The following is a 57,671-nucleotide window of genomic DNA, read 5'->3' on the forward strand; positions in this document are numbered from 1 at the left end:
TTTTGCTCCTTCCCCTTTCAGGAGGGGAAGGCTGGGATGGGGTGTGGGGTTGGCTGCATTGAGCGCTGATTAAACCACTCCTCATCCCAGCCTTCTCCTCTGAGAGGAGAAGGAGTAACCGCAATTCAAAAGCGCTCCAACATCAGCCCCGCTCTTAACCCCATCGCTACTGACGGATTCGGAAACAACACGAACTCCTCATTCTTTTCGACTTGATAAACCTTCCCACTCTCCTCCGCTATCAAAAATCCCTTCGGGTACGGGGTGAAGTTTAGGGCTGCGGCGGGGACGTGGAGCTGGAAATCCTCTTTCGAGCGGATGATATCCTGCGTGACGCGGTAGCTCTCCAGCGGTTGGTCGGCGTGCCTTGAGGGCAGCTGGGTTGCGCTAACCAAAGACTGCAACGCCAGACGAATTCCGGTGAACTGCTGGTGATCGTTGCTGCCAAACGGCAACGCCTTACCTAGCTCTAGCGTGCAGCTATCCGCACCAAAAACTTCGCTGCTGAAATGGGTAAAGGTGCCGCCGGGGGAACGGTGGTAAACCAGTGCGTCGAGGCCCGCGGCGTCGAGCCATTTCAGCATGTCGGGGCTGTAGGGCCGGTCCTGCAATGGCAACATGCCGAAGCGCACGTGCAGTGAGCCGCGAATGGCGGTGTGCAGATCATAGTGATAACGATAAGTGGCTCCCGCCGCCGTCGAGGTGCGATAGAACAGCGCCATCGCCTGCTCTAACTCGTGGGCGCGGCGGGTTTCTCCGGTGGGGCAATAGCGGGTGTGCCTGCCGCCGAACATCCGGTTCATATCAGCATCGACAAAACGCTTATTGATGCGCATTGAGGCCGGGTTGCCGAGCAGCACCAGCAGCCTAACGTGCAGCGGCCGGTGGCCACTCAACAGCTCGCTCACCAGTTGATTGAGCAGCTCGATGGGCGCGGTTTCATTGCCGTGAATGCCCGCCGAAATCACCACCGCGCTGTGGCAGGTCTGGTGCGGCGACAGCTCTAGAATCCCCTCCTCGCGCCAGATCCAGTCGAGATTGGGTGTCTGCCCGGTGATGGCTGCCGGGGCTTCGGCGCTGAGGGTCTGCGCCAGAAAATCAAACATATTTCGCTCCTTGATGGCGGCAATTTAGCGCTGGAAGGGGTAAATCACTCCAAGGCCCAAAATTTGCGTCAGTTCATCTAAAGCATAGCGAACTTCGGTCAGCAGCTGTGGGTCAGCGAGATCTTCAGCGTGCATTCGGTCGCGATAATGGCTGTCGACCCACTGGTTGAGACGGGCAAAAAGCGCGTCATTCATCAGCGAACCATCATTGACCGCCGCCAGCTCGGCGCGGTTAAGCGCCACGCGCAGGCGCAGGCAGGCCGGGCCACCGCCGTTACGCATACTTTCGCGCAGGTCGAACACTTCCACCTGATTAATCGGCCCGCCGCTGTCTTGCAGCTCGCACAAGTAGTCCCACACGCCGCTGTGCTGGCGCGACTCCTCGGGCACCACAATCATCATCTTGCCGTCGTTCTTACTCAGCAACTGGCTGTTGAACAGGTAAGTCGCTACCGCATCGTCAATGGAGACCTTGGCCTGCGGCACTTCAATGGGATGGAAATCCAGCTCTAGCGCGGCCATTTTGCGGCGGATTTCATCGAGCGCGGCGTCGCTATTGGCAAAGGCCTGCTGATGGTGGAACAGCACGTTGCGGTTGCTGACCGAGATCACGTCATTGTGAAACACGCCGCGATCGATAGCTTCTGGGTTCTGCTGCACAAACACCGTTCTGTCAGCGGAAAGCTGGTGCAGACGGGCCACCGCGTCGCTGGCCAGACGGGTTTGCCGCGCCGGGTAGCGCACTGGCTCATTTTCCCCGGTGACTAACCCGTCGCGGCCATAGACAAAGACCTGCACGCCCGGCTTGTCGTAATCGCCGCACAGTCGGTTATGGTTGGCCGCCCCTTCGTCTCCCAGTGCCGCCACCTGTGGCAGCGCGTCGTGGTGGGCGAAATGGCCGTCATGCTTGAAAGTCGCGCGCAAAATCGCCGAGGTGGTGTCCGCCTCAATAGCACGGTGAAACTTATTATTAAGGTTAGCCACGGTGAAATGGGTGCGGCAGTCGGCGCTGTCGGCCGATGGCGACACCGTCGCGGCGTTGGCGACCCACATAGAAGAGGCCGAACTTAGAGAAGACAGCAGGCGCGGCGAGTAAGCCTGCGCCTGTGCCAGCACCTCGCGGTCACTGCCGCCAAAGCCCATCTGGCGCAGCGTGGCAAGGTGCGGACGCTCGTGCGGCGGCAGCACGCCCTGCGCGAAACCTAAATCCGCCAGCGCCTTCATCTTGAGCAATCCCTGCTTGGCGGCCAGCTTCGGGTTGGCCGCCGCGTTCTGATTGCGGGTGGACGCTTCATTACCAAAAGAGAGCCCGGCGTAGTGGTGGGTCGGCCCAACCAAACCATCAAAATTCGCTTCACTTCCCGACATAAACCTCTCCTCTCGCCGTCTGCAATGCGGCTTAAGCGCCGCTAAAATCAATTCCCGGTGACAACGTCACAGGCAGTTCAAGTTTGTCTGTTTCCAGCGAGGCCATCGGCCATGCGCAGTAATCCGCCGCGTAATAGGCGCTTGGGCGGTGGTTACCCGAGGCACCAATGCCACCGAAAGGTGCGTTACTGGATGCGCCGGTTAACGGCTTATTCCAATTCACAATCCCGGCGCGGGCTTCGGTTAACAGCTGGTCGAACTGGGCGCGGTCGGTGGAAATCAGCCCGGCGGCCAAGCCGTAGCGCGTCTGGTTAGCAATCTCGATAGCCTGATTGAAATCGTCATAGCGCAGCACGCTGAGCAGCGGGCCAAAGATCTCTTCGTCCGGCACGCCTGCGATGCCTGTCAGGTCAATGATGCCCGGCAGTAGCAGCGAGCTGTGCGGGTCGGGGCGAGTCATGGTCAGCAATGGCTTGCCGCCGAGGGCAATCAGCTCATCCTGCGCCGCCAAAATGTGTTTGGCCGCGACATCGGAAATCACGCCGCCCATAAATGGCTGCGGCTGGTCGTCCCAGTGCCCCACCACCAGTGCTGAAGTCACTTCCACCAGACGTTTGAGGAATCTATCCCCCGCTTCGCCCTTTTTGACCAACAGGCGGCGCGCACAGGTGCAGCGCTGCCCGGCGGAGATAAAGGCCGACTGGATAGTCAGGTTAACCGCCGCGTCGATGTCTTGGACCGGCTCGACGATCAGCGCGTTATTGCCGCCCATCTCCAGCGCCAAAATTTTCTCAGGCTGGCCCGCCAGTTGGCGATGCAGCTGGTAGCCGGTTCCGGCGCTGCCGGTGAACAGCAACCCGTCGATTTGTGCCGACGCCGCCAAGGCTTCGCCCGTGGCGCGCCCGCCCTGCACCAGATTGATCACGCCATCCGGCAAACCGGCCTGCTGCCACAGCTTAATGGTCTCTTCGGCAGTTTTCGGCGTCAGCTCGCTCGGCTTAAAGACAATGGTATTTCCCGCCAGCAGCGACGGTACGATGTGGCCGTTTGGCAAGTGGCCGGGGAAGTTATAGGGGCCGAATACCGCCAGCACGCCGTGTGGACGGTGGCGCAGCACCGCCTCGCCGTCGGGCATTGGGGTGTGTTTCTCGCCGGTGCGCACCTGATTGGCTTCAAGGGAAATCGCCACTTTGCCAATCATCGCCTGCACTTCGGTCAGGGTTTCCCAGTGTGGTTTACTGGTTTCCAAACTGATAACTTCGGCCAGACGGCTTTTATGCTCGGTCAGCAGCTCGGCAAAACGTGCAATCACCGCCGCGCGGTCTGCCAAAGATTGACGCGCCCATGCGGGGAAAGCCGTGCGCGCCGCAGTACAGGCTGCTTCGACATCTTCCGGGCTGGCGCACAGCGCCGACCACAGCCCCACATTGTTGGCCGGGTTAGTTTTCTCCAGCAGCGCGCCCTGTCCGCTACGCCACTGTCCTTGAATAAAGAGTGCTGGATGCATCATGCGAGACTTTCCTCTGGGTTTGAGTCGGTTACTTGATTTGGCGTGACGCGGTTCTCCCGAAAGGGATAAAGCGCCACGGCGCGCACGCGGTCGCCCTCTTTCACGCCCAGCTGCTCGGCGGTTGCGGGGTCAAGGGTCAGCCGGTTCATTACCGGATCGCCCGCCACCAGCGTGGCGCAGAAGCCCTGATAATCTTCACGAGCCACCACATACAGCGGCGCGTCCTGCTCCTGACTTGGCTGGCCGATATGCACCGGCAGCAGGCGGCTCTCTCTCACCGCGCGCAATTGGTCGATTTCCCCTTCCAGCGTCGGACCGCCGTCGAAAATATCCACGTAGCCGGTGTAACGCAGCCCTTCACTTTCCAGCACGGCTCGCGCCGGGGCGGTGTGCGGATGCACTTGGCCGATGACCGAGCGCGCCTCGGGGCTAAGTAGTTCGGTGTAAAGCGGGTGTTTTGGCATCAGCTCGGCAATAAAGGATTTCTGCCCCATGCCGGTCAGGCGGTCGGCTTCGACAAATTCCATGCCGAAGAAGTGACGCCCCACGCTGTCCCAAAACGGCGAATGGCCGTGGTCGTCTGACACGCCGCGCATCTCGGCGATCACCTTCGGCGAGAAGTGCTGGCGGAAGGCGGCCAAGAACAGGAAACGCACCTTGGATAACAGGTGGCCGTTTTTACCATTGCGGTGGTCGGGGTCGAGGAACAGCGTGCAGAGTTCGGTAAAGCCGGTGTGGTCGTTGCTGAGAAACAGCGTCGGCACCGGCTTATAAATGTTCAGGCTTTTCGAGGCGTGAACCAAGGTACCAAGACGGAAGTTGTACCAAGGCTCGCTCAGCCCAACCGCCACCTCAATGGCGCTCACGCCAACCACTTGCCCGAGTTGGGTATCTTCCAGCACGAATAGGAAACCCTGCTCGGCCTTGTCCAGCTTCCCCGCCCAAGTGGCGAGCGAACGTTCAATTCGCGCGCGCAGCTGGGCTTCATCTTTGGGTAATGAGGTCAAACCGATGCCGGTTTTACCGGATAACTTCAAAATATCGGCGAGGTCGCCAAGCCGCACGGGTCTAATTAACATCATATTGTCTACCTCGCTAATAGGGGGAGCTTAACTTAGGCGCAAAGGCGTTTTACGGCACGCTCAAGTCGGTTCAAGCCTTCTTCAATATCCGCCCCGGAAATAATCAGGGATGGCGCAAAACGCAGCACGTTTGGTCCGGCAATCAGCGCGATCAGCCCCTCTTCCGCCGCCAAGGTGTTGAGCTGCTTGGCCTGACCGTTGAAGCGTTCGCTCATCACCGCGCCGAGCAGCAGGCCCGCGCCGCGCACTTCGGAGAACACCTGATACTGCTCGTTGATGCGTTTCAGGCCATCGATAAACCACTGGTGGCGCTTCTGCACGCCGTTGAGCACCTCTGGCGTGTTAATCATCGACAGCACGGTGCCCGCCACCGCCGTTGCCAGCGGGTTACCGCCGTAAGTGGTGCCGTGAGTGCCCGGCTGGAACAGCACGCCGTACTTGTCGAGCGTCAGCATCGCGCCAATCGGGAAGCCGCCGCCCAGCGCCTTGGCGGTGGTCAAAATGTCTGGCACCACGCCGTAACCCTGATAGGCGTACAGCTCGCCGGTACGGCCAACGCCGGTTTGTACTTCGTCGAAAATCAGCAGCGCGCCGTGCTTGTCGCACAGTTCACGCAGCCCTTGCAGGAAGCTGGCGTCGGCAGGCACCACGCCGCCCTCGCCCTGAATTGGCTCGACGATCACCGCGCAGGTGCGGTCAGAAATATGGTCAGCCACTGCGGCTAAATCGTTAAACGGCAGATGGGTGATGTCTTGCGGCAGCGGCGCGAAATCTTCTGAATATTTCGGCTGACCGCCCGCGGTCACGGTAAACAGCGTGCGGCCGTGGAACGCGTTTTTGAAGGCGATGATTTCGCTCTTGTTGCCGCCCTGCTTGTGGCCATAAAGGCGAGCCAGTTTCAGCGCGGCTTCGTTGGCTTCAGCCCCTGAGTTACAGAAGAAGACTTTTTCGGCGAAGGTGGCGTCAATCAGCTGTTTCGCCAAGCGCAGCACGGGTTCGTTGGTGTAGCCGTTGCCCAGATGCCAGACTTTATCGGCCTGCTCCACCAGCGTTTTTTTCACTTGTGGATGCGCGTGGCCCAGTGCGTTAACCGCGATACCTCCGGCGAAATCGACATAGTCTTTGCCCTCTTGATCCCACAGCCATGAGCCCTCTCCGCGTACCAACACGAAGGAGGCTGGCGCGTAGGTCGGTACCAGCCAGTCATCAAAGTTTTCACGGCTAACGTTGAGTTGTTGTTGCATATCTACCTCAGAGTCAAAGGGGACCAAACTGCTGTGAAGTTGTTACATTTAAGTTAAAAATTTTACTCTCTTTGGTTGATGATAGATTGCAGTCTTCGTGCCAGCAAAGGTAATAAATGCATAAAATCGGCTGCGTCACGAAAAAACAACCACTTAATAACTGCACTTATTCACTTTAAATGAATAAAAAGTGAATAATAGAAAATCAAACCCTTTTGCGCCTTGAAGGTGTTCCGACTGAATATGCAGCAAGATTTGGAGGAATATTTCGCTCAGGATTGTGATCGAAGGCATGTTGACGGTGTGGGCAACAGAGGGGGTTGCTCAATATTGGTGAAAATGGCGCACCCTTTTGGGGAGACTGCGCCTTGCTGGGTCAAGGGCAATTCGTGATAGCTCTCACAATCTGTGCATTATGTTGCCAGTGCCGACTCTGTAGGCGCGATTTAAGCCAATTCCTCAATTTTTGATGTTATTTTTATGTTAATTAAATGATGCCAATTTGATCCAAAAACGCACTTATTCATCTTTCAAACTTCTCAATTCTTCCACCTTCGAACTTTATTTAACCTAAAATTAACAAATAAATTCATATAAATTAACACCACTGGGCTTTGATCACATTTTGTTTACTTTGTGGCGAGAAGCGCATGGCGGCTTGTTAATCTCAATCCGTGGAAAAAATAACCACTACCCCACGCCCTACACATAAGATCATAAGAAGGTACCAGCCATGAAATTTAACCTCGCATTAGTCAGTGCATGTGTGGTTTCTGCATGCATGTTGATCTCAACACCAAGCTTTGCTGCCGATAAACCCTACGACATCGCTCTGGTGGCCAAAGTCACCGGTATTCCTTGGTTCACTCGCATGGAAGTGGGGGTGAAAGACGCCGCCGAGAAGTTGCACGTCAATGCCTACCAAGTGGGTGCTTCTACTCCAGACCCGGCGGCACAGGTTAAAGTCATCGAAGATTTAATCGCCAAGAAAGTTGACGCCATCATTGTGGTCCCTAATGACGCCAAAGTATTAGAGCCGGTGCTTAAAAAAGCCCGCGACGCCGGTATCGTGGTATTAACCCACGAATCTCCAGACCAGCAAATTGGTCAATGGGATATTGAAACCATCGACAGCCAGAAATATGCCGAAGCGAACATGGATGAATTAGCCAAAGATATGGGCGGCAAAGGCGGTTACGCTATTTATGTCGGCTCATTAACGGTGCCATTACATAATGCCTGGGCCGACGCGGCCATTAAGTATCAAAAACAAAAATACCCGGATATGCATGAAGTCACTTCTCGCCTGCCAGTTGCCGAAAATATTGATAAGTCATATTCCACCACGCTGGATTTAATGAAAACCTACCCTGAAATGAAAGGGATTATCGGTTTCGGTTCATTAGGCCCAATTGGTGCAGGCCAAGCCGTTCAGCAAAAACGCGCCAAGAATAAAATCGCAGTAGTAGGTATCGCGATGCCGGGTCAGGCCGCACCTTACCTGATGCGCGGTGATATCAAGAAAGTCCTGCTGTGGGATCCTAAAGATGCCGGTTACGCCTTGGTCTCCGTGGCTGACCAGATGCTGCAAGGCAAGCCTGTCACCAAAGATTTAACCATCGATGGTCTGGGAAAAGCCGACGTAGATATGGATAAACACGTGATTCGCTTTAATAAGATTCTGGAAGTTACACCAGACAACGCGAAATCGCTGGGCTTCTAATAGATCAGTATTTACTCATTTTTTAAACCCTGAATTATTTAAGTTGCATCAAGGCGGCAACGGAATGAATCCCAGGAGCTTACTCAAGTAAGTGACTGGGATGAATGAAGACAGCCAACGCAGAGGCACCTTAAAGAATGACGGGTTATTAGCCACACCAGAGAAATAGGAAGGGATACGGCGTAGTTTGTTGTGCCGTATCTGCTTTCTTAACTGACCAGTTTGAACGCAGTAAGGATTCAGTCGATGACGATTAATTCCAGTTCACCTACCTCCCCTCATTCCGCCGAGGCATTTATTAGCCTTGAGGGAATAAGCAAAAAATTCCCCGGTGTACTTGCACTGGATAATGTCACGCTGACATTAAATAAAGGTGAAGTGCATTGTCTTGCCGGCCAAAACGGCTGCGGCAAAAGTACCATTATTAAAGTGATTTCCGGCGTCTATCAGCCTGAAAAAGGCGCGGCTATCACCATTGATGGCAAATTGTTCCACTCTTTAACGCCACAACTCTCTTCTTATTACGGCATTCAGGTTATTTATCAGGACTTGTCGTTATTCCCCAATTTATCCGTGGCCGAGAATATTGCCATTCACCGCTATTTGCCGGGCGGCGATTTCTGGGTACATCGCGAGGCAATGCGCAAAAAAGCCGTCGCTGCAATGCAACGCGTAGGGGTTTCTCTCGATCCGGATCGTAAGGTAGAAAAGTTGTCGATCGCCGACCGCCAATTGGTGGCAATATGCCGGGCAATCGCTGCTGACGCGAGTCTGGTCATCATGGACGAACCCACCGCCTCCCTGACCCGCACCGAGGTTAATGGCCTGCTGCGGGTGGTCAATGAGCTGAAAGCCGCCGGGATTTGCGTGGTGTTCGTTAGCCACCGTCTGGACGAAGTGATGGAAGTGGCCGACCGCATCAGCGTGATGCGCGACGGCAAACTGGTGGGCACATACCCTGCCAGCCAACTCGACAGCAATGAGCTGGCCTTCCTGATGACCGGCCAGCGTTTTAGCTACAGCCACCTGCCGCACCGCGCACCGGCTGACGTCACGCCGTTGCTGGAAGTGAGCCATCTCAGCCGCGCCGGGCAGTATCAGGATATCTCCCTGTCTCTGCGCCAAGGGGAGATCACCTCGATTATTGGCCTGTTAGGCTCCGGGCGCACCGAGCTGTGCATGAGCCTGTTTGGTATGAGCCAGCCGGACAGCGGCGACATCAAAGTGAACGGCAAGAAGGTCACTTTGCGCAGCAACCGCGACGCCATTCGCCACGGCATTGCCTATGTGTCGGAAGACCGCCTGACGCAGGGCTTAATCATGGAACAGTCGATTTACGACAACACGCTGGTGTCGATTTTCAACAAGCTGCACACCCGCACGGGCTTGATGGATCACCGCAAAGCTGCGTCAGTGGTTAAAGACCTGATCCGTGATTTGAACATTAAAGTCTCGGACAGCGGCCTGCCGGTGAAGACCCTCTCGGGCGGTAATGCGCAGCGTATTGCCATTGCCAAGTGGGTGGCGACGCATCCGCACATCCTGATTTTGGATTCGCCAACCGTGGGCGTTGATATCGCCAACAAAGAGGGGATCTACCGAATTGCCCGCGATCTTGCTGAGTCCGGCATGGCGGTTTTGATGATTTGTGACGAGATCCCCGAAGCCTATTACAACAGTCACCGCGTGCTGGTGATGCGTAAAGGCGAACTGATTGCTGAATTCGCCCCGCACCAGTGCAGCGAAGCGCAGATTGCGGAGGCGATTAATGGGTAGTTCAAAAATGGAAAAAAGTTGGCTGAGTAAAGCCATCGGCCAGCATGAGTTTTGGCTGGGTTTACTGGTGTTGGTTCTGGCAGTTGGCCTGAGCATTAGTACCAAAGAGTTCTTAACCCTCGGCAACCTGACTGACGTCGCCACCAGCTACGCCATCCTCGGCATTCTGGCCTGTGGCCTGTTTGTGGTGCTGATTGCGGGCGGTATCGACATCTCTTTCCCGGCCATGACCTCAATTGGTCAATACGTGATGGCGAGTTACATCATCCACCACGGCGGCAGCTTCCCGCTGGCCTTTGGCATGGCAATGGGCGTCGGCCTGCTGCTCGGACTGGTTAACGGCTTCTTGGTTTACTGGCTGCGCGTTCCGGCAATTATCATCACTATCGCCACCCTGAACCTGTTCTACGGCCTGCTGGTGTATCTGACTAACGGCACTTGGCTGTATGGCTTCCCGGACTGGTTTATGACCGGCATCAACTGGTTCTCCTTTACCGCCGCCGACGGCTACGACTATGGCCTGACGCTGCCGCTGCTCAGCCTGCTGGGAGTGATTATCGCCACCGGCGTGCTAATGAATCGTACCCGCGTCGGGCGTCAAATCTACGCCATGGGCAGCAACCGCGACGCGGCCTCGCGCCTTGGGCTGAACATCCTGCGCCTGCACTTCTATGTTTATGGCTTTATGGGGCTGTTGGCGGGCATCGCCGCAGTGGTACAAGCACAGATAACCCAGTCGGTGGCCCCTAACTCGCTGCTGGGCTATGAGCTGACGGTGCTGGCGGCGGTGGTCTTGGGCGGCACCAGTATGACCGGCGGGCGCGGTTCACTCACCGGCACCGTGCTGGGCGTGATGCTGCTGGCCTTCCTGCAAAACGGCCTGACTCTGCTGAGTATCTCCTCATATTGGCACCAAGTTTTCAGCGGCGTGATCATTCTGGTCAGCATCAGTAGCACCGCATGGAACGAAAAACGCAAACTGGCGAAGGGAATGTAACATGACAACCTTAACCCGATTTTTCCCCGGTGACCGCATCATCCGTTTGCAGTTGCTGATCATTCTGGCCGTCGCCGTGCTGTTCTCTTTCACGCTCGGTGGACGCTTCTTTAGTCTGGGTAACTTCCAGTCAATCTCCTCCCAGTTGCCTATCTTGGGCATGCTTGCGCTGGGAATGGGTATCACCATGCTGACTGGCGGGATCAACCTGTCGGTGATCGCCGGAGCCAACGCCTGTTCGCTGGTGATGGCGGCGATTCTGGTCGCTCATCCCGACCAGCCAGCCTTCTTCCTGCTGGCAATGCTGGCCGGTTTGGCGGTGGCGCTGGTGATTGGCTCACTGAACGGCGTGCTGATTGCTTATATCGGCGTGTCGCCAATCCTTGCCACCCTCGGCACCATGACGCTGATTTCCGGGCTGAACATTCTGCTGACCAACGGCACGGTTATCTCCGGTTTCCCGAAAGCCATTCAGTATTTAAGCAACGGCAGCCTGCTGGGCATTCCTGTCGCCCTGCTGCTGTTCCTGCTGGTCGCGCTACTGCTGTGGGTGCTGCTGGAGCACACCACGCTTGGCCGCAGCCTGTATCTGATGGGATCTAACGAACAGGCCACGCGCTTTAGCGGCGTGAACACCCATAAAGTCACTATCGCGGTTTATGTGCTCTCCGCCCTGCTGGGCTGGGGCGCCGCGCTGCTGATGATGTCGAAATTCAACTCGGCCAAGGCCGGTTATGGCGACTCCTATTTACTGGTGACGATTTTGGCTTCGGTCCTCGGCGGTATTAACCCGGATGGCGGCTTTGGTCGCGTGTTGGGGCTGGTTCTGGCATTGGTGGTACTGCAAATGCTGGAAAGTGGTCTGAACCTAATGGGCGTGAGCAGCTACTTAACTATGGCGTTATGGGGCGGAGTATTGATCCTGTTTATCGCTTTACAGAATCGTAAGTCCTGACAGACTTTTAGAACATTAAGGGAAAGAAACATGGCGAGTTATTTTATTGGCGTTGACGTCGGGACAGGCAGTGCTCGCGCAGGCGTGTTTGATATGACAGGACGCCGGGTGGGTCAGGCCAGCCGCGATATTACCTTATTCCGCCCTAAAGCTGATTTTGTCGAGCAATCTTCCGACGAGATCTGGCAAGCAGTGTGTAACGCGGTAAAAGACGCGATGAGTCAGGCCGATATCAACCCAATTCAGGTGAAAGGCTTGGGCTTCGACGCCACCTGCTCACTGGTGGTGCTGGATAAAGAAGGCAAACCGCTGACCGTCAGCCCTTCCGGGCGCAACGAGCAGAACATTATTGTATGGATGGACCACCGCGCCATCACGCAGGCCGAGCGCATCAACGCCACCGGCCACCGCGTGCTGGAGTTCGTCGGCGGCATCATCTCCCCTGAGATGCAAACCCCAAAACTGCTGTGGCTGAAGCAGCACATGCCGAGCACTTGGAACAACGTCGGTCATCTGTTTGACCTGCCGGACTTCCTGACTTGGCGCGCCACGCAGGACCCGACCCGCTCTCTCTGCTCCACCGTCTGTAAGTGGACCTATATCGGCCACGAAGACCGCTGGGATCCGAGCTACTTCAAGCAGATTGGGCTGGAAGATTTGCTGGAAAACAACGCGGCGAAAATCGGCAGCGAAGTGAAAACCATGGGCCAGCCGCTGGGCCACGGGCTGACTCAACGCGCCGCCAGCGAAATGGGCCTGATGCCCGGCACGGCGGTGAGCGTGTCAATCATTGACGCCCACGCGGGCAGCTTGGGGATTTTAGGGGCCAGCGGCGCGTCTGGCGAAACGGCCGACTTCGACCATCGCATTGCGCTGATTGGCGGCACCTCGACAGCACATATGGCGATGTCACGCAGCGCGCGCTATATCAGCGGCATCTGGGGGCCATACTACTCGGCGATCTTGCCGGATTACTGGCTGAACGAGGGTGGGCAGTCCACCACCGGCGCGCTTATTGATCACGTGATCCAGTCGCACCCTTGCTATCAGGATCTGCTGAAACAGGGCAAAGACAGCGGCAAAACCATTTATGAAGTGCTGAACGCCATTCTGCGCAAAATGGCGGGCGAGCCAGAAAATATCGCCTTCCTGACCAAAGACATTCATATGCTGCCCTACTTCCACGGCAACCGTTCGCCGCGCGCCAACCCAACGCTGACCGGCACTCTGACCGGCCTCAAGCTGTCGCGTACTCCAGAAGATATGGCGCTGCACTATTTGGCGACCATTCAGGCGCTGGCGTTAGGCACTCGCCATATCATTGAAACCATGAATCAGAGCGGCTACTCCATCGACACTATGATGGCCAGCGGCGGCGGCACCAAGAACCCGGTGTTTGTGCAAGAACACTCCAACGCCACGGGTTGCGCGATGTTACTGCCGGAAGAGAGCGAAGCCATGCTGTTGGGCAGCGCCATGATGGGCACGGTGGCCGCAGGAGCCTATGACTCCCTGCCGGAAGCGATGGCGGCGATGAGCCGCATTGGTAAAACCGTGACGCCGCAAACCAACAAAATCAAAGAGTATTACGACCGCAAATATAAGGTGTTCCATGAGATGTACCACGACCACATGAAATACCGCCGCCTAATGCAGGAGGATGTTTGATATGTCGCCAGCCCTTGATGTCAATGAGTGGCAGCTAGCCTGTGCGGGCTGGCAGACCTACAGCCAAGAGATTCTGGCCTTGCAGCAGAATATCGACCAGCAGGTCTGGCAGCGGGTGCTCAATACCCTTGCCGAGTGCAAAGGCAAGATAGCCGTGACCGGCGTCGGCACCTCGGGCATCGCGGCGCGCAAGGTGGCGCACATGCTGGCCTGTGTCGAACAACCGGCGATTTACCTCAACCCGACTGATGCCGCCCACGGCGACCTCGGTTTCCTGCGCAGCGACGACGTGGTTATCATGATTTCGCGCGGCGGGAATTCGGACGAGCTGACTCGCCTGCTGCCGACGCTTGCCAGCAAAGGCGTGACGCTGATTAGCGTGACGGAGAATTTGGACTCGGCCATTGCGCTGGCCTCCAAGCTGGTGTTGAAGACCCATATCCAGCGGGAGATCGATCCGCTGGACATGCTCGCCACCACCTCGATTATGCTGGTGCTGGCTATCTTCGACGCTATCTGTGGCTGCATCATGCTGCGCAACGGTTTTGACAAACAGACGCTGCTGGCGGTTCACCCCGGCGGCAACGTTGGTAAAACTCTGCGCGAGAATGAAGCCTAGACGTCAGTCAGATCAGTGTTTCAGCTCGTCAGCCACAATATTGGCAATAATCTGGATGGCCCGCGCGGTGTGCGGGCCCCATTCAAACGACGTATTGATACGAATGCAGTGCCGATAGCGGTCATCCACCGCGAACATAGTGCCGGGCGCAATGCTCACCCCCTGCGCCAGCGCGCGCTGATAGACCTTCGCCGCATCCACCTTCTCGCCTAAATCCAACCACAGGAAATATCCGCCCTGCGGCTGATTCACCGACACGCTCGGCGGGAATGTCTCGGTGATGGCATTGAACATCGCCATCTGCCGCTGCTCTAGCTGGCGGCGCAATCGGCGCAGATGGGTGTCGTAACCGCCCTGCTGCATATAGTCGGCCAACGCCAGTTGAACCGGCACGCTGGCTGACAAGGTGCTCATCAGCTGTAGACGCTGAATTCGCGCGGCGTAGGCCCCCGCCGCCACCCAGCCAACGCGGAAACCGGGCGCCAGACATTTAGAGAACGAGGAGCAGTGCAGAATTTCACTGCGATTTTCCGACGCCTTCAGCGGCATAGGTCGCTCACCGCCGAAGTACAGCTCGCCATAAACATCATCTTCAATCAGCGCCACGCCGTGGGCCTGCAAAATCGCCACCAGCCGGGCTTTCTTCTCTACCGACAACGTGCAGCCGAGCGGGTTCTGGAAGTTGGACATCAGCCAGCAGGCTTTGATCGGATAGGTCTCCAACGCCTGCTCTAGCGCGTCGAGATCCATCCCGGTGCGCACGTCGGTGGGGATCGCCACGGCTTTTAGCTTGCGGCGCTCGATGGCCTGCAGCACGCCGTAAAACGCCGGGGATTCAATCGCCACCCAGTCTCCCGGCTCGGTGACGGCTTGCAGGCTGAGGCCCAGAGACTCCATCGCCCCCGAGGTAATGACGATTTCGTCCGGCGGCACTTCCATGCCGTTCTGCGCATAGCGCTGGGCAATGTTGCGGCGCAGCTCTTCGTTGCCCGGCGGCAGGTTCGCCATGGCGCTGTGTGGCGACATGCGGCGCACCGCGCTGGCAAGGGAGCGGGCAAGGCGCGGCTGCGGGAACAGCGTGGGGTCTGGGAATGCCGAGCCTAGAGGCACGACCGACGGGTCTTGGCCGCCTTTGAGAATGTCGAAGATGGCGTCATTAACATCCACCTGCTCGGCGGCGTGCAGGGTTTGATTGGCGCGGCGGTTTAGCTCACGCACCTTGCGCGGCGCAACGTAATAGCCCGACTGCGGGCGAGCGACAATCACCCCCTGACTCTCCAGCAGCTGGTATGCCTGCAAGACGGTCATCAAGCTCAGGCCGGACTGCTTACAGCTATCTCGCAGCGACGGCAGCTTGTCGCCGGGGAGCCACACCTGTGAATCAATCTGCCGACGCAGGGTCTGCGCCAGATTTTCATAACGAGAAAGTGCCATAGAGTCATTCACTGTTATAGATAATGTTAATGAAATGCCAACTATTATAGGCAGATTGGTTAATTCAAGGCGAACGAAACCGCTGTTAAACGGCGAATGATTAGTTTGAGTGTCGTCTAGCGACCAAACATTAACCGTGATAATGTTTTTGCAACCCGCTTTGCGGTCGGATAATTCCGAGCTAGTGCTAAGGGATCGTTTGCAACCTTACGCTTTCTAAACGTTTTCTCCACTTTCGGCGGAAAAACGTTAGCGCGCCTTTCACTCTTTTACATCTTCCTCGTATTACTATTCATTCATAGGTTTAGACTTTCCTTCGTCAACACAAAACGGGCAACGTGCCTGAAACCCTATGAGGAATCTAATAATGCGTAAACTTACCGCAATGATTGTGGCTTCAACTCTGGCTCTTAGCTCGGCTTCTTTCGCTTTCGCCGCTGACACTACGCCAGCACCTGATGCACCTGCCACCCAAGGCAAAATGATGCACCATAAAGGCCCGCATCATATGAATCCGTTCGCCGGTTTGAACCTGACTGAGCAGCAAAAAACTCAGATGAAAGAGATCATGAAAGACAGCGGCGCGCGCCCTGACCGCGCAGCAATGAAAGCGCAGATGGACACCATGCACGGTCTGGTTGCCTCTGACAGCTTCGACGAAGCCAAAGTGAAGTCGCAGATTGACACTATCACGCAGGCACAGTCCCAGCGTATGCTGGACCGCGCTCGCGCTGAGAACAAAATGTACAACCTGCTGACGCCAGAGCAGAAGAAACAGTTCAACGAGAACTACCAGAAACGCGCTGAGAAAATGGAAAAAATGCGCGACCACAAACCAGGCCAGCCAAAACCGGCTGCTGCTGAATAATCGCTTAAACGCCAACATCAACGCTCAACCGGTCAGCCCTGCTGGCCGGTTTTTTTATGTCTGCTTTTATATGTTTGTAATAGCCCAAACCGCGCTTTTCACCGCTTTTTGCTGTTCTTCCGCCCGGCTTCTTAAGTTAAATCCCAAGCCATATCACAATTCTGTTGTTCTCATTTCACCTGTCGCCGCCAAGCCACTACCTTAAAACTGGGATTTAAGCTGATCGTTCAGGAATTTCTGCGCTGCGGTTGAGCATGTTCCATTCATACCTCACCCAAACTCTGCACCTATAAAACATAAAACGGGCCTACAGGACCCGTGACACAAGGAGTAGTACACATGAAAAGCGTCAAGTCCGGGATAACCTGGCTGGTGGTGGCGTTAATCGGCGCCTTTGCCTTTGGCATGTTGGCCCTCAGCCGCGGAGAGCACGTCAACGCGGTGTGGCTGGTGATCGCAGCCATCGCCTGTTACAGCATCGCCTACCGTTTCTACAGTCTGTTTATCGCCAAGAAAGTGTTTGAGCTGGATGACCGTCGCATGACACCCGCCGAGCGCCACAATGACGGTCTGGACTATGTTCCGACCAATAAATGGGTGCTGTTCGGCCACCACTTTGCAGCGATTGCCGGTGCAGGCCCGCTGGTCGGCCCGATCCTTGCCGCGCAGATGGGCTTCTTGCCGGGCACTATCTGGATTCTGGTCGGAGTGATGCTGGCGGGCGCGGTGCAAGACTTCCTTATTCTGTTTATCTCAACCCGCCGCGATGGTCGCTCGCTGGGTGAAATGGCCAAGCAGGAGCTGGGGCAATTCGCCGGAGTGATCACCATGCTCGGCGCGCTGGGCGTGATGATTATTATCCTGTCCGCGCTGGCTCTGGTGGTGGTTAAAGCACTGGCAGACAGCCCGTGGGGGCTGTTCACCATCGCCGCAACCATTCCTATCGCGCTGTTTATGGGCGTTTATATGCGCTTCCTGCGTCCGGGTAAAATCGCCGAAGTGTCGATTATTGGCTTTGTGCTGATGATGCTGGCGATTGTTTATGGCGGCAACGTGGCGGCGGATCCTTACTGGGGGCCGTTCTTCACGCTGCACGGCACTACGCTGACGTGGGTACTGGTGATTTACGGCTTTATCGCCTCGGTACTGCCAGTTTGGCTGCTGCTGGCTCCGCGTGATTACCTCTCCACCTTCCTGAAAATCGGCGTCATTGCCGGGCTGGCGGTGGGTATCGTGTTCGCTATGCCAGAAATGAAAATGCCTGCGGTGACGAAGTTTATCGACGGCAGCGGCCCGGTATTCTCCGGCGGCCTGTTCCCGTTCCTGTTTATCACCATCGCCTGCGGCTCAATTTCGGGCTTCCACGCGCTGGTTTCCAGCGGCACCACGCCTAAGCTGGTCGAGCGTGAAAGCCACATCCGCTTTATCGGCTACGGCGCGATGCTGATGGAGTCCTTCGTGGCGATTATGGCGATGATTTGCGCCTCGGTTATCGATCCGGGCGTCTATTTCGCCATGAACTCCCCGGCGGCGCTGATTGGCACCACGGTAGAGAGTGCTTCGCAGGTGATTAACAGCTGGGGCTTTGTGGTGACACCGGACACGCTGGCGCTGATTGCCAAAGACGTGGGTGAGAACTCGATTCTTTCCCGTGCCGGTGGCGCACCGACCTTCGCCGTGGGCATGGCGCACATTATCACCGAAGTGTTTAACAGCCGCGCCATGATGGCGTTCTGGTATCACTTCGCGATTCTGTTCGAAGCCCTGTTTATTTTAACTGCGGTAGATGCCGGTACCCGTGCCTGCCGTTTTATGGTGCAGGATTTGGTCGGCGTCGCCGTGCCTTCGCTGGCCAATAACCGCTCTTGGGTAGGCACTATTGCCGGGACCACCGTGGCGGTCGCTGGCTGGGGCTTCTTCGTCTATCAAGGCGTGGTCGACCCACTGGGCGGCATCAACACGCTGTGGCCGCTGTTCGGTATCGGTAACCAGATGCTGGCGTCAATGGCGCTGATCCTCGGCACCGTGGTGCTGTTCAAAATGAAGAAGCAGCGCTATGCGTGGGTGACCATTCTGCCGACCGTGTGGCTGTTTGTGACCTCCATGACCGCGGGCTGGCAGAAGATTTTCCACGAGAAGCCGTCGATTGGTTTCCTCGCTCAGGCGAAGAAATTCTCGGCGGGCATCGACAGTGGTGAAATCATTAAACCGGCCAAAACGATTGCCGATATGCACACCATCGTGATTAACAATCAGATCAACGCCGCGCTGTGCGCCTTCTTCATGCTGGTCGCCGTCACCATGCTGGTGTCGTCATTCTTCGTGATCCGCCGCGCGCTGAACTCCTCCACCCCGACCGTGCATGAAACCGCCGTGGTACAACGCCGGGAGGCCCGCAATGTCTGAAAACGCTCTACTGTTTAAAGCGCCGCGGCCCGCGGCGTTCGTCATCCACCGCTGCCAGCCGCTGTTCGTGGTCGAGCCTCGCCCCAAGAACGCTTTGCAGTGGCTAAGACTCGCCGGACGCCGCGTCGCCCAAAGCTTCCGGCTGATGGTTGGCGTGCAGGATTACGGCAATTACGTGGCGCATTTTCGGGTGCGGCACCCAAGAGGCACCCCGCTGTCAGAACGTGAGTTTCATCGCAGATGTCTGGAGGCGAGATTCCCGAGCGAAGGTGGGAAGATGGGGAAATGCCCATGTTAGGGGCAGGTGGGTGAACTGCTGTTCACCTTTTATAGGTCACGGTTGTGGGCTGCCGCCACACCGGCCTTAAGGTCAAAACCGTGGGCTCGCCGCCCACACTGGCCCAAAGGGTTTTAAACGAAACCCTTTGGAATCCTGCGTTTTTTTGCTGCTGAAAGATCGAGGCTGCGCAGGGTTGGAATGGACATGTTCCAGCGGCCATTGTGTTCGTCGCGAAGTGCCGCCGCTTAGGCGGTTCCCTCGCGGCGGGATTACAACCCGCGCAAACTAACGCGCGGTTTTCCACCTCTTGCTCGGCGTCACTTCTGAACGCGACTTACTGGCATCTATACCGTGCCGTTTCAGTGGATTTTTTTTCTGCTCCTCTCCTGAATAGCAGAGAAGCAAAGCAAAATCACTGAAACGGCACGGCTGAGATGCCTCAAAACCGCAGTCAAAAATGGCGCTGAGCGAACGGTTCGAGACCTATGGCTCGAAGCCTGAAGCGAAGGCACCGCCTAAGCGGCGACATTTTGCGGTGAATAACGGAAGCCCCTGAAACACGTCCATCCAGCGAGCGGAGCGCGCAGTAAAGAGCCGGGGATTCTTAAGGGGCGCGGCGATAGGCGCCCCTTAAGGCCGGTGTGGCGGCAGCGCACGACCTTGACCTTTGGGTCAGTGTGGGCGGCGAGCCCACGGTTTTGAATTTGAATTTGAATTTAAAAAGCGCCCCCGGGCAGCAGCCCCTACTTACTTAATTCTCGCCATTTGGTCATCCAAATTCACTTTCCCCTTGATGGCTTTGTTCTTCACTCTGCGCGACCACATCGCGGTAATAATCGGTACCAGAATCGAGGTCACGATGACTGAGGTGGCGACCAGCGCGGTGGCTGCTGGGGCGGCGGCTTTGAACTGGGGGACCATCTCGGCGATTAACACGGGGGTGGCGACTGCGGCACCAGCGGAGCTGGATGCAGCGATGCCTGCGGTGCCGTCACCGCCGCCGATAAACTTGTCGGCCAGAATCAGTGGGATGCCGGTGACGATAATGACCGCGATACCCAGCGCAATACCCAACAGGCCGGTTTGAGCAATCACCGCCAGATTGATGGTATTACCCAAGGCGAAGGCGAAGAATGGGATCAGCGTCTGCACGGCTTTGCCGAAGAACTCGCGCAGTTCAGGGTCGAGGTTACCCAGCGCGAAGCCAATCAGGAAAGGGAGTACCGCGCCGACGAACACATGAGGCTCGAAAGAGGCGATACCGGCGGTGCCGAGGATGATCATGGTCATCAACGGGCCGGATTCCAGAGACATCAGCACGAACGCGCCCGCCTCTTCTTTGGTGCCGTATTGCTGCATCACCGAGGCGTACAGGCCGCCATTGGTCATATCCATCGACGCCACTAAGGCCAGTGTCGAAAGCCCGGCGAAGAAGCCGAACTCGACGCCGTTCTCCGGAATGAAGTGCGACGCCAGCGCAGCGACCACCCATGCCACGGCGATTTTAGTGACCACCAGCGTGCCGGATTTACGCAGCACGGTGCCGGTGGCGCTCAGCTTGATTGACGCGCCCATACAGAAGAACCATACCGCCAGAATCGGCACGGTGCCGGAAATCAATCCGTTGGTGAATGACCCGAAATATTTACCTGCATCCGGCGCAAAGGTGTGACAAAGCGCACCGAGAAACAGCGGCACCAGCATCATTCCACCGGGAATTTTTTCAATAGCACGTTTGATTTGCATGTTGTTTCCACCTGATCGTTTTGTTCGCTCACGGTGCGGGTTAGCCAGCGCCGGGCGGTGTTGTAGTGAAAGCTGTTGTTATGGTTGTGACGTGCCATTCCGGTTGGCCTGACTGCGCGGTTCTCTCATATGCCCTTTCAATGATCGCTAAGGTATCTATTTCTCGGTTCTATAAAAGTGATCAAACACATATTTTTGAAACGACGTTTCTTTTTTATAGATCAATGGTTTCATTTAAATGTCATGCGGATTTTCAGGCATAAAAAAACCCGCGTCGGGGATGCCGAGGCGGGTTGAAGAGGTCGGTGGGAAGAGTGCGGGGTTAGTCCAGCGTGCTGCGTCCGAAAGCTTGTTGCCAGTCATTGTCGAACTGCATCACGGCGGCAGTCACGGCAGGTGCGGTCAGCAATTGCTCGGCGACGTCGACCGGCAAGGTGATTGACTGGCAGCCCGCCAGCAGGCAGTCCATCGCCTGACGCGGCGTGCGGAAACTGGCGGCCAGCACTTTAGCGCCCGGCGCGTGCAGGCTAAGCAGCTGTTGCAGCTCGGTCACCATCGCGATGCCATCACCGCCCTGCGCATCCAAACGATTAACGTAAGGCGCGACATATTCTGCCCCGGCCAGTGCGGAAAGCAGCCCCTGACCTGCGCCATAGACCGCCGTTCCCAGCGTCGGGATATTCATCAGCTTGAGCTTTTTAATTGCCGCCAAGCCCTCGGCCGTCACCGGGACTTTGACCACCAGGCCAGGCACGCGTTGGGTCATGCTCACGGCTTCGGCGACCATCTGCTCGGCGTCGGAGGCCAGCACCTGCGCAAAGAGTTTGCCGGTTCCGCCCAGCGCGTCACGCAGCGCGGGCAGCACTTCCCACAGCGATTTACGCTCTTTCGCCACAATGCTCGGGTTGGTCGTGACACCCTGCAACGGCAGGATGCGTGAAAGTCGTTTTACCGCGCCAACGTCGGCGGTATCCAGATAAAGCTCCATCACTCTCTCCTTAAACTTGTGAACCAAAACAAAGTATCGATGAGTCTACTCTTTCAAACGCCTATTTTGTTGATCGCAGTCAAAATCACTTTCGAATGAAAGTAGCTTAATTGCGAAAGAAAATAAATAGGCCGTTTTAAGTGGAGTGCCCCGATGATTTTTAACCTTCAACGCTATTCAACCCACGACGGGCCGGGAGTGCGTACCGTGGTGTTCCTGAAAGGCTGCTCGCTGGGCTGCACGTGGTGCCAAAACCCGGAGAGCCGCTCGGCCGAGCCGGACGTTTTGTTTGACCCGCGTTTATGCAGTGAAGGCTGCACCTACTGCGCCAGCGCCTTTCCTCACGCCATAAAGGTTGAAGACGGAAAGTTGGTTATCCGCCGCGAAAATTTCAGCGCCGCCGACCGAGCCGCCATTGAGCACACCTGCCCCGCCGGAGCCTTGAGCCTGTGCGGCGAATCAGTGAGTTTTGACCATTTGATGCAGCAGATCCTACGCGACAAGCCGTTTTACCAGCGCACCGGCGGCGGAGTGACTCTTTCCGGCGGCGAGCCGTTTATGCAGCCGCAGGTGACTCATCGGCTGCTGCAACGCTGCCGCCAAGAGGGGCTGCACACGGCGATTGAAAGCTGCCTGCACGTGCCGTGGAAATACATCGAACCCTCGCTGGACGTGCTGGTTCTGCTGCTGGCCGACTTAAAACACGTGGATGAAACCGCGTTTAAACGCCTGACCGGCGGCTCGGCCAAGCGGGTGCTGGATAATTTCCGCCGACTAGCACATGCCGGGCAATCACTGATTGTTCGCGTGCCGCTGATCCCCGAATTCAACGCCGACCGCGCCTCGGTACGGGCGATTGTCGACTTCGCTGCCGGAGAAACCGGCAGCCGGGAGATCCATTTTCTGCCTTACCACACGCTGGGCATCAATAAATACGCCCTGCTCGACCAACCCTATCTGGCCCCGCGCCAACCGCTGAATGACCCCGATCTGCTGACGTTTGCCCAAGATTACGCCGCCGAAAAGGGGCTGACTGCCCTACTAAGAGGATAATAATAATGACTCAACTGAAGCTGGAACAGCTGTCTGACCGCATCAAAGCACACAAAGAGGCGCTGATTCATATCGTCAAACCGCCGATTTGTACCGAACGCGCACAGCACTATACTCAGGTTTATCAGCAACATGCCGACAAGCCGCTGGCCGTGCGTCGCGCACTGGCGCTGGCCGAGCATCTGCAAAAGCGCACTATCTGGATTAAGCACGACGAGCTGATTGTCGGCAACCAAGCCAGCGAAGTCCGCGCCGCGCCGATTTTCCCCGAGTACACCGTCGGCTGGATTGAAAGTGAAATCGACGCGCTAGGCGACAGGCCGGGAGCCGGTTTCTCGGTCAGCGAAGCCAATAAAGCCATCCTGCACGAACTTTGCCCGTGGTGGCGCGGCCAGACGGTGCAGGACCGCTGCTACGGCATGTTTACCGATGAGCAGAAAGCCCTGCTCGACAGCGGTATCGTCAAAGCTGAAGGCAACATGACCTCCGGCGACGCGCACTTGGCGGTCAATTTCCCCCTGCTGCTCGATCTAGGTCTGGACGGGTTGCGCAATAAAGTGGCGGAGCGCCGCGAGCGTCTGCAACTTACCGACTGGGAAGATCTGCATAAAGAGCAGTTGCTGAAAGCGATTGATATCACGCTGGCGGCGGTGAGCGAGCACATCCTGCGTTTTGCTGTTCTGGCACGGGAAATGGCGGCAACTGAAAGCCGCGAAGCGCGCCGCAGCGAGCTGCTGAGCATGGCTGAAAACTGCGAGCTTATTGCCCACCAGCCGCCGCAGACCTTCTGGCAGGCGTTGCAGTTGTGCTACTTCATCCAGCTGACTCTGCAAATCGAGTCCAACGGCCACTCCGTCTCCTTCGGCCGCCTCGACCAATATCTCTATCCTTATTTTCGCCGCGATGTGGAAGTGGCTGAGTCCCTGAGCCGCGACGCCGCCATCGAGCTGCTGCAAAGCTGCTGGTTGAAGCTGCTGGAGGTCAATAAAATCCGCTCAGGCACTCACTCCAAAGCCTCGGCGGGCAGCCCGCTGTACCAAAATGTCACCATTGGCGGCCAGCAGTGGCGCGACGGCCAGGTCAGTGACGCCGTCAACCCGCTCTCTTACGCCATTTTGGAATCTTGCGGCCAATTGCGCTCCACCCAGCCCAATCTCAGCGTGCGCTATCACGCCGGGATCAGCGATGACTTCCTTGACGCCTGCGTGCAGGTGATCCGCTGCGGCTTCGGCATGCCGGCCTTCAATAATGATGAAATCGTTATTCCTGAGTTCATTAAGCTCGGCGTTGAACCACAGGACGCCTATGACTACGCGGCGATTGGTTGTATCGAAACCGCCGTCGGCGGCAAGTGGGGCTATCGCTGTACCGGCATGAGCTTCATCAACTTCGCCCGCGTGATGCTGGCAGCGCTGGAGCAAGGCAAAGACGCCAAAAGCGGCCGCTGCTTCCTGCCCCAGCAGCGCGGGCTGTCGCTGGGTAACTTCGACAATTTCGAGCAGGCATTCGCCCAGTGGGATGAGCAGATCCGCTACTACACCCGCAAATCGATTGAAGTCGAGTGCGTGGTAGACACGGTGCTGGAAGAAAATGCTCACGACATCTTATGCTCGGCGCTGGTTGATGACTGCATCGAGCGCGGCAAAACCATCAAACAGGGTGGCGCGAAATATGACTGGGTGTCGGGCTTACAGGTGGGGATCGCCAATCTGGGCAACAGTTTGGCGGCAGTGAAAAAGCTGGTGTTCGAACAAGGCCAGATTGGGCAGCAAGAGCTGGCGGCGGCGCTGGCCTCCGACTATGACGGGCTGGACGGCGAACGCCTGCGCCAGCGGCTCATCAACGGCGCGGACAAATACGGCAATGACAGCGACGAGGTGGACGACCTGCTGGTGCGCGCCTATCAGTGCTATATCGACGAGCTGTCGAATTATCACAATACCCGTTTTGGCCGCGGCCCGATTGGCGGCACCTATTATGCGGGCACCTCTTCGATTTCCGCCAACGTGCCTTTTGGCGCCGCCACCACCGCCACGCCGGACGGCCGCAAAGCCTTTACCCCGCTGGCCGAGGGTGCCAGCCCCTCTTCCGGTACTGACCACCTTGGGCCTACAGCGGTGTTCAACTCCCTTGGCAAGCTGCCGACCGAGGCGATCCTCGGCGGCGTGTTGCTCAATCAGAAGTTGAACCCGGCTTCGCTGGAAAACCCTCATGACCGGCAAACCTTAATGCTCATGCTGCGCACTTTCTTTGAAGAGCATCGCGGCTGGCACGTGCAGTACAACATCGTGTCGCGCGAAACCTTGCTGAAAGCCAAAGAGACGCCGCAGAATTACCGGGATTTAGTGGTGCGCGTCGCGGGATATTCGGCATTTTTCACAGCCTTATCACCTGAAGCGCAGGATGATATCATCGCCCGTACCGAGCACTCGCTCTAACCCTTCCCTTACCACAGTGCGGGCAATCAACACCTTGCCCGCCGTTTCGGAATCGCATGAACGACAGACAGCAAATTATTTTGCAATGGGTGAATGATAAACAGCGGGTCAGCGTCAATACGCTGGCGCAGGTGTGTCAGGTGTCGGAAGTGACCATTCGCCATGATCTGACTTTGCTCGAAAGACGCAACTATCTGCGTCGCGAGCACGGGTTTGCCGTGGCGGTGCAGACCGACGATGTCGACCAGCGCATGATGTCCAACTTTGGCCGCAAGCAGAAGCTGGCGCAGTACGCGGCGTCACTGATCCACGAAGGCGAAACGGTGTTTTTCGAAAGTGGCAGCAGCGTCGCGCTGTTGGCGCAATACCTGAGTGATAAGCGCAGCCTGACGGTGGTCACGGTCAGCAGCTATATCGCCACTCTCCTGAAGAGCATGCCGTGCGAAGTGATCCTGCTCGGCGGCATGTATCAAAAAGCCAGCCAGACGCTGGTCGGCCCCTTGACCAAGCTCTGCTTGCAGCAAGTCAACTTCAGCAAAGCCTTTATTGGTATCGACGGCTATACCCCTGAAACCGGCTTCACTGGCCGCGATATGCTGCGCGCCGATATCGTCAACGCCGTGCTGGCGAAAGGCGTCGAAAATATCGTGCTAACCGACTCCAGCAAGTTCGGCCAGATAACCGGCCACTCCCTCGGCCCTATGGGCCTCGTCAGCCGGGTAATCACTGACGATCAGCTGGCCGAGCCTATCAAAGCGCACCTGAGCAGTTCCGGCATCGTGGTGGATTGCATCAGCCAGTGATGAGGTTTTTGTGCTTTGAGCAAAAGACTTTGTAGTGAATTAGGACTATTCACCTAGTGCAAAAATGCCAATTTCATTAGTTTTATTCCACTGGGTCGCTATTGCGCCCGGTGAAACCAGAAATTGAGCAAGTTGAGATAACTGTTCGACCCACTCTCATTATTTTACGTTTTTCGCGGAGGTTTCGCGTTAAACACCCAGGTGATAGCGGCAATATTGCGCTGGTTAATTTTTCAGCGAAATACTGGTTATTACCTATACTTATGAGTGTGTCTGAGAGTTAATCCTTTTAAGGAGAGTTACCATGATGCAATTATCAAGTCTTACCTCTAAACGTATTGCCAGCATTGCTTTAGTGATGACATTGGCAATGTCGGTCACTGCTTGTGGCAACTGGTCTAAACGCGACCGTAACACCGCCATTGGTGCGGGTGCCGGTGCATTGGGTGGTGCAGTTCTGACTGATGGCAGTACCTTAGGGACATTAGGTGGTGCGGCAGTCGGCGGGATCGTAGGTCATCAGGTGAGCAAATAGCAGTTGAGAATGGTTAAAGCAGAATAAAGGATTAAAACAAAAATAGGTTGTTTGCTTTTTTCAGGTCTTTTTCATTGGTCTTCTGGTTAGAAGGCAATCCGGTATTTTCAAGATGCTGCTTTGATGAGAGAGCAGCATCTTGGCAATAACTCTTTTTTATTTTCACTCGGGATAACCATCGGCAAAAAAATTAATTTTTGCCGATTTAAAGCCACGCCTTAAATGCAGCCAATATCAGCCACCGGCTAATTTCACCTTCATGCCTTTGGCTTCCAGCAGTTGTTTGAGTAAATCCCGCTTGTCCCCTTGGATCTCAATCACGCCCTCTTTGACCGAACCGCCGCAGCCACACTTCTTCTTAAGCTCGGCAGCCAGTTTCTCCAGTGTTGCATCGTCAGCATCTACGCCAGTGATCAAACAGACGCCCTTGCCCTTGCGCCCGCTGGTCTGGCGCTGAATGCGCACCACGCCGTCACCTTTCGGGCGTTCGACTTTGGCTTTTGGCTCATCAATGCGGCCTGTCTCGGTGGAGTAAACCAGACGGCTGTTGTCATCATTTTTCATCGGCTGGCCTTATCGCAGTGAAGCGCGGATATCACGCAGGGTCTGAGCAGGATCGGCGGATTGGGTGATCGGACGCCCAATCACCATATAGTCGACGCCCGCCGCCAGTGCTTCGACCGGCGTCATGACGCGGCGTTGGTCATCGGCCTTGCTGCCCGCAGGGCGGATACCCGGCGTCACCAGCTTGAACTCTTGGCCCAGCGCGGCTTTGAAGCGGCTGGCTTCCTGCGCCGAGCACACCACGCCGTCTAAGCCGCAGTCGCGAGTCAGGCGCGCCAGACGCTCGGCGTAGTCCGCCGGAGAGAGTTGAATGCCTAAATCGGCCAAGTCGCTGCCTTCCATGCTGGTCAGCACGGTGACGGCAATCAGCAGCGGCGCGTCGGCACCGAATGAGCTTAACGCCTCTTTGGCGGCGGTCATCATGCGCGTACCGCCACTGGCGTGAACGTTGACCATCCATACGCCGAGGTCGGCCGCAGCGGCCACCGCGTGGGCCGTGGTGTTAGGAATGTCGTGGAATTTCAAATCAAGAAACACGTCAAAGCCGCGAGACTGCAGGTCTTTAACGATTTGCGGGCCGAAGTGAGTAAACATCTCTTTACCCACTTTTAGACGGCAATCGCGCGGGTCGATGCGGTCGGCAAAGGCCAGCGCCGCTGATTTATCAGCGTAGTCGAGAGCAACGACAATGGGAGAGGAGTTTAAGTCATTGTTATGGATATTATTTTCAGACTTCATGTCGTCAACCTCTTGTCAGTTTTTAAGGATATCGGGCTTGGGCAAATTCTTCAGTGGAAAAAGCCGCCCGCATTTTACCTGTCATCTCCCCTAAATCCCAGTCGCGCGTTGTGTTACATTTTTATGAATTATTTGTTACACACTAGACAGCTTAATCTAGCTGACATAGCGTAAAGCTTTAGGCTGAAGGAAATAGAATAAAATGAGCGAGATATCGACCCTGACCATCAAGATACCTGTGGAATTAAAAGAGTTAATTCGTGCCGCAGCGGCTGAATCAGAGCGTTCATTAAGTGCCGAAGTGTGCGAGCGCCTTGAGGAAAGCTTTGCACCGAAGGGGAAAAAGGCCGCCAAAAACCCAGAACATGAAATCGACAGCCAGCACACCAGCGAAAACACCGAACCAGCCCTGACCCAAAAAGAGATCAAAAAACTCCGCACCCTGCTGGTCTCCGTCCGCAAGACCATCAGTAAGAAGAAGTAAGCGAAGTTTTTCTCGCCCCGATCACCGGAAATCCTCTAAGTCATTCGTGTTGGGTCAAGGCGGCAACGATGTGAATCCCCAGGAGCTGACAAAAGTCAGTGACTGGGGTGAGCAGAGGAAGCCAACGCAGAAGCAGCGCGAAGGACGACGAGGATTTTTATTGGCCGTCGAGGCCGCGGATCGGCTTGATGGTCGACCACGCCCGGCAAGACGGACAATGCCAATACAACGAATGCGCAGTAAACCCACACTTATGGCAGCGATAGCGCGGTTTGGTGCGGATCTGCTCGCCGACCATGTCACGCAGTAAGACCAGACTCTCCTTGGCACGCCCCTCTTCTGCATCCGCCAGATGGTAATCCATCAGGTGATGGAACACGCGCATAGTCGGATGGCGCTGAAGCTGGCGGTTGATGTACAACTGCGCCACTTCACGGCCTTCAGCTTGCTGGATGATCTCGGCCAGAATCAGCTCGGCGCTGGCTCCGGTATTTTCATCCACGCAGCGTTTGAGGAATTCGGCCCACGCCTGCTGCTGACCTAGGTGCTGATAGCACTCTTGCAGCATCGGCAAGGTTTCGCTCACCAGCTCTTTATCCTGCTCCAGCACGCGTTTTAAGGCGTCGGCGGCTTTGGCGTACTCGCCCTGAGCCATCAGGATACGGCCCTGCATGATAGAGACGCGGGCGCAGAGTTTGTCAGCCGAGGCGGCTTTCTTCAGCAGGCCAGTGGCTTTATCTAGGTCATCGCTGGACATGGCTTGCAGCGCCAGCTCACACCAGAAATGGGCAATCTCTTTGCGACGATTGTCTTTACCCAGCTTAACCAGACGCTCGGCCACCTCGATGGCGCTTTGCCAGTCGCTGGTCGCCTGATGAATGACCAACAGCTGCTCGAGAGCAAAGAGTTGGTAATCCTGCTCTTTCACCAGCTGGTTGAACATGTCTTCGGCGCGGTCATACAGCCCGGCAGCCATATAGTCACGGCCCAGTTGCTGCACGGCAAGCAGACGTTGTTCGAAGGTCAGCGAGGCGCTCTCCATCAATGACTGATGGATGCGGATGGCGCGGTCAACTTCACCACGCGAACGGAACAGGTTGCCCAACGTTAAGTGAGCCTCGACGGTACTGCTGTCCTCTTTAAGCATTTCGAGGAACAGGTCGACGGCTTTATCTTGTTGGTTGGACAGCAAAAAGTTAACGCCCGCCACGTACTCACGCGACAGGCGGTTAGCATTTTCCTGTTTATCCTGCTGAGAACTTCTGCGCCCCATGTACCAGCCATAGGCGGCCGCAACGGGCAACAACAGAAACAGCAGCTCTAACATAAAGGATTATTCCTTACTGATAGCAGTAGGCGTGACAGTGGGAACAACCACTGGCTCAGGCTCGATCTGCTGTTCCAGGCGCTTGATTTTGCGCTGAGCGCGGCCCAGTGACAGGCGAACGCGCAGATAGAACAGACCACAGATCACCCAACCCAGCACGAAGCCAGTCGCAAATAGTACAGCCAGCAGCGTGGAGACACGGTAGTCGCCCTGCGCCAGCAGATAATTGAAGGTTACAACCTGATCGTTGTGCGCGCCGAGGGTGATGGAAATCACCAACACGACCAGCACAACTAAAAATATCAGCAAATATTTCACATTCAGTCCTGTAATGCCGGATGTACCGGATGAATTATGCCAAAAATACGCGTCCTAACCTAATAAGTTAGCATTTCCAAACAAAGCAGGGAAATGCTCAGAAGGGATAAACCCTACTTAGGATAAACTTCAGACAAAAGCGTGGCATAACTCCCTATTTAGCTTATCGCCCACGCAGTTTCGCGGGCGTGATAGATAATATATGGGGACGCCAATCCCCGGTTAAAAGGGTAAACGGCGAGTTGATGCTCCGCGCCGCCTACCCTGACGGGCTATTTTGCCTCGTCGGCCTCGCGCTCGGCTATCTCGCGCTGCTCTGCCGGAGGCGGCTTGAGTGGCCCGATAAACCTTTCGGTCAGCCAACAGGCGATGATCACCAGCACCGCGCTGATGGCGGTAGACGCCATCAGGTCACGCGGCCAGTGCATGCCGAGCACCAGACGGCTGCCCATAACAATCACCGCCCACGCCATCATAAAGGTCACGGTTTTGAAGTGACGACGCGGCCAGAGAATGCCCAGCGCCAAGAGTGCCCAAGTCGCGGCGAACATGGTGTGGCCAGACGGGAAGGCGTAGCCGGTGTCACTCTGCCAGCTCTTTTTCAGCCATTTTGGCAGGTCGCTGTCATCACCCAGCAAGGCTTTCACCTCTTTTCCCCGCTCCTTGCCTTTCATGGCGTAGAACTCCAGCACGTCCATCTCATGAGAAGTGCCCAGCCATGCCACATAAGGGCGCGGCTCCTTGACCTCTGCCTTGATGAAATCCTTCACATATTGGCCGATAACAATAGAAGCGCAGAGGATGACCACCAGCACCACCGCCGCCTTGAGCCGAAAACGCAGGCACCAGAGGAACCAAGCGCAGAGCACGATAGTGGTGAGAATGCCCCAAGGCTCACTCACGGTTTCAGTTACCCAGAACAGCGGGCGCAAAATGTCCGGGTTCATGCCCGGCGTCCATAACCATCCCGAAGCCCACACGACGGCGGGCATGGCTAATAGAATCACTGTGCCTAGCAAGACACGTCTGACGATGTGATACATAAGCATCCTTAAACAGCCAAAGAATCGCAGTGTAACAATCTTGTTACTGCTTAACATCTAATTAGAAATTCTGCTTTTGCTGCGACCGTTAATTCATATCTTATGACGTAATCATTCAAATATTCGCGCTAAGCGCCGCTGCGATTTGTGGCAGAATATTCATAGGATTGTTGCAATCTCTGCTGTCGCCGAGATTTTTTCTGGTCAATCCGCGCATTGGAACGTAGCATGCGCAACAATAAATAAAATACTGAACGTTAATAAACACTCTATCACCCTCACCTGCGACCCCGCGCTAAGATTGCGATGAAATGACGCAACCGAAAGGCAGCTAACGCAGCCCCAGCGTGAAGGATGAAGAGTATTGGAGTATAAAATGCAGCTGAAACGTGTGGCAGAAGCCAAATTACCTACCCCATGGGGTGATTTCCTGATGGTGGGTTTCGAAGAACTGGCGACCGGTCACGACCATCTGGCACTGGTTTTTGGTGATATTACTGGCGACGCGCCGGTACTGGCTCGCGTTCATTCCGAATGCCTGACGGGAGACGCGCTGTTCAGCCTGCGCTGTGATTGTGGTTTCCAACTCGAAGCCGCGCTAAATCATATCGCCGAAGAGGGGCGTGGCATTCTGATGTATCACCGTCAGGAAGGCCGTAACATCGGTTTGCTGAATAAAATCCGCGCCTACGCCTTGCAAGATAAAGGCTACGACACCGTAGAAGCCAACCACCAGCTCGGCTTTGCCGCCGACGAGCGTGACTTCACCCTGTGTGCCGATATGTTCAAGCTGCTGGGCGTCCCTGCCGTTCGCCTGTTGACCAACAACCCGAAAAAGGTCGAAATCCTGACCGAAGCCGGGATCAACATCGTCGAGCGCGTGCCGCTGATCGTCGGCAAGAACCCGAAAAATGAACACTATCTGGCAACCAAAGCCGCCAAGATGGGCCATCTGTTAGAGAAGTAATCTTGGTTTAGGTTGAATGCAAAAAAAGCCCCTCGCGGGGCTTTTTTCATTTCATCACCAAACACACCACTTAGAGCATTTTGCGGATCACATAGTGCAAGATGCCGCCGTTCTCGAAGTAGGTCAGCTCATTGCCGGTGTCGATGCGGCAACGGGCGTCGACGGTTTCGACGTGGCCGTCGGCGAAGGTGATTTTTACTGGCACCGTCTGGCCCGGTTTGAGGGACTGCATGCCGCTGACGCTGATGGTTTCGTCACCGGTCAGTTTCAGCGTTTTGCGCGTCACGCCCTGTGGGAATTCCAGTGGCAGGATGCCCATGCCGATCAGATTCGAACGGTGGATACGCTCGAAGGATTCGGCAATCACCACGCGAACGCCCAGCAGGCGCGGGCCTTTGGCTGCCCAGTCGCGACTGGAGCCGGAGCCGTACTCTTTACCGGCGATAACCGCCGTCGGCACGCTTTCATGCTGGTAGCGCATGGCGGCGTCGTAAATCGCTAACTGGTCCTGCGACGGAATGTGGCGAGTGAAGCCCCCTTCCACGCCCGGTACCATTTCGTTGCGAATACGAATGTTGGCGAAGGTCCCGCGCATCATCACTTCATGGTTACCACGGCGAGAGCCGTAGGAGTTGAAGGATTTTGGCGGCACGCCGTGCTGCTCTAAGTAGCGTCCTGCCGGGCTTTCAGCCTTGATATTCCCCGCCGGTGAAATGTGGTCAGTGGTCACCGAGTCGGCCAGTATCGCCAGGATCCGTGCGTCTTTGATGTCCTCTACCGGGTCCGGCTGGGCTTTCATGTCGCTGAAGAACGGCGGATGGCGGATGTAGGTGGAGTCTTCCTGCCACGCGTAGGTTGGCGTGCCTTCGACCTTAATTGCCTGCCAGTTGGCGTCGCCGTTGAACACTTCGGCGTACTCTTTGTGGAACATGTCGGTTTTCACCTGCTCCACGGCTTTGGCAATCTCGTTGGCTGACGGCCAGATGTCTTTCAGGTAGACCGGCTTGCCGTTTTGGTCTTCGCCGAGAGGATCATGGGTCAAATCGACCTTCATGTTACCCGCCAGCGCGTAGGCCACCACCAGCGGCGGCGAGGCCAACCAGTTAGTTTTAATCAGCGGATGGATACGCCCTTCGAAGTTACGGTTACCGGAAAGCACTGCGCCCACGGTCAGGTCGCCCTCTTTGATCGCCGCCTCAATCGGGTCAGGCAGAGGCCCTGAGTTACCGATACAGGTGGTACAGCCGTAGCCGACGAGGTTAAAACCGAGCTTTTCCAGATGCGGCATCAGGCCAGCGGCGTTGAGGTAGTCGGTCACCACTTTCGAGCCGGGCGCAAGCGAGGTTTTCACCCAAGGCTTACTGGTTAAGCCGCGATCCGCCGCGTTCTTCGCCAACAGGCCCGCCGCCATCAGCACGCTCGGGTTGGAGGTGTTAGTACAGGAAGTGATCGCCGCAATCACGACTGCGCCGGTGGCGAGTTGGTGATGCTGGCCGTCGAGGGTGAAGCTTTCGGACTGGCTCTGTTTGCCTTTGGCATTGCCGATTTCCAGCTCTGTCGCGGCATTGAAGGCTTTTGGCACGTTCGGCAAGGCGACGCGGTCCTGCGGGCGTTTCGGGCCAGCGAGGCTCGATTCCACCAGTGACATGTCCAGTTCTAAGGAGCTGGTGAAGATTGGCTCGTCGCCTTCGTGACGCCACAGGCCCTGCGCTCGGCTGTAGGACTCGACCAGTGCGATCTGTTCGTCACTGCGCCCGCTGAGTTTCATGTAGCTGAGAGTGACTTCGTCCACAGGGAAGAAGCCGCAGGTCGCGCCGAACTCAGGGGACATGTTGGCGATGGTCGCGCGGTCGGCCAGAGGCAGGTCCGCCAAGCCGTCGCCGTAGAACTCGACGAATTTGCCCACCACGCCGTGTTTACGCAGCATCTGGGTGACGGTCAGCACTAAGTCGGTAGCGGTGATGCCTTCGCTCAGTTTGCCGGTGAGTTTGAAGCCCACCACGTCGGGGATCAGCATGGAAACCGGCTGGCCAAGCATCGCGGCTTCCGCCTCGATACCGCCCACGCCCCAGCCAAGAATGCCGAGGCCGTTAATCATGGTGGTGTGGGAGTCGGTGCCGACTAAGGTGTCGGGATAGGCGACGGTGCGGCCGTCAATCTCTTCGTGCCAGACGGTTTGGCCGAGATACTCAAGGTTAACCTGATGGCAAATCCCGGTGCCCGGCGGCACAACGCGGAAACGGTTGAAGGCCTTTTGCCCCCAGCGCAGGAAGATATAACGCTCGTGGTTACGTTCCATTTCGAGACGCACGTTTTCATCAAACGCCTCGTCGTCGCCGAACTCATCCACGGTGACCGAGTGGTCAATAACTAAATCCACCGGGGAGAGTGGATTGACTTGGTCGACATTCCCCCCCAGTCGCTTGACCGCCTGGCGCATGGCCGCGAGGTCAACCACGGCGGGAACGCCGGTGAAATCTTGCATCAGTACGCGAGCCGGTCGGTAGGCAATTTCGCGGTCGGCGTGGCCGGTTTTCTGCCAATCCACCAGCGCTTGTAAATCTTCTTCGGTGACAGTGTCACCATCGACATTACGCAGTAAATTTTCCAGCAGAACTTTTAGAGATTTTGGCAGGCGTTGAATGTCACCCAGCTTTTGTGCCGCTTTCGGCAGGCTGTAATAGTGATATTCCTTATCGAGGGCTGCCAGCTTATCCTGACTATTCTTGCGAAGATCGGACGACATAGCTTCTCCTTTTTATAACGCTTATCTTTCAGACTTCTGTTCTTTCTCAATGCTTTTCAAGGGCTTTTTGCCTCAAAAAGTGCAAAGCGGGTGAAAGACCAATAACCGGACGGTCAATAAGTCCACTTATAAAGATAACACAAATTCTGGTTAACATTTTGATAACAACACGAAGTGTTCATCACTCTGGCCTTTTATTCATAGAGGCAAAACCGGTGAGCCTTGGGTTATCTACCGCCAGAACGGCAAAAAATTGGCAGTTAATCGACACTTTTTGGCGAAAAGCATAAATTAAAGGCGCAGGCGGACGGGCAAAATACCCCTCATTCACTTTGCGAGGCGTCTATGTTGTCGAAATCTTTTGTGATGTGGCTGATGTTATTTATGGGCGGGATCTGCCTGCGAACCGGCATCTCCTCTGTCGCGCCTGTGTTAGAGGCAATTCAGTCCAGCTTACAGGTCAGCACCACATGGCTGGGGATGCTCACCGCAATCCCGGTTATCTGCATGGGGGTACTGTCGCCTCTCGGCCATCGGCTGGAGCAGCGCTTCGGCATGAAAAAAAGCATGTTGATGGCTTTTGTTATCCTGATTATTGGACTTTTGCTGCGTCTGTACAGCCGCAGTTTTGGCCTGCTGATGCTGACCGCAGGCTGCGTCGGGGTAGCTGACGCCATCATTCGCCCGCTGCTGTCAGGCTTTATCAAGGATAAATTCCCCGAGCGAGTGGCGCTGGCGATGAGCGTCTATTCCGCCAGCATGGGCACAGGGTCGGCGCTGGCCGCCTATGGCACGCCGCTGCTAAGTCAGTTGACAACGGGCAGCTGGCGCGCGGGTTTAGCTTTTTGGGCACTGCCCGCGCTGATTGCCCTGCTGGTCTGGTGGTTCGGCCCGAGCGAGCAGCCGCACGCGGCGCAGCAGGCACAAAATTCCATTAAGAATCCCGTCAGTCGCGGCATCACGCTGACCTTCACCCTGTTCTTTGGGCTACAGGCGGGGATTAATTACGCGCTGCTGGCGTGGATGCCAAGCTTCTACATTCAGCAAGGTTTTGCTGAGCACGCGGCGGGCACGCTGGTTGCGATGCTGATTGTCAGCCAAACCCTCACCGGTCTGTTGTTTAGCCTGATCACCCGGCAACTGAGGATAAGCCACCGCGCGGCGGCGGGTGTGTTTTCCCTCATCACCCTGCTGGGCATTATTGCGCTCTTCAGCCTGCAAAATCTGCCGTGGGTCGCTCCGCTCATTCTTGGCGTTGGTACCGGCGGGCTGTTCCCGATGGCACTGATCCTGCCGTTGGATTTCACCGAAAACCGCGTTCAGGCCACCCGACTGTCGGGCATTACTCAATCCGGCGGCTACCTGCTGGGCGGGGCGATCCCTTGGCTGACCGGCCTTGCCGCCAGCACCTTCGGCATGACCCACGGGCTGAAGATTTTTATGGGCCTTTGCGTGCTGCTGATACTGCTGATGTCTTTGCTGATCGCCCGCGCCTATCGCAGCCAGCAGGTTGCAAATTCTGCTCGCTAAGATAAAAGATAGAAATAAAGATAAAGTATCGATTTGATTTTGCCGTCAGTCTGGGAGGTGCCGTGAAGAACAAAAAGGCGCAGTTAGTGGAACCTGAATCCGTGTTGGGCATTCCCCTCTCCAGCGGCGAGTATTGGATGTCGGAGCTGGAGCACGGCGGCGGCACCAACATTGCGCGCCACAGCCACGCCGACTTCGTGCAGCTAATTTTCATCACCGAGGGCTGTGCCAGCTTCTGCTTTGAAGACCGGATCATCATTGGCGCTAAGGGCAGCGCGGTGTTTATTCCAAAGCGCGCCGAGCACTGGATCCAGATGTCGCGCAAGACCGTGCTGCGCACCCTGAGCCTATTCTCTTATGACAAGTATCTGGCTCGCAGCGACACGCCTTATCAGTTCAGCATCAGCCCGCTGCTCAAGGCGCTGAGTGATGAAATCGTCAAAATGGAGAACCGAACCCCGGTCAGCGAGGAGCAGAAAAGGCTGTATCAGGTGTTTATCGACCAGCTCAACGGCGCGGTGCATCAGGAGAAGGCCGTGATGCTGCCGCAGGATCCGCGAGTGAAAAAGGCGCTGTATATCTTGTCGGATCACGACAATTTGTCGGTCACGCTGGCTCAGATTTGCCAGAAGATTGGCGTCGGCGAGCGCACCCTGACGCGCCTATTTATTGAAACTACCGGCATGACCTTTTCGGAAAACAAGCGCCGCCTGCAAATGGAGTATGCCACCCTGCTGATTAAGGATGGCATGCCCATTGTTCATGTCGCGCTGCAAACCGGGTATGACACCCAGTCAGGCTTTATCCACGCCTTTAAAAATCACGTCGGCATGTCGCCGCTGCAATATAAAAAGCAGGTGTTGGCCTGAGTTTAGGCTTCCAGCAGCTTACGCAGTACTTCGTCCAGCTCAGTTTCGCCAATCACGCGCTCTGATTTTGGCCCTTCGAAGCAGATCCACTCTTGGTTAAAACCGTCGATCATCTGCATGCGCGGTGACGGGTGCTGATGCCCCTGCGCGCGGAAAACGGCTTCCCATGTGTGGCGCTCAACCACCTCAGCCACCACCGGACGGCCTAGAATCTGCGCGAAGGTGTTCGCGATGTCGTTTGGCGAAACGCGGTGCGGGCCTTCCAGCTCAACCACGCGCTGACCCTGCCAGCGCTGCTGGAGCAAGCTCGCCGCCAGCTTGCCGACGTCAGCGGTGGCAATCATCGGCACGGCTTTATCCAGCGGCTGCAAGTAGCTGTGAATAACCCCCGTGTCGCGCGCGGAAGCCACGTCCAGCGCACAGTTCTCCATAAACCAGCCGGGGCGCAGGAAAGTCACGGGCAGGGTCAATGCGTTGAGTGCCTGTTCCAGCAAGGTGCGCTGAGTCAGCAGGTTAGTTTGCGCCGCCTGAGCACCAATGGTGGAGAGGCAAACCACTTTTTCCGGCGAGGCCGCGCTGATGGCCGTGACGATAGCTTCTATGAAAATACGCGCCGCCGGGAATCCCGGAGCTGGGTCAAAATCGGAAGGCGGCAGGATGAAGACGCCAGCCGCGCCTTTGAAAGCTTCAGTCAGTGCCTCGGCGTCATCCATCTCGGCAATCGCCACGTCACAACCCAGAGCGCGCCATTTGTCGGCTTTGCTGGCATCACGCATCACGCCGCGAACAGGAAGATTGTTGCTCAATAACGTGCGGGCAACTGCGCCGCCGACTTTTCCGGTAATACCTGTGATCACATACATTTGATAGCTCCTGTTTGCTGAGAAATAGCCTGATGCTAAATCAGTGAACGGGAGTATAGAGAAGTGGACTGCTTGACAGAATGCACGAATACTCACTACTTTGATGACTTAAAATCACCATTCAGTCACCAAGAGAATTTACCATGAGCTTTGATGGACGCCTGCTGTCGAATATCAGCGTGTTAGCCGCGATTGTCCACAGTGGCAGTTTTGCGCGTGCTGCAGAAGCCCTGAACTTGTCCCCTTCGGGCGTCAGCCGGGCAGTGACGCGGCTCGAGGGCAGCATTGGCGTGCGGCTGTTTGACCGCACTACCCGCGCCGTCACCCTGACGGATGAAGGCCGCCGACTTTATGAGGAGATCAGCCCGCTGCTGGCGGGCATTGGCGACGCGGTGAGTCTGGCCTCGGGTGCCTCCACTGCGGTCAACGGGCGGCTGCGGGTCAATGTCGACACCTTCTTCTCGCGGCGCATTCTCGCTCCGCACATTAATGACTTTTTGCAGCGCTATCCGGATATCTCGCTAGAGCTGGTCGTGCGGGATCAACTGGGCGATATGGTGTCGGAAGGCTTCGACATCGCGGTGCGTTTCGGCCATCCGCCCTCCTCTTCGCTGGTCGCGCGCAAGCTGCTGGAGACGCGCACCGCCACCGTCGCCTCGCCGGAGTATCTGCGCCTGCGCGGGGTTCCGCAAAGCCCGGATGAACTGATTCACCACGCTTGTATTCAGGTGAGAAGCTCGATGACCGGACAGCCGCTGGAGTGGGAGTATTCACGAAACGGCGAAATTGTTCCGGCCAAGATCGCCAGCCGACTAATGGTGAATGAGTCCGGCACCCTGCTCGGCGCATGCCTTGCCGGTGCTGGAATTGCGCGGCTTAAAACCAGCGGCATACAGGACTTGCTGGCCGATGGCCGTTTAGTCGAACTGCTGACCGACTGGAAAGGCGAAAGCTTCCCGCTGTACGCTCTCTACCCTTCGCGCCACCTCCCCGCCGCCAAAGTCCGCGCCTTTATCGACTTCGTAATGCACATTCTAAAAATCGACGAGGTGCTGGCTACGTAAAGTCAGGTCCACCCACCTTTCTGGCGGGCGGTTTATCTACCGGCGCAAGCCGCTGGCCATCATGGCGAAAGCCTCTTGGGCTTTTGGCAGATTTTCCTGCGGATTGTCGCTGGCGGCGACCCACAGCGCCGCGTTAAGCGCCGTGCCGCTGAGCAACCGCGCGGCGGCTTCTACATCCACCGGCTTGAGCGTGCCATTCTTCACCATCCTCGCCACCGCCGATCGCGTGCCCTCAAGGCAAGTATTCTGGCTAGGCCAAAGGGAAGGATCGCCGAGGAAAGCCGGACCGTCGAGCAGCACGATACGCTGAACCTCTGGATCGAGGGCCATTTTTATATAAGCCTCGCCTTCGGCCACCAACTGGCTCCAATCGTCTGGCGCAACACTGGCAATCTGCTTCGCCCGCTGGGCTATTTCCCCGTCCACCTGCGCCACCACCGCGGCCAACAGCCCCTTTTTATCGCCGAAGTTGTGATACAGCGCGCCACGGGTCAAACCGACGCTGGCGGTCAGTTCATCCATCGAGGCGGCGGCAAAGCCCTTTTCAGCAAAAGCCTTGCGCGCGGCTGCGATCAGCTTCTCACGGTTCTCTTCCATTGTTTCTGCACGACGTTTCGCAGCCATCATTCCTCAACTTAACATACGGAGCGCACATGAATTGACATACGCTCCGTATGTGATTACATTCGTATACGAAGTGTATATTAAATCAAGGTTGTATTTTTCGCATCCCAACATTCCCTCTAAAGAAGGTAAAACCATGATGAACAATCAAGCAATCTTCCCCGCCGATCGCCACGCTCTTTATGAACAACACGGTTACTCCGCTGCCATTCGTTCCGGCGATTTGCTGTTTGTCTCTGGGCAAGTGGGCAGCCGCGCCGATGGCTCGGCGGAGCCTGACTTTACGGCTCAGGTCAGACTGGCGTTCGACAATCTAAAAGCCACGCTGAGTGCAGCAGGCTGCGGGTTGGAGGATCTGGTGGACGTCACCACTTTCCACACGGATCCGGAAAAGCAGTTTGCCAGCGTGATGGAAGTGAAGAGTGAAGTGTTTCCAAGCGCGCCCTACCCAAACTGGACCGCAGTGGGCGTGAATTGGCTGGCTGGCTTCGATTTTGAAATCAAAGTTATTGCCCGTGTGCCGAGCAAAGTGCAATAAAGCAAAAAATTCAGCCCCGCATAAGCAGGGCTGAATCATAAGATGAATTGCCGAAGCTGAGCTTATTTCACCGGCAGCTTGATGTCTTTGAACATGGCTTCAATGTCTTCATTGGAGCGCAGGGCGATGGCGGTATCCACCACGTCGCGCGTCAGGTGCGGGGCAAAACGCTGGATGAAGTCATACATGTAGCTGCGCAGGAAGGTGCTGCGGCGGAAGCCGATTTTGGTGGTGCTGTAGGTGAAAATGTCGCGAGCATCGACAGTGACCAAGTCCGGGTCTTGGATAGGGTCAACCGCCATGCTGGCAATCACCCCGACGCCCAAGCCAAGGCGCACGTAGGTTTTAATTACGTCGGCGTCGGTGGCGGTGAACACGATGCGTGGCGTCAGCCCGGCGCGGTTAAAGGCGGTGTCCAGCTCTGAACGGCCGGTGAAGCCGAAGGTGTAAGTCACAATCGGGTACTCGGCCAGCTCCTCAATCGTCACTTTCTCCTTGCCTGCCAGAGGATGGTCCGGCTGAACCACCACCGCGCGGTTCCAGTGGTAGCAAGGCAGCATGATCAGGTCGTCATACAGGTGCAGCGCTTCGGTGGCGATAGCAAAGTCGGCATTGCCCTTAGAAACCGCCTCAGCGATTTGGGTTGGCGAGCCTTGGTGCATATGCAGGGAAACGCGCGGGTAGCGCTCGATAAAGCCTTTGATGACGTTTGGCAGCGCGTAACGGGCCTGAGTGTGGGTGGTAGCGACATACAGCGAACCCTTGTCCGGGTAAGTATGTTCACCAGCAACCGCTTTGATGGCGTCGACTTTTGACAGCACTTCGCGAGCAATACGGATAATTTCCTGCCCCGCTGGCGTGACCTGCGTCAGATGCTTGCCGCTACGGGCAAAAATCTGGATACCCAGTTCGTCTTCTAACATACGAACTTGCTTACTGATGCCGGGTTGCGAGGTGTAGAGACCTTCCGCCGTCGAAGAAACGTTAAGATTGTGATTAACAACCTCGACGATATAGCGCAGTTGCTGCAATTTCATAACTTATACCATCCTAGTTTTCAAACCCTGTCAGCCATTCCTGTTCGCCCTGCGGCTGAGAGGTCTGGAAACATACTGTTATCTACTTGTTGATACCCAAAATTCACTCCGTACCGACAGCCGTGGTCGGCGGATATCTATAATTTTTAAGTATAAGAAGAGATTTTATATAACAATTATATCAATTATTTGCACGTTGTATAGTCGGATGCGAATGACTTCAGCACGTGAATAACCTGCCCAAAAGGCCTTGGCATGAAAAGGCGTAAAGCTTTGCGATGATAGATCTTAACCTCATAAAAAAACCAGCCCGAAAGGCTGGTTTTTTGCACGTTTGCTAGCGGGTTAAAACACTTTGCTTACTTTTTGCCTTCAACCCACTTGCCGTCAACGTAAAACGCTGACCAGCCGGTGGCTTTGCCGTCTTTCTCGGAAGAGACGTATTGCTGCTTGGTTTTGCGGCTGAAGCGAACCATGGACTTATTGCCCTCTGGGTCAGCAACCGGCGCATCAGCCAAGTAGCTCAGTTTCTCCGGCAGGCGGTCCTTGAAGCGAGCTAACTCTTCCACCAGCGGCGCACGGGTTTCGCGCGATTTAGGGAAGGTATTGGCCGCTAAGAAGACACCTGCTGCGCCATCGCGCAGAACAAAGTAGGCATCCGATTTTTCGCAAGGCAGTTCTGGCAGCGGCACCGGATCTTCTTTCGGTGGCGCGACGTCGCCGTTACGCAAAATCTTACGGGTGTTTTTACAGTCGTCGTTGGTACAGCCCATGTACTTGCCGAAACGCCCCATTTTCAGGTGCATTTCAGAACCACACTTCTCACACTCAACGATCGGGCCGTCATAGCCTTTGATGCGGAATTCGCCCTGCTCGATTTCATAGCCATCACACTCTGGGTTGTTACCGCAGACGTGCAATTTACGCTGGTTGTCGATCAGGTAGCTGTCCATCGCCGTGCCGCACTTGCCGCAACGGCGCTTGGCGCGCAGTGCGTTAGTTTCAGCTTCGTCGCCTTCCAGCACATTCAGGATCTCAGCATCAGCAATTAGATTGATGGTGGTTTTGCAGCGCTCTTTCGGCGGCAAGGCATAACCTGAACAGCCAAGGAACACGCCGGTGCTGGCGGTGCGGATACCCATTGGGCGGCCACAGGTTGGGCACTCGATGCTGGTCAGTACCATCTGATTCGGGCGCATACCGCCCTCTTCTGGCTCTTTCTCAGCGGTTTCCAACTGCTTGCTGAATTCGGTGAAGAACTCATCCAGCACGGCTTTCCACTCGGCCTGATTGTTAGCAACCTGGTCAAGGCCATCTTCCATACGCGCGGTGAAGTCGTAGTTCATCAGTTCGCGGAAGTTATCTTCCAGACGATCGGTGACGATCTCGCCCATTTTTTCGGCGTAGAAGCGACGGTTTTCAACGTGAACATAGCCGCGATCCTGAATGGTCGAAATGATCGACGCATAGGTAGACGGACGCCCAATGCCGCGCTTTTCCAACTCTTTAACCAATGACGCTTCGCTGAAACGTGCTGGCGGCTTGGTGAAGTGCTGGGTTGGCAACAGCTGCTGCAGGTTAAGCTCGGTGCCCACTTCCATCACTGGCAGCACGCGGTCTTCATCGCCTTTGCGCAGCGCTGGCATGACTTTGGTCCAACCGTCAAAACGCAGAGTACGGCCTTTGGCGCGCAGCGAGTAGTCGCCCGCTTTCACCGTCAGGGTGGTGGAGTCGTACTGCGCTGGCATCATCTGGCAGGCAACGAACTGGCGCCAAATCAGCTGATACAGCTTCTGCGCGTCGTTTTCCATATCCTTCAACTGCTCGGATACGACATTGACGTCGGAAGGACGAATCGCTTCGTGCGCTTCCTGTGAATTCTCTTTGTTGCTGTAGTGGTTTGCGGCTTTTGGCAGGTATTTCGCGCCAAAGTTATCGCCGATATAACCACGCACCATTTCTACCGCGTCCTGGCTCAGGTTAGTGGAGTCGGTACGCATGTAGGTGATGTGACCGGCTTCGTACAGACGCTGCGCCATCATCATGGTTTTCTTCACGCCAAAGCCCAGACGCGTACTGGCCGCCTGTTGCAACGTGGAGGTAATAAAAGGTGCACTTGGCTTGCTGCTGGTCGGTTTGTCTTCGCGATCAACAACGGTGTAACGCGCCTTTTCTAATAAAGAGACGGCGGCATGAGTCTGCTCACGATTCACCGGTTTGAACGGCTTATCGTTGTGATGCGTCACCTGCATTTGCAGCGCGGTTTTGTCTTGCGCGTTGAGGTCAGCGTGCAGTTCCCAATACTCTTCAGGAACAAAGGCTTTGATCTCTTTTTCGCGCTCAACCACCAGACGCACGGCGACCGACTGAACGCGGCCAGCGGACAGGCCACGCGCAATTTTCTTCCACAGCAGCGGCGATACCATGTAACCCACCACGCGGTCCATAAAGCGACGCGCCTGTTGAGCATTCACGCGATCAATATTCAGCTCGCCCGGTTCTTTAAAGGCGTTCTGAATCGCGTTCTTGGTAATTTCGTTAAACACCACGCGGCTGAAACGTTTGTCATCACCACCAATCACTTCCCGCAAATGCCAGGCAATAGCCTCTCCTTCGCGGTCAAGGTCGGTTGCGAGATAGATGTGGTCGGCTTTATCCGCCAAGGCTTTTAACTCGGCAACCACTTTCTCTTTGCCGGGTAGAATTTCGTATTGCGCTTCCCAACCGTGGTATGGATCAACGCCCATGCGGTTAACTAACGCCGTTTTCTCATCCTTTTTTACTTTTTTCTTTGTTTTTTCTTCGGCTGAGGCGGCAGTTTTTTTGCTGGCGGAACCACTGGTAGGCAAATCGCGGATATGACCGACGCTGGACTTAACCACGTAGTCATTTCCTAAATACTTATTAATCGTTTTGGCTTTTGCCGGGGACTCAACTATTACGAGAGCTTTGCCCATAATTACCTTTTACCTAATTTGTTCTTCCAATCGAAGAAGATTTTAACTTGTTATGCCGCGGCACAATGTAACGTCTTTTTTTATATTGCGGCAGTGAGTCAGGAGGTCAACTAATTTTTTTAATTAGCAACACTAACTGACTTCCAGAGGCACAATTCTCTGATTTAACGGAGGTTTAACGCTATCCCTCCCACAGACTTATAGAGCATGAAATGATAAAATTTTGTGAAGCGTAAACAAAACATTCCACCTAAAGCCACAAAATCCCACACTCTACCTGATAAAAATTGCCACGCAACTTAATTAGCACGGAAAACCGCTTTTCGCCAACACGAACAAAAATGCAGCAATAAATTCACCCTACCCGCACGAGGTTTGCGGTTTTGTTCAGCGCGGGATTACAATATCGGCAGAAATTCTACATGGGAGTAAATATCATGCAGGGAAATACAACGGCAATTAGCCGAGAAGCTTTACTGGCCGAGGCGAATAAAGTCATTCGCGAACACGAAGCTTTTCTACACGGCATGGAGGCAACAGAGGTAGAGCAGAAAGGAGATGTGTTGGTGTTTCGCGGGGAATTCTTTCTCGATGATAATGGATTGCCGACCTTAAAAACCACCGCCGTATTTAATATGTTTAAACATTTGGCACATCTTTTTTCAGAAAAATATCATCTGCAAGATTAACCAAATTGTCACCAAAATGACCGTGTTTCCTTAACGTAATAAAGGAAGAAAATCTGGCTGTTTACTTTTAGTACGTATTAACGCGCTGCGGCCAATAAAAAAGGGACCGAGGTCCCTTTTTTCATTACTCAAATTCCTAATTTATTCTATTACAAAAGCGGCTTCTGGCTGCGCTGCAACCAGCGCAAGAACAGGCGATCGGCGCTTTCTGCTGCGCTGCCGGTGAATCTGTCCATCATGCGTTTGCGACGGCTATAGCGCACCGCGATCACTTCGTGATTTTGCATCTCGGCAATCAGCAAATCATCGCTGGTGCCAATGGCGTCAATCAGCCCTTTCTCGCGCGCCTGAGTACCAAACCAGTGCTCGCCGGTGGCGACGCTGTCAATGTCCAGCGATGGGCGGTGCTGGCGAACAAACTCTTTGAACAGTACGTGAGTTTCATTCAGGTCTTCGCGGAATTTTTCGCGGCCTTCTTCAGTGTTCTCGCCGAACAGCGTCAGCGTGCGTTTGAACTCACCGGCGGTGTGCAATTCCACGTCGATATCGTTCTTTTTCAGCAGACGGCTGAAGTTAGGGATTTGCGCCACAACGCCGATAGAACCGATGATGGCGAAAGGTGCCGCCACGATGCGGTCAGCCACGCAGGCCATCATATAGCCGCCGCTGGCTGCGACTTTATCCACTGCCACCGTCAGGCGAATCCCGCCCTGACGTAAACGCGCCAGCTGTGAAGAAGCCAGACCATAGCCGTGAACCACGCCGCCCGGGCTTTCCAGACGCAGCAGGACTTCATCTTCCGGCGTAGCAACTGCCAGTACTGCCGAAATCTCTTCGCGCAGCGAAGTGACTTCGTGGGCGTCCATACTGCCTTTGAAATCAAGCACGTACAGGCAAGGTTTGCTTTTTATCGTCGCGCCGCTTTTGGCCTGTAATTTCTTCTGTTTGGCGTCCGCTTTTTCCTGCTTTTTGAACGCTTTGTTCGTCAGTTTTTGCTCGATTGGATTGAGGCGAGCCGTGCGCATTTCGCGCTGCATTTCACGGTATTCTTCACCCAAATCAACCAGATGCAACTGACCTTTGCCATGAGACTTACGCTGTCTCAGGCCGATAACCAGCACCACTAACGCGCCAATGGCGATCACCACGGTGACAACTTTGGCCAAGAACAAACCATAAAGAGATAATAGATCCACACATACCGCCTTTTACGCAGTGGTAATAAGATGCTGCTTATTCTAGACAATTGGCGCTAAAGCGTCTTGTGTGATTGTGTCCGAATACCGCCGTTTGGGCATAACCTGCCCGCTTAGGCCGCGCAGATGGCAAAAAGGGGTGCAGGCTTGTTCCATTTTTGTTACAAAAGATCCGCCGATAATCGGGGTAAACATTGAAACCGGTGGTCATTTCAGGCATATAAACCCAGTATTCATCTTCGTGATGATCCATTTTCCAGCCAAGCGCCCGCCCGCGGTTGAGCCTTTTGCTCCTGCCAGCGCGCCGCTTTGCGCCGATGTGGCGATGCACTCCATCGCCGTGTCCTGACTCAGGTAAGAGGAATTCCCGTGCATTACCATCCAAAATCCGATCTGCTCAATCAACGCATTATTCTGGTCACTGGCGCAGGCGACGGCATTGGCCGCGAAGCCGCGCTGACCTACGCGCGCTTCGGCGCGCAGCTGATTTTACTTGGCCGCACCGAAAGCAAACTGGCGAAAGTTCAGCAAGAGATCGCCGAGCGCGGTTACCGTCCGGCGCACATTTATACTCTCGATCTGCTCACCGCCTCGCAGGCCGACTGCCAGCGCGTGGCTGACCAAATTGCTGAATGGGTGCCGCACCTCAACGGCGTGCTGCACAACGCGGGCCTGCTGAGCGAAATCGTGCCAATGGCCGAAATCAAGCTCGAAGACTGGCACAACGTCATGCAGGTGAATGTGAACGCTACCTTCATGCTGACCCAGTCACTGCTGCCCTTGCTGCTAAAAGCGCCGTCTTCGTCGCTGGTGTTTACCTCATCAAGCGTTGGTCGCGAAGGCCGCAGCGGCTGGGGAGCCTACGCGGTTTCCAAGTTCGCCACCGAGGGCATGATGCAGGTGCTGGCCGAAGAGTATAAACAGACCAACTTGCGGGTTAACTGCATCAATCCGGGCGGAACGCGCACCAGTATGCGGGCATCTGCTTTCCCGGATGAGAACAGCGCCAAGCTGAAAACTCCGGCTGATATTATGCCGCTGTACCTCTATTTGATGGGTGAAGACAGCCGCCGTAAAACCGGCATTAGCTTTGACGCTCAGCCGGGCCGCAAAGCCGGACCTGCGGAATAATCACCTTGAGCGAAGACAGACACAAGCAGCGCCAGCAGCGGCTGAAAGAGCAAGTCGATGCGCGGATTGAAGCCGCGCAGGAGCGGCGCGGCATCCTGATCGTCTTCACCGGCAACGGCAAAGGCAAAACCACCGCCGCCTTTGGCACGGTGACACGCGCTGTCGGTCACGGTCAGCGCGCCGGGGTGATTCAGTTCATCAAGGGTGAATGGCCAAACGGCGAGAAGAACCTGCTCGAGCCGCACGGCGTTGAGTTTCAGGTGATGGCCACCGGCTTCACTTGGGAGACGCAAAATAAAGAGACGGACACCCTCGCCTGTCAGGCCGTCTGGCAGCACGGCAAACGCATGCTGGCGGATGAGTCGCTGGATTTAGTGGTGCTCGACGAGCTGACTTATATGGTCAGTTTCGGCTATCTTGACTTGCAGGAAGTGATTGACGCGCTGAAGGCAAGGCCGGTGCATCAAACGGTGATTATTACTGGCCGCGGGTGCCACCGCGACCTGTTAGAGCTGGCAGACACGGTGAGTGAGTTGCGCCCAGTGAAGCACGCTTTTGACGCCGGGATTATGGCCCAGCAGGGTATTGACTGGTAGCCCATCCATCTTCTCTTCTGAGCTAATTCGCTGAATTAAAAGCAAAAAAAACCGCAGTCATTGGCTGCGGTTTTTCATTTATTGGCTAAGAACTTATAAAATAAGAACTTATAAACTAATCGTTAGCTGCGTTTTGACGGCGTACCGCCACGGCGAGCGGGAGCAACCTGAGTGTGGCGCTTCACGGCGCGACGGATCTGGTTAGCTTTCACGCGGCGGCGATCGCGCTCAACCGGCAGTTTGCTGACGGTCTCTTCCGGCATCTCCACCAGCGTGCGCAGGTAGTTAGTTTCCGGCAGATCCAGCTCTTTATAGCCACCGCGCGGCAAGCCTTTCGGCAAGGTCAGGTCGCCGTAGCGAACGCGGATCAGGCGGCTAACCTGCACGCCAACCGCTTCCCACAACCGGCGAACCTCGCGGTTACGGCCTTCGGTCAGGGTCACGTTGTACCACTGGTTCAGACCTTCGCCACCTTGGTATTTGATGGTGCGGAATGCCGCCGGGCCATCTTCCAACTGCACGCCACGGCTCAGCTGTTTGATTTTTTCATCATCAATCTGGCCGAATACGCGAACGGCGTATTCACGCTCAACTTCGCGGCTTGGGTGCATCAGGCGGTTTGCCAGTTCACCGTCGGTGGTGAACAGCAGCAGGCCCGAGGTGTTAACGTCCAGACGCCCTACGGCAACCCAGCGTGAACCACGCATTTTTGGCAGACGGTCGAACACGGTCGGACGACCTTCTGGGTCGCTGCGGGTACACAACTCGCCTTCCGGCTTGTAGTAAGCCAGCACGCGGCAGACGGTGTCCTGAGACTCGATAATCGACAGCACGTGGCCATCAAGACGGATTTTGGTGCCAGCGTGCATTTCTACACGGTCGCCCAAGGTCGCAATCTTGCCGTCAACGCTGATACGGCCAGCCTGCAACATGGCTTCCACTTCGCGGCGTGAACCGTGACCGGCGCGAGCCAAGATTTTTTGCAGCTTTTCGCTCTGACCTTCGGTGGAGTCCAGCGCGTTCTTTGGCTTTTCGTATTTTGGTTCGTCGTCTTCTACTTCTTCAGCCACATTTTTCAGCGCCGCAGGAGCCTTTGGCTTGGCTGCGTTACGTGAATTTTCAAAACGTGGCTTATCTGCACGCGCGCTGTCTGGACGGCCTTTGCCAGCCGGACGCGCTTTTTCGATACGTGATTTCTCACCGCGTGGCTTTTCAATACGCTGCTTTTCAATACGTGAGTCATCACGACTGTTGTCTGAACGTGAACGGCCGCGTGATTGGTCTGAACGGGCTTTGTCAGTCTGTGGCTTGTCGCCACCGGCTTTTTTACCACGAGAATCACTGCGCGTTGACTCAGGGCGGCCTTTGGCTGCACCGGAATTTCTGCCGTTTTTTGGTTTGTCGGTGGCCGGACGGCCTGATTTGGATCTGTCGCCTGACGGCTTCTGGGAATTAAACTTCTCGCTCATTGAGCAACCTCATTTGTCGCCTTCACAGGCGTCGGGGAGAGCCAGCAGCACAATGTGACCCATTGTCTGCCCGCCAGAATATATATCGGTAATGTTTGTCTGACCTATCCAGTGCGGGTTAATGATTAAAGCATTAACCCATAAATCGGTCAGCGGGCTGTCGCGGAATGCCTGATACACAGGAAAGTCTCGTCATCGCGTTAACAGCATTGCTCAACATAACTCAGGATTGAAAAACAAAGAGTTATGAAAAGTCAGCCCGCCATTATACACATTTACAGTGCTTTTGTATCTATTAGCCGCCCGCAGGCTGGTTTAATTATAACCAATAATCGCGCAATTATCTGAACGGCGCGGGGTCACCGGCACCTTCACGCACCACTTCTGGCGTGGACTCGGTGAGGTCAACCACGGTGGTCGGCTGTTGGCCAATCGAACCGCCGTGAATAATCAAATCGACCACTTTCTCCAGACGGTCTTTGATGTCTTCTGGGTCTGACTCGGCAAAGTCATTGCCCGGCAGCATCAGCGTGGTGGACATCAGCGGTTCGCCCAAGACGTCCAGCAAGGCCAGTGCAATCGGGTTGGACGGCACGCGCAGGCCGATGGTTTTACGCTTCTCGCTCATCAGGCGGCGCGGCACTTCTTTAGTCGCCTTGAGGATGAAGGTGTAGTTGCCCGGCGTGTTGTTTTTAATCAGGCGGAAAGCCGTGTTATCGACATAAGCATAGGTCGACAGCTCGGACAGGTCGCGGCACACCAGAGTGAAGTTGTGATTGCCGTCGAGCTGGCGAATGCGGCAAATGCGCTCCATGGCGCTTTTGTCTTCCAGACGGCAGCCCAGCGCGTAGCCTGAATCCGTCGGGTAAACGATAACCGAGCCTTTACGCAGCATTTCTACTGCTTGGTTAATCAGGCGCGGCTGCGGGTTCTCGGGGTGAATATAGAAAAATTGACTCATAATTCCCTTCTTAATTCATTCTGTAATGGTCGCGGTCTGGGTCCAGTCTTTCCACACAGGCTCGACGCCCGCGGGCAGCCAGAGTTTGCGTCCCAGTTCTATCCACGAGCAGGGCTGATGGAAATCAGATCCCTGCGATGCCAGTAAATTATAGTCTCTCGCGAAGGTGGCAAGCTGGGTGCGTTCGTTTGGCCCCTGCTGACACTGTGCCACTTCCATCGCGTCTCCACCCTGCTCGGCAAAGTAGGCTAGAAGCCGTTTTAGCCATTTGGTGGAGAGGTCATAGCGCCCCGGATGGGCGACAACTGCCTGACCGCCGGACTGATGAATTGCTGCAATTGCTTGTTCTATTGTACACCAGTGTGGCGGAACGTAGCCGGTCTTGCCCTTGGCGAGGTACTTTTTGAATACCTGCGCGATGGTGTCGCACTTGCCGATTTCCACCAAATAGCGGGCGAAGTGGGCGCGAGTTACGGCACCGTTTTGCGCCAGACGCAGCGCCCCTTCCCATGCCCCTTCAATGCGGGCTTTCTCTAAGCGGCGGCCCATTTCCTGAGCCCGCTCAATGCGCAATGAAGTCTGCAATGCCAGTAAATCGATCATCGCGGGATGCGTTGGGTCGATGCCCAATCCCACAATATGGATTTCGTGATTTTCCCACAGGGTGGAGATTTCGACGCCATTCACCAGATGCAGCGGCAAATTCTGCGCCGCAATGGCCTGAGCGGCGCGAGCAAGGCCGTCAGTGGTGTCGTGGTCGGTAATAGCCAGTACGCCGACTCGCATCTCTACAGCACGGCTGACCAGCGCCTCGGGCGTCAAATAGCCGTCAGAGGCCGTGGTGTGGCTGTGCAAGTCATAGAGAGTGAAGGCGGAACCGAGCTCTGGCGTTTCTGTGGCAAGTAAAGTCATAAGGTAAGGGTTGTAAACCTGTTGCTGAAAGCGACGGTTATCATAACCCGTTAACCCTTTGCGGTTAACCCTATTGGCCTGAATCAGCCGAGATACTTGGGGATAGCGGCCAAAGCTTGGCTGCCAAATGGCAATTCCTGCGAGAAAGAGTAAAAAGAGGGTTGACTATCGCCTCTCGAACTAGTTTACTAGTACGCAAGTTCACGGCATAACGTGATAACCCTTTTATGCCCGATATATGAAATACGACGCAAGGTATCTGATGATGAATATTTTAATGATTTCTGTACTCAGCTGGTGGCGCCACTTCCCTTCGCGGGCGGTGTGATCACGCATTTCGGTTTACAGACCATGCAGATACCCGAAGCCCGCTGAATGCGGGCTTTTTTATGGCCGTCTTCTTCACCATTTGGTAGAAAAATTTTAGGAACTATCATGACTATTCAAAAACCTCGCTTAGAACTGCTGACAGTACAAGGAAGCTACCGTGGTGACCCGACGGCCATCTTCCACCAGCTTTGCGGCGCTCGCCCGGCAACCCTGTTGCTCGAATCGGCTGACATCAGCAGCAAACAGAATCTGAAAAGCCTGCTGGTTATCGACAGCGCGCTGCGCATCACCGCCCTTGGCAACAAAGTCTCCGTACAGGCACTGACCCCGAACGGCGCGTCCCTGCTGCCGCTGATGGACGCCGCGCTGCCAAACGACGTGCAGAATGAAGTTCGCCCGAACGGCCGCGAGCTGACCTTCCCGGCTATCGACCAGATGCAAGAAGAAGACGCCCGTCTGCGTTCGCGTTCGGTGTTCGACGCCCTGCGCAGCATCCTTGATCTGGTGGAAACACCGGAAGAAGAGCGCGAAGCCATGCTGCTCGGCGGCCTGTTCGCTTACGACTTGGTTGCCGGTTTCGAAGACCTGCCGCAACTGCGCGCCGACCAGCGCTGCCCGGACTTCTGCTTCTATCTGTCCGAAACCTTACTGGTTCTCGATCACCAGAATCGCAGCAGCCGCCTGCAAGCTAGCCTGTTTACGCCGGACAGCGATGAGAAACAGCGCCTGCACGGCCGTCTGGAACAGCTGCAACACCAGCTGCAACTGCCACCGCACGCTATCCCGCACCAAGACGTGACTGACATGCAACTGAGCGTGAATCAGAGCGATGAAGAGTTCGGCGCGGTGGTTGAGAAGATGAAAGAAGGCATTCGTGCCGGTGAAATCTTCCAGGTTGTGCCTTCACGCCGTTTCTCCCTGCCTTGCCCTGCTCCACTGGCGGCCTATGAAACGCTGAAAAACAACAACCCAAGCCCGTACATGTTCTTCATGCAGGACAACGATTTCACCCTGTTCGGCGCATCGCCGGAGAGCGCGCTGAAATATGACGCGACCAACCGCCAGATTGAAATTTACCCGATTGCCGGGACTCGCCCGCGCGGTCGCCGTGCTGACGGTTCGCTGGATAACGATTTGGATAGCCGCATCGAGCTGGAAATGCGTACCGACCACAAAGAGCTGGCCGAGCACCTGATGCTGGTTGACTTGGCGCGTAACGACTTAGCGCGCATCTGTGAGCCGGGCAGCCGTTACGTGGCGGATTTGACCAAGGTTGACCGTTACTCCTTCGTGATGCACTTGGTTTCTCGTGTAGTAGGCACCCTGCGCGCCGATTTAGACGTGCTGCACGCCTATCAGGCGGTCATGAACATGGGCACCCTGACTGGCGCACCAAAAGTTCGTGCTATGCAGTTGATTGCTGGTTCTGAGAAAACCCGTCGCGGCAGCTACGGCGGCGCGGTGGGCTACTTCACGGCGCAGGGTGACTTGGATACCTGCATCGTGATCCGCTCGGCCTATGTCGAAGACGGTATTGCCACCGTACAGGCTGGCGGCGGCGTGGTGCTGGACTCCGTCCCGCAAGCCGAAGCTGATGAAACTCGTAATAAAGCCCGCGCCGTGCTGCGTGCCATCGCCACTGCCCACAATGCCAAAGAGGTGTTCTAAGATGGCCGATATCTTACTGATTGATAACGTAGATTCCTTCACCTACAACTTGGTGGACCAACTGCGCTCCAGCGGCCACAACGTGGTGATTTACCGTAACCAAATTCCTGCTGAGGTGATCATTGAGAAACTCAGCCAGCTGGAAAAACCGGTGCTGATGCTCTCTCCGGGTCCGGGGGCGCCGTCTGAAGCAGGCTGCATGCCTGAGCTGCTGAAACGCCTGCGCGGCCAGCTGCCGATTATCGGCATCTGTCTGGGACATCAGGCGATTGTCGAAACCTACGGCGGCTACGTCGGTCAGGCTGGCGAGATCCTGCACGGTAAAGCCTCTTCTATTACTCATGACAACGAAGGCATGTTCGCCGGGATGAACAACCCGCTGCCAGTTGCCCGCTACCACTCACTGGTTGGCAGCCAGATCCCAGAAGGTCTGGTGGTCAACGCGCGCTACGGCGAGATGGTGATGGCGGTGCGTCATGAAGAAGATCGCGTGTGCGGCTTCCAGTTCCATCCAGAATCAATTTTGACCTCTCAGGGCGCGCGTCTGCTGGAACAGACGCTGGCTTGGGCGTTGGCGTAAGGTGAGGAGCTGATCATGCAAAAACAAACTATTTCCGGCATCCTCGAAAATCTGTATCGCGCTCAGGTGATGACGCAGGAGGAGAGCCAGCAGCTGTTTACCGCCATTGTGAATGGTGAACTTGAACCCGCGCAGTTAGCCGCAGCGCTTATCAGTATGAAAGTGCGCGGCGAGCAACCGGCAGAAATTGCCGGGGCTGCTCAAGCGCTGTTAGCCAACGCCGAGCCTTTCCCGCGCCCGGATTACGCTTTTGCTGACATCGTCGGCACCGGCGGCGACGGCACCAACAGCATCAATATTTCGACCGCCAGCGCCTTTGTGGCAGCGGCCTGTGGTATCCGCGTGGCGAAGCACGGCAACCGTAGCGTGTCGAGCCGCTCTGGCTCTTCCGACCTGCTGGCGGCCTTTGGCATCCAGTTAGATATGTCAGCAGAGAAATCCCGCGCCGCGCTGGACGACTTGGGCATCTGCTTCTTGTTCGCGCCGCAGTACCACACCGGTTTTCGCCACGCGATGCCGGTGCGCAAGGCGCTGAAAACCCGCACCCTGTTCAACGTGCTGGGGCCGCTTATCAACCCTGCGCGTCCGCCGCTGGCGCTGATTGGTGTTTACAGCCCTGAGCTGGTTCGCCCAATAGCTGAAACCCTGCGCACCTTGGGTTATCAACGTGCCGCAGTGGTTCACGGCGCCGGGATGGATGAAGTGGCGATCCACGCAGCGACGCAAGTGGCCGAGTTGAAAGATGGCGAAATCACCACTTATGAGCTGACCCCGCAGGACTTCGGACTTGACAATTACCCTATCGAAGCCCTGCTGGGCGGCGAGCCGGAAGAAAATCGTGACATTCTGGCACGCTTGCTACAAGGTAAAGGCGACCCGGCGCACGAAGCCGCCGTGGCGGTAAATGTCGCCATGCTGCTGCGCCTTTTTGGTCAGGAAGATTTAAAGCAAAATGCGCAACAGGCGCTAGAAGTGATTCGCAGCGGAGCCGCCTATCAGCGCGTCACCGCACTGGCAGCAAGAGGATAAGTCATGCAGAAGGAAACCGTGCTTAACAAGATTGTTGCTGATAAAGCAATTTGGGTTGCAGCACGTAAAGAACAGCAACCTCTGGCGAGTTTTCAAAACGAGATAAAGCCCAGCGAGCGCAACTTTTACGACGCACTGCAAGGGGCAAGAACCGCGTTCATCCTTGAGTGCAAAAAGGCGTCCCCTTCTAAGGGCACCATTCGCGACAACTTTGACCCGGTAGAGATTGCTGGCGTCTATAAAGACCACGCGTCCGCCATTTCGGTGTTGACCGATGAGAAGTATTTTCAGGGCAGCTTTGATTTCCTGCCGCTGGTGAGCAACGCCGTGACGCAGCCGGTATTGTGCAAAGACTTCATCATCGACCCTTATCAAATTTATCTGGCCCGCTATTATCAGGCGGATGCCATTTTGCTGATGCTTTCTGTGCTCAGCGACGAGCAGTATGTCCAGTTGTCCGCCGTGGCGCACAGCCTGAAGCTGGGTATTCTGACCGAAGCCAGTAATGAAGAAGAGTTAGACCGCGCCGTGCAGCTGAAAGCGCGTGTGGTGGGTATCAACAACCGTGACCTGCGCGACCTGTCGATTGACCTTGATCGCACTCGCCAGCTGGCACCGCGCGTGCCGCACGGCGTGACGGTGATCAGCGAATCCGGCATTAACACTTATGGCCAAATTCGCGAGTTGAGCCGCTTCGCCAATGGCTTCCTGATTGGCAGCGCGCTGATGTCCGAACCTGACCTGAGTGCCGCGGTGCGCCGCGTGACTTTAGGCGATAATAAGGTGTGTGGCCTGACTCGTCCGCAGGACGCCTCGGTCGCCCATCAGGCAGGAGCCATTTACGGCGGATTGATCTTCGTCGAAGCCTCGCCGCGCTACGTCACGCTGGATAAAGCCCTCGACGTGCAGGCCGGCGCGCCACTGAAATATGTCGGCGTGTTCCGCGACCACGCGCCAGACAGCGTGGCCGACATCGCTAAAAATTTACAACTCGCCGCCGTTCAACTGCACGGCAGCGAAGACCAGAGCTACATCGACAGCCTGCGCCCGCTTCTTCCGGCAGAGTGCCAGATTTGGAAAGCGTTGAGCGTCAAAGAGACTATGCCAGCGCGCGAACTGAATCATGTCGACCGCTATGTGCTCGACAACGGCAAAGGCGGCACGGGCCAGCGTTTTGACTGGAGCAAGCTGGCCGGGCAGGACCTGAGCAACGTTTTATTAGCCGGTGGGCTAGGCGCGGATAACTGCGTTGAAGCCGCCCAGCTAGGCTGCGCGGGGCTGGATTTCAACTCCGGCGTCGAACGCGAGCCGGGCATCAAAGATGCTGACAAGATAACTGCGGTATTCCAGACGTTACGGGCTTATTAATCTCCCCGTGACGATGAAAAAATTGACAGACAGGATGGAATAACATGACTTTACTAAATCCCTACTTCGGCGAATTCGGCGGTATGTACGTTCCGCAGATTTTGATGCCCGCTCTTACCCAATTAGAAGAAGCCTTTGTCAGCGCCCAGCGTGACCCGGAGTTTCAGGCCGCGTTTATCGACCTGTTGAAGAACTACGCGGGTCGCCCGACTGCCCTGACTCTGTGTAAGAACCTGACCGCCGGTACCAACACCAAGTTGTACCTCAAGCGTGAAGATTTGCTGCATGGCGGCGCGCACAAAACTAACCAAGTGCTGGGGCAGGCTCTGCTGGCTAAGCGCATGGGCAAAACTGAGATCATCGCAGAAACCGGCGCGGGTCAACACGGCGTGGCTTCGGCGCTGGCCTGTGCCCTACTCGGCCTAAAATGCCGCATCTACATGGGTGCCAAAGACATTGAGCGCCAGTCACCAAACGTGTTCCGTATGCGTTTGATGGGTGCGGAAGTCATTCCAGTACACAGCGGCTCCTCCACGCTGAAAGATGCGTGTAACGAGGCACTGCGCGACTGGTCTGGCAGCTATGAAACCGCGCACTACATGCTCGGCACGGCGGCAGGCCCGCACCCTTACCCAACCATCGTGCGTGAATTCCAGCGCATGATTGGCGAAGAAACCAAGGCGCAGATGCTTGAGCGCGAAGGTCGCCTACCAGACGCGGTGATTGCCTGCGTGGGCGGCGGTTCCAACGCTATCGGCATGTTCGCTGACTTCATCGATGAAACCACCGTTAAGCTGATTGGCGTTGAGCCAGCGGGTCTGGGGATTGAAACCGGGCAGCACGGCGCACCGCTGAAACACGGCCACGTGGGGATCTATTTCGGCATGAAAGCCCCGATGATGCAGACTTCAGAAGGCCAAATCGAAGAGTCTTACTCGATTTCTGCCGGTCTGGACTTCCCATCCGTCGGCCCGCAGCACGCCTTCCTGAACAGCATTGGCCGTGCCGACTATGTTTCAATTACTGATGATGAAGCACTGGACGCGTTCAAAGAGCTGTCGCGCAGCGAAGGTATCATCCCAGCGCTTGAGTCTTCTCACGCTCTGGCTTATGCCCTGAAACTGATCAAAGAGACGCCGCAGAAAGAACAAATTCTGGTGGTTAACCTTTCTGGCCGTGGTGATAAAGACATCTTTACGGTTCACGACATCCTGTCCGCGCGGGGAGAAATCTAATGGAACGTTATCAACAATTATTTAAGCGTCTGGAAAGCAAAAAAGAAGGCGCTTTCGTTCCCTTCGTGACGCTGGGCGATCCGGGTGTAGAGCTGTCGCTGTCTATCATTGATACGCTGATTGAAGCCGGTGCCGACGCCTTAGAGTTGGGCATTCCCTTCTCTGATCCACTGGCCGACGGCCCGACCATTCAGGGCGCTAACCTGCGCGCTTTCGCCGCCGGTGTGACGCCAACGCAG

General features: G+C 55.8%; 48 protein-coding genes, 1 pseudogene and 1 other annotated feature (1 of these 50 running past the window's edge). Of the genes and pseudogenes, 27 read left to right on the plus strand and 22 right to left on the minus strand.

Translation table 11 applies throughout. The annotated features are described in order from the left end of the window. Positions 1–125: 125 nt before the first annotated feature. Genes astE through GEAM_RS09580 form a run of 5 tightly spaced genes read right to left on the minus strand, consistent with a single transcriptional unit; the run spans position 126 to position 6,310 of the window. On the minus strand, positions 126–1,106 hold the full coding sequence (gene astE, locus GEAM_RS09560; RefSeq protein ID WP_034790920.1) for a succinylglutamate desuccinylase: 981 nt from the start codon (positions 1,104–1,106) through the stop codon (positions 126–128). 24 nt (positions 1,107–1,130) lie between these two features. Beyond that, a complete protein-coding gene (astB, locus tag GEAM_RS09565) occupies positions 1,131–2,474 on the minus strand; it encodes an N-succinylarginine dihydrolase (protein WP_034790921.1) in 1,344 nt (447 codons plus the stop codon). Between the two features lie 31 nt (positions 2,475–2,505). Beyond that, positions 2,506–3,984, minus strand: a complete 1,479-nt coding sequence (gene astD / locus GEAM_RS09570) for a succinylglutamate-semialdehyde dehydrogenase (RefSeq protein WP_034790922.1) — start codon at positions 3,982–3,984, stop codon at positions 2,506–2,508. Further along, entirely contained in the window at positions 3,981–5,066 is a 1,086-nt protein-coding gene (gene astA / locus GEAM_RS09575; RefSeq protein WP_051899466.1) for an arginine N-succinyltransferase, read from the minus strand. Before astA ends, astD begins: the two co-directional genes overlap by 4 nt. 32 nt (positions 5,067–5,098) lie before the next feature. Further along, complete coding sequence (locus tag GEAM_RS09580) at positions 5,099–6,310, minus strand: aspartate aminotransferase family protein (RefSeq protein WP_034790923.1); 1,212 nt, start codon at positions 6,308–6,310, stop codon at positions 5,099–5,101. A 733-nt stretch (positions 6,311–7,043) separates the two neighbouring features. Between GEAM_RS09580 and GEAM_RS09585 the strand changes: the two genes are divergently transcribed. The 6 genes from GEAM_RS09585 to GEAM_RS09610 all read left to right on the plus strand — a co-directional run bounded on the left by GEAM_RS09585 (position 7,044) and on the right by GEAM_RS09610 (position 14,048). Then, a complete protein-coding gene (locus tag GEAM_RS09585; protein ID WP_034790924.1) occupies positions 7,044–8,033 on the plus strand; it encodes an autoinducer 2 ABC transporter substrate-binding protein in 990 nt (329 codons plus the stop codon). Positions 8,034–8,279: 246 nt separating this feature from the next. After that, a complete protein-coding gene (locus tag GEAM_RS09590) occupies positions 8,280–9,809 on the plus strand; it encodes a sugar ABC transporter ATP-binding protein (protein WP_051899467.1) in 1,530 nt (509 codons plus the stop codon). A gap of 7 nt (positions 9,810–9,816) precedes the next feature. Continuing rightward, a complete protein-coding gene (locus GEAM_RS09595) occupies positions 9,817–10,806 on the plus strand; it encodes an ABC transporter permease (RefSeq protein ID WP_034791471.1) in 990 nt (329 codons plus the stop codon). 1 nt (position 10,807) lies between these two features. Then, the gene (locus GEAM_RS09600; protein WP_034790925.1) at positions 10,808–11,761 is read left to right on the plus strand and encodes an ABC transporter permease; all 954 of its coding nucleotides are present in this window, start codon (positions 10,808–10,810) and stop codon (positions 11,759–11,761) included. 30 nt (positions 11,762–11,791) lie between these two features. Then, positions 11,792–13,429, plus strand: a complete 1,638-nt coding sequence (locus tag GEAM_RS09605) for an FGGY-family carbohydrate kinase (protein WP_034790927.1) — start codon at positions 11,792–11,794, stop codon at positions 13,427–13,429. 1 nt (position 13,430) lies between these two features. Continuing rightward, on the plus strand, positions 13,431–14,048 hold the full coding sequence (locus GEAM_RS09610) for a KpsF/GutQ family sugar-phosphate isomerase (protein ID WP_034790929.1): 618 nt from the start codon (positions 13,431–13,433) through the stop codon (positions 14,046–14,048). 12 nt (positions 14,049–14,060) lie between these two features. On the opposite strand, the gene GEAM_RS09615 is transcribed toward GEAM_RS09610, so the two are convergent. Continuing rightward, on the minus strand, positions 14,061–15,482 hold the full coding sequence (locus GEAM_RS09615; protein ID WP_034790931.1) for an aminotransferase-like domain-containing protein: 1,422 nt from the start codon (positions 15,480–15,482) through the stop codon (positions 14,061–14,063). A 367-nt stretch (positions 15,483–15,849) separates the two neighbouring features. Here GEAM_RS09615 and spy point away from each other — a divergent pair, with 367 nt between their 5' ends. The 3 genes from spy to GEAM_RS09630 all read left to right on the plus strand — a co-directional run bounded on the left by spy (position 15,850) and on the right by GEAM_RS09630 (position 19,054). Beyond that, the gene (spy, locus tag GEAM_RS09620) at positions 15,850–16,350 is read left to right on the plus strand and encodes an ATP-independent periplasmic protein-refolding chaperone Spy (protein WP_034790933.1); all 501 of its coding nucleotides are present in this window, start codon (positions 15,850–15,852) and stop codon (positions 16,348–16,350) included. 339 nt (positions 16,351–16,689) lie between these two features. After that, entirely contained in the window at positions 16,690–18,756 is a 2,067-nt protein-coding gene (locus GEAM_RS09625) for a carbon starvation CstA family protein (protein ID WP_034790935.1), read from the plus strand. Further along, entirely contained in the window at positions 18,749–19,054 is a 306-nt protein-coding gene (locus tag GEAM_RS09630; protein WP_034790937.1) for a YbdD/YjiX family protein, read from the plus strand. Before GEAM_RS09625 ends, GEAM_RS09630 begins: the two co-directional genes overlap by 8 nt. 729 nt (positions 19,055–19,783) lie before the next feature. On the opposite strand, the gene kdgT is transcribed toward GEAM_RS09630, so the two are convergent. Then, on the minus strand, positions 19,784–20,782 hold the full coding sequence (kdgT, locus tag GEAM_RS09635; RefSeq protein ID WP_034790939.1) for a 2-keto-3-deoxygluconate transporter: 999 nt from the start codon (positions 20,780–20,782) through the stop codon (positions 19,784–19,786). A gap of 322 nt (positions 20,783–21,104) precedes the next feature. After that, on the minus strand, positions 21,105–21,770 hold the full coding sequence (fsa, locus tag GEAM_RS09640) for a fructose-6-phosphate aldolase (RefSeq protein ID WP_034790941.1): 666 nt from the start codon (positions 21,768–21,770) through the stop codon (positions 21,105–21,107). A 153-nt stretch (positions 21,771–21,923) separates the two neighbouring features. On the opposite strand from fsa, the gene GEAM_RS09645 reads away from it, so the two are divergent. The 4 genes from GEAM_RS09645 to osmB all read left to right on the plus strand — a co-directional run bounded on the left by GEAM_RS09645 (position 21,924) and on the right by osmB (position 26,599). Beyond that, positions 21,924–22,823, plus strand: a complete 900-nt coding sequence (locus tag GEAM_RS09645; protein ID WP_034790943.1) for a glycyl-radical enzyme activating protein — start codon at positions 21,924–21,926, stop codon at positions 22,821–22,823. A gap of 5 nt (positions 22,824–22,828) precedes the next feature. Beyond that, entirely contained in the window at positions 22,829–25,261 is a 2,433-nt protein-coding gene (locus GEAM_RS09650; protein WP_034790945.1) for a formate C-acetyltransferase/glycerol dehydratase family glycyl radical enzyme, read from the plus strand. A gap of 56 nt (positions 25,262–25,317) precedes the next feature. Beyond that, the gene (locus GEAM_RS09655) at positions 25,318–26,064 is read left to right on the plus strand and encodes a DeoR/GlpR family DNA-binding transcription regulator (RefSeq protein ID WP_034790947.1); all 747 of its coding nucleotides are present in this window, start codon (positions 25,318–25,320) and stop codon (positions 26,062–26,064) included. A gap of 307 nt (positions 26,065–26,371) precedes the next feature. After that, positions 26,372–26,599 (plus strand): osmotically-inducible lipoprotein OsmB, encoded by a 228-nt coding sequence (gene osmB / locus GEAM_RS09660; protein ID WP_034791472.1) that lies wholly within the window; start codon positions 26,372–26,374, stop codon positions 26,597–26,599. Positions 26,600–26,833: 234 nt separating this feature from the next. On the opposite strand, the gene yciH is transcribed toward osmB, so the two are convergent. Continuing rightward, the gene (gene yciH, locus GEAM_RS09665; protein WP_034790949.1) at positions 26,834–27,163 is read right to left on the minus strand and encodes a stress response translation initiation inhibitor YciH; all 330 of its coding nucleotides are present in this window, start codon (positions 27,161–27,163) and stop codon (positions 26,834–26,836) included. A 9-nt stretch (positions 27,164–27,172) separates the two neighbouring features. Then, complete coding sequence (gene pyrF / locus GEAM_RS09670; RefSeq protein WP_034790951.1) at positions 27,173–27,901, minus strand: orotidine-5'-phosphate decarboxylase; 729 nt, start codon at positions 27,899–27,901, stop codon at positions 27,173–27,175. Positions 27,902–28,103: 202 nt separating this feature from the next. Here pyrF and GEAM_RS09675 point away from each other — a divergent pair, with 202 nt between their 5' ends. Further along, positions 28,104–28,385, plus strand: coding sequence for an Arc family DNA-binding protein (locus GEAM_RS09675; RefSeq protein ID WP_034790953.1), 282 nt, complete (start codon positions 28,104–28,106; stop codon positions 28,383–28,385). 157 nt (positions 28,386–28,542) lie between these two features. Here the strand turns inward: GEAM_RS09675 and lapB are convergent, their stop codons facing one another. The 3 genes from lapB to pgpB all read right to left on the minus strand — a co-directional run bounded on the left by lapB (position 28,543) and on the right by pgpB (position 31,073). Continuing rightward, on the minus strand, positions 28,543–29,712 hold the full coding sequence (gene lapB / locus GEAM_RS09680; protein WP_034790955.1) for a lipopolysaccharide assembly protein LapB: 1,170 nt from the start codon (positions 29,710–29,712) through the stop codon (positions 28,543–28,545). Between the two features lie 6 nt (positions 29,713–29,718). Continuing rightward, complete coding sequence (locus GEAM_RS09685; protein WP_034790957.1) at positions 29,719–30,030, minus strand: LapA family protein; 312 nt, start codon at positions 30,028–30,030, stop codon at positions 29,719–29,721. Positions 30,031–30,302: 272 nt separating this feature from the next. Further along, positions 30,303–31,073: a phosphatidylglycerophosphatase B gene (gene pgpB, locus GEAM_RS09690; RefSeq protein ID WP_034790959.1), complete on the minus strand. Its 771-nt coding sequence runs from the start codon at positions 31,071–31,073 to the stop codon at positions 30,303–30,305. Between the two features lie 376 nt (positions 31,074–31,449). Between pgpB and ribA the strand changes: the two genes are divergently transcribed. Next, complete coding sequence (gene ribA, locus GEAM_RS09695; protein ID WP_034791473.1) at positions 31,450–32,040, plus strand: GTP cyclohydrolase II; 591 nt, start codon at positions 31,450–31,452, stop codon at positions 32,038–32,040. 70 nt (positions 32,041–32,110) lie between these two features. On the opposite strand, the gene acnA is transcribed toward ribA, so the two are convergent. Further along, positions 32,111–34,786 carry an aconitate hydratase AcnA gene (acnA, locus tag GEAM_RS09700; RefSeq protein WP_034790961.1) on the minus strand — a complete coding sequence of 892 codons (2,676 nt, stop codon included), beginning with the start codon at positions 34,784–34,786 and terminating at the stop codon, positions 32,111–32,113. A gap of 345 nt (positions 34,787–35,131) precedes the next feature. On the opposite strand from acnA, the gene GEAM_RS09705 reads away from it, so the two are divergent. Beyond that, positions 35,132–36,316 (plus strand): MFS transporter, encoded by a 1,185-nt coding sequence (locus GEAM_RS09705; protein ID WP_034790963.1) that lies wholly within the window; start codon positions 35,132–35,134, stop codon positions 36,314–36,316. A 62-nt stretch (positions 36,317–36,378) separates the two neighbouring features. Further along, a complete protein-coding gene (locus GEAM_RS09710; RefSeq protein ID WP_034790965.1) occupies positions 36,379–37,185 on the plus strand; it encodes an AraC family transcriptional regulator in 807 nt (268 codons plus the stop codon). A gap of 2 nt (positions 37,186–37,187) precedes the next feature. Here GEAM_RS09710 and GEAM_RS09715 read toward each other — a convergent pair whose 3' ends face one another. Then, complete coding sequence (locus tag GEAM_RS09715) at positions 37,188–38,048, minus strand: NmrA family NAD(P)-binding protein (RefSeq protein ID WP_034790967.1); 861 nt, start codon at positions 38,046–38,048, stop codon at positions 37,188–37,190. A 143-nt stretch (positions 38,049–38,191) separates the two neighbouring features. Here GEAM_RS09715 and GEAM_RS09720 point away from each other — a divergent pair, with 143 nt between their 5' ends. After that, positions 38,192–39,112: a LysR family transcriptional regulator gene (locus tag GEAM_RS09720; RefSeq protein WP_034790968.1), complete on the plus strand. Its 921-nt coding sequence runs from the start codon at positions 38,192–38,194 to the stop codon at positions 39,110–39,112. A gap of 36 nt (positions 39,113–39,148) precedes the next feature. On the opposite strand, the gene GEAM_RS09725 is transcribed toward GEAM_RS09720, so the two are convergent. Further along, a complete protein-coding gene (locus GEAM_RS09725) occupies positions 39,149–39,736 on the minus strand; it encodes a TetR/AcrR family transcriptional regulator (protein WP_034790969.1) in 588 nt (195 codons plus the stop codon). 136 nt (positions 39,737–39,872) lie between these two features. Between GEAM_RS09725 and GEAM_RS09730 the strand changes: the two genes are divergently transcribed. Further along, positions 39,873–40,274 carry a RidA family protein gene (locus tag GEAM_RS09730; protein WP_034790970.1) on the plus strand — a complete coding sequence of 134 codons (402 nt, stop codon included), beginning with the start codon at positions 39,873–39,875 and terminating at the stop codon, positions 40,272–40,274. Between the two features lie 62 nt (positions 40,275–40,336). Here GEAM_RS09730 and cysB read toward each other — a convergent pair whose 3' ends face one another. Both cysB and topA read right to left on the minus strand, forming a co-directional pair. Further along, a complete protein-coding gene (cysB, locus tag GEAM_RS09735) occupies positions 40,337–41,311 on the minus strand; it encodes an HTH-type transcriptional regulator CysB (protein WP_034790971.1) in 975 nt (324 codons plus the stop codon). 359 nt (positions 41,312–41,670) lie between these two features. After that, a complete protein-coding gene (gene topA, locus GEAM_RS09740) occupies positions 41,671–44,268 on the minus strand; it encodes a type I DNA topoisomerase (RefSeq protein WP_034790972.1) in 2,598 nt (865 codons plus the stop codon). 437 nt (positions 44,269–44,705) lie between these two features. On the opposite strand from topA, the gene GEAM_RS09745 reads away from it, so the two are divergent. Continuing rightward, a complete protein-coding gene (locus tag GEAM_RS09745; protein ID WP_034791474.1) occupies positions 44,706–44,957 on the plus strand; it encodes a YciN family protein in 252 nt (83 codons plus the stop codon). 149 nt (positions 44,958–45,106) lie between these two features. Here the strand turns inward: GEAM_RS09745 and sohB are convergent, their stop codons facing one another. Continuing rightward, positions 45,107–46,153 carry a protease SohB gene (gene sohB, locus GEAM_RS09750; RefSeq protein WP_034790974.1) on the minus strand — a complete coding sequence of 349 codons (1,047 nt, stop codon included), beginning with the start codon at positions 46,151–46,153 and terminating at the stop codon, positions 45,107–45,109. A gap of 369 nt (positions 46,154–46,522) precedes the next feature. On the opposite strand from sohB, the gene GEAM_RS09755 reads away from it, so the two are divergent. Further along, complete coding sequence (locus tag GEAM_RS09755) at positions 46,523–47,284, plus strand: YciK family oxidoreductase (protein WP_034790976.1); 762 nt, start codon at positions 46,523–46,525, stop codon at positions 47,282–47,284. A gap of 5 nt (positions 47,285–47,289) precedes the next feature. Beyond that, positions 47,290–47,880: a cob(I)yrinic acid a,c-diamide adenosyltransferase gene (gene cobO, locus GEAM_RS09760; protein WP_034790978.1), complete on the plus strand. Its 591-nt coding sequence runs from the start codon at positions 47,290–47,292 to the stop codon at positions 47,878–47,880. 122 nt (positions 47,881–48,002) lie between these two features. On the opposite strand, the gene rluB is transcribed toward cobO, so the two are convergent. The 3 genes from rluB to rnm form a co-directional block, all read right to left on the minus strand. Continuing rightward, on the minus strand, positions 48,003–48,896 hold the full coding sequence (rluB, locus tag GEAM_RS09765; RefSeq protein WP_100937307.1) for a 23S rRNA pseudouridine(2605) synthase RluB: 894 nt from the start codon (positions 48,894–48,896) through the stop codon (positions 48,003–48,005). 793 nt (positions 48,897–49,689) lie between these two features. Next, the gene (locus GEAM_RS09770; protein ID WP_034790983.1) at positions 49,690–50,310 is read right to left on the minus strand and encodes an L-threonylcarbamoyladenylate synthase; all 621 of its coding nucleotides are present in this window, start codon (positions 50,308–50,310) and stop codon (positions 49,690–49,692) included. A gap of 15 nt (positions 50,311–50,325) precedes the next feature. Continuing rightward, on the minus strand, positions 50,326–51,222 hold the full coding sequence (gene rnm / locus GEAM_RS09775) for an RNase RNM (protein WP_034790986.1): 897 nt from the start codon (positions 51,220–51,222) through the stop codon (positions 50,326–50,328). 289 nt (positions 51,223–51,511) lie between these two features. Then, positions 51,512–51,613, plus strand: a sequence feature (Trp leader region). Positions 51,614–51,657: 44 nt separating this feature from the next. Between rnm and GEAM_RS09780 the strand changes: the two genes are divergently transcribed. From GEAM_RS09780 to trpA, 5 genes and pseudogenes are all read left to right on the plus strand, one after another. Then, positions 51,658–53,220 carry an anthranilate synthase component 1 gene (locus GEAM_RS09780; protein WP_034790987.1) on the plus strand — a complete coding sequence of 521 codons (1,563 nt, stop codon included), beginning with the start codon at positions 51,658–51,660 and terminating at the stop codon, positions 53,218–53,220. Between the two features lies 1 nt (position 53,221). Beyond that, positions 53,222–54,829: pseudogene (gene trpD / locus GEAM_RS23430) on the plus strand (bifunctional anthranilate synthase glutamate amidotransferase component TrpG/anthranilate phosphoribosyltransferase TrpD). Between the two features lie 3 nt (positions 54,830–54,832). Further along, a complete protein-coding gene (trpCF, locus tag GEAM_RS09795; protein WP_034790991.1) occupies positions 54,833–56,197 on the plus strand; it encodes a bifunctional indole-3-glycerol-phosphate synthase TrpC/phosphoribosylanthranilate isomerase TrpF in 1,365 nt (454 codons plus the stop codon). A gap of 44 nt (positions 56,198–56,241) precedes the next feature. Continuing rightward, positions 56,242–57,432 carry a tryptophan synthase subunit beta gene (gene trpB, locus GEAM_RS09800; RefSeq protein ID WP_034790992.1) on the plus strand — a complete coding sequence of 397 codons (1,191 nt, stop codon included), beginning with the start codon at positions 56,242–56,244 and terminating at the stop codon, positions 57,430–57,432. After that, a protein-coding gene (gene trpA / locus GEAM_RS09805) for a tryptophan synthase subunit alpha (RefSeq protein ID WP_034790994.1) crosses the window boundary here: on the plus strand, positions 57,432–57,671 show its beginning. Its footprint extends 567 nt past the window's final position; 240 of the gene's 807 nt are visible here — the first part of the coding sequence; the start codon lies at positions 57,432–57,434; its stop codon lies off the right edge, out of view. The genes trpB and trpA overlap by 1 nt, the downstream gene beginning before the upstream one ends.

This window comes from Ewingella americana ATCC 33852 (assembly GCF_000735345.1).
Lineage (GTDB): Bacteria > Pseudomonadota > Gammaproteobacteria > Enterobacterales > Enterobacteriaceae > Ewingella > Ewingella americana.

Excerpts from the sequence above, each read along its gene's own strand:
- GEAM_RS09720 (WP_034790968.1), top strand. The coding sequence starts at position 38,192 with ATGAGCTTTGATGGACGCCTGCTGTCGAATATCAGCGTGTTAGCCGCG.
- spy (WP_034790933.1), top strand. The coding sequence starts at position 15,850 with ATGCGTAAACTTACCGCAATGATTGTGGCTTCAACTCTGGCTCTTAGC.
- cysB (WP_034790971.1), bottom strand. The coding sequence starts at position 41,311 with ATGAAATTGCAGCAACTGCGCTATATCGTCGAGGTTGTTAATCACAAT.
- ribA (WP_034791473.1), top strand. The coding sequence starts at position 31,450 with ATGCAGCTGAAACGTGTGGCAGAAGCCAAATTACCTACCCCATGGGGT.
- GEAM_RS09610 (WP_034790929.1), top strand. The coding sequence starts at position 13,431 with ATGTCGCCAGCCCTTGATGTCAATGAGTGGCAGCTAGCCTGTGCGGGC.
- GEAM_RS09595 (WP_034791471.1), top strand. The coding sequence starts at position 9,817 with ATGGAAAAAAGTTGGCTGAGTAAAGCCATCGGCCAGCATGAGTTTTGG.
- astE (WP_034790920.1), bottom strand. The coding sequence starts at position 1,106 with ATGTTTGATTTTCTGGCGCAGACCCTCAGCGCCGAAGCCCCGGCAGCC.
- rnm (WP_034790986.1), bottom strand. The coding sequence starts at position 51,222 with ATGACTTTACTTGCCACAGAAACGCCAGAGCTCGGTTCCGCCTTCACT.
- GEAM_RS09615 (WP_034790931.1), bottom strand. The coding sequence starts at position 15,482 with ATGGCACTTTCTCGTTATGAAAATCTGGCGCAGACCCTGCGTCGGCAG.
- GEAM_RS09585 (WP_034790924.1), top strand. The coding sequence starts at position 7,044 with ATGAAATTTAACCTCGCATTAGTCAGTGCATGTGTGGTTTCTGCATGC.
- GEAM_RS09630 (WP_034790937.1), top strand. The coding sequence starts at position 18,749 with ATGTCTGAAAACGCTCTACTGTTTAAAGCGCCGCGGCCCGCGGCGTTC.
- trpB (WP_034790992.1), top strand. The coding sequence starts at position 56,242 with ATGACTTTACTAAATCCCTACTTCGGCGAATTCGGCGGTATGTACGTT.
- GEAM_RS09730 (WP_034790970.1), top strand. The coding sequence starts at position 39,873 with ATGATGAACAATCAAGCAATCTTCCCCGCCGATCGCCACGCTCTTTAT.
- osmB (WP_034791472.1), top strand. The coding sequence starts at position 26,372 with ATGCAATTATCAAGTCTTACCTCTAAACGTATTGCCAGCATTGCTTTA.
- fsa (WP_034790941.1), bottom strand. The coding sequence starts at position 21,770 with ATGGAGCTTTATCTGGATACCGCCGACGTTGGCGCGGTAAAACGACTT.
- GEAM_RS09725 (WP_034790969.1), bottom strand. The coding sequence starts at position 39,736 with ATGGCTGCGAAACGTCGTGCAGAAACAATGGAAGAGAACCGTGAGAAG.
- astB (WP_034790921.1), bottom strand. The coding sequence starts at position 2,474 with ATGTCGGGAAGTGAAGCGAATTTTGATGGTTTGGTTGGGCCGACCCAC.
- pyrF (WP_034790951.1), bottom strand. The coding sequence starts at position 27,901 with ATGAAGTCTGAAAATAATATCCATAACAATGACTTAAACTCCTCTCCC.
- astD (WP_034790922.1), bottom strand. The coding sequence starts at position 3,984 with ATGATGCATCCAGCACTCTTTATTCAAGGACAGTGGCGTAGCGGACAG.
- GEAM_RS09650 (WP_034790945.1), top strand. The coding sequence starts at position 22,829 with ATGACTCAACTGAAGCTGGAACAGCTGTCTGACCGCATCAAAGCACAC.
- acnA (WP_034790961.1), bottom strand. The coding sequence starts at position 34,786 with ATGTCGTCCGATCTTCGCAAGAATAGTCAGGATAAGCTGGCAGCCCTC.
- pgpB (WP_034790959.1), bottom strand. The coding sequence starts at position 31,073 with ATGTATCACATCGTCAGACGTGTCTTGCTAGGCACAGTGATTCTATTA.
- topA (WP_034790972.1), bottom strand. The coding sequence starts at position 44,268 with ATGGGCAAAGCTCTCGTAATAGTTGAGTCCCCGGCAAAAGCCAAAACG.
- GEAM_RS09655 (WP_034790947.1), top strand. The coding sequence starts at position 25,318 with ATGAACGACAGACAGCAAATTATTTTGCAATGGGTGAATGATAAACAG.
- GEAM_RS09745 (WP_034791474.1), top strand. The coding sequence starts at position 44,706 with ATGCAGGGAAATACAACGGCAATTAGCCGAGAAGCTTTACTGGCCGAG.
- yciH (WP_034790949.1), bottom strand. The coding sequence starts at position 27,163 with ATGAAAAATGATGACAACAGCCGTCTGGTTTACTCCACCGAGACAGGC.
- GEAM_RS09625 (WP_034790935.1), top strand. The coding sequence starts at position 16,690 with ATGAAAAGCGTCAAGTCCGGGATAACCTGGCTGGTGGTGGCGTTAATC.
- GEAM_RS09780 (WP_034790987.1), top strand. The coding sequence starts at position 51,658 with ATGACTATTCAAAAACCTCGCTTAGAACTGCTGACAGTACAAGGAAGC.
- GEAM_RS09580 (WP_034790923.1), bottom strand. The coding sequence starts at position 6,310 with ATGCAACAACAACTCAACGTTAGCCGTGAAAACTTTGATGACTGGCTG.
- lapB (WP_034790955.1), bottom strand. The coding sequence starts at position 29,712 with ATGTTAGAGCTGCTGTTTCTGTTGTTGCCCGTTGCGGCCGCCTATGGC.
- kdgT (WP_034790939.1), bottom strand. The coding sequence starts at position 20,782 with ATGCAAATCAAACGTGCTATTGAAAAAATTCCCGGTGGAATGATGCTG.
- GEAM_RS09605 (WP_034790927.1), top strand. The coding sequence starts at position 11,792 with ATGGCGAGTTATTTTATTGGCGTTGACGTCGGGACAGGCAGTGCTCGC.
- GEAM_RS09715 (WP_034790967.1), bottom strand. The coding sequence starts at position 38,048 with ATGTATGTGATCACAGGTATTACCGGAAAAGTCGGCGGCGCAGTTGCC.
- GEAM_RS09590 (WP_051899467.1), top strand. The coding sequence starts at position 8,280 with ATGACGATTAATTCCAGTTCACCTACCTCCCCTCATTCCGCCGAGGCA.
- astA (WP_051899466.1), bottom strand. The coding sequence starts at position 5,066 with ATGATGTTAATTAGACCCGTGCGGCTTGGCGACCTCGCCGATATTTTG.
- trpCF (WP_034790991.1), top strand. The coding sequence starts at position 54,833 with ATGCAGAAGGAAACCGTGCTTAACAAGATTGTTGCTGATAAAGCAATT.
- GEAM_RS09645 (WP_034790943.1), top strand. The coding sequence starts at position 21,924 with ATGATTTTTAACCTTCAACGCTATTCAACCCACGACGGGCCGGGAGTG.
- GEAM_RS09600 (WP_034790925.1), top strand. The coding sequence starts at position 10,808 with ATGACAACCTTAACCCGATTTTTCCCCGGTGACCGCATCATCCGTTTG.
- GEAM_RS09770 (WP_034790983.1), bottom strand. The coding sequence starts at position 50,310 with ATGAGTCAATTTTTCTATATTCACCCCGAGAACCCGCAGCCGCGCCTG.
- GEAM_RS09675 (WP_034790953.1), top strand. The coding sequence starts at position 28,104 with ATGAGCGAGATATCGACCCTGACCATCAAGATACCTGTGGAATTAAAA.
- GEAM_RS09705 (WP_034790963.1), top strand. The coding sequence starts at position 35,132 with ATGTTGTCGAAATCTTTTGTGATGTGGCTGATGTTATTTATGGGCGGG.